Source organism: Gymnodinialimonas sp. JB5-7, assembly GCF_055693405.1.
Window position 1 is genome coordinate 1,799,980 of the sequence record NZ_JBVFUX010000012.1, and the last position, 56,169, is coordinate 1,856,148.

Below are 56,169 nucleotides of genomic sequence, written 5' to 3' on the forward strand. Positions count from 1 at the left end.
ATAGTCCTGCGGCTGTCCGCGCACGTAGAGCAGCCCGTTGAGCGATGAAGATCCCCCAGAACCTTGCCGCGCGGCCATTCAATCGAACGCCCGTTGAGGCCCGGATCAGGTTCAGTTTTGTAGCACCAATCGACACTCGGATTGTGAATGGTTTTGAAATATCCGACCGGAATATGGATCCATGGGTTCCAATCGCGCCCTCCCGCTTCAAGCAGGATCACACGATTCTTTGGGTCCGCCGAGAGTCGGTTTGCCAGCACGCAGCCCGCTGAACCGGCGCCGACGACCACATAATCCGCTGAAAGTTCCGCCATTTTCCGGGCCCTCTGCATAGAATCGGTGCGAAATGAAGTTTTCACTTGCCAGCACGACCATAAGTTGAGCAAGATTGAGACCACAAGTATCAATTTTGCGCATTATTGGGAGGTAATGGAAATGAAGGCTTCAAGAGTCCTCAGCCAGGTTTCGCGCAGAGACTTGATGAAACTGACAGGCACCTATGGTCTGTCGTCGGTCATGATGGGAGCTGCGACGCTTACCGGTGCGGTTACTCTGCCGTCGCTGGCACGCGCTGTCGAGTCCACGTACGACCGTCGCTATGGCACCACCGCTCGTTACGAGCTCAAAATGGGCGCCGCTGGCTTCAACCAGCGCAACCTGTTGATCGAGCGCGCCGGCGTTCTGGAATTCGCCCGTGACCTTGAGGAGCGCACCGACGGTGAGATCCGCATGGAATTCATCGGCGACAACCAGATCTGCGGCCAGCTGAACTGCCTTGAGCGGGCTCAGCTTGGTGTTGTCGACTTCTACTCGGCATCCACACAGAACTCTGCCGGCTCCGCGCCGTACCTGAACGTTCTGGACTATGCGTACATGTTCCGCTCGCGTGCGGATCAATACCACTTCCTCTACAGCCCGGAATCCATGCGCCTCCTCCGTGAGCCGCTGGAAAGCCGTCACGGTGTGAAATTCCTCTTCAGCCACGCAGAACTGCGCGGCCTGCAGATGGGCGCATCGTTCCAGGATCGTGAAACTGTCACGACGCTGGAAGAGCTGTTCGGCACGCGTAACCGTGTGACGGGTACACAGCTTGGCCGTATCGCCATGAACCTGATGAACCTCAACCCAACGCCGATCGCGTGGGAAGAGACCCTCGACGGTCTGCGTCAGGGCCTCGTTGACGGTGCAGAAACCTGGGCCTCCGCTGTGGCATATGCCAACATGAGCCCTGTGGTCAGCCAGTCGGTCGACCTGAAGTTCTTCTGCGGTACCGAGCACACCGGCATGAACGCCGAACTGTTCGACAGCCTCGAGCCACACCTTCAGGACGCCATCATGGAATCCGCGTACTTCACGCAGGTTCACGTGCAGGCAGCCAACGAAGCGGCTCTGGTCAACACCGTTGGCTTCACCGATCCGCCGATGCCCGGCACGATCTTCGCCGAGAACAACGTGCGCGTTGCCAAGCTTGGCGACGACCAGATCCAGATCGCCCGTGAGATGTGCTCGCCCGAGTACAACCCCGAGCCCTGGGCTGAATGGCGTGAGCGTCTCAACAACTGGGCCGGTGGCGCAGACACGTATCAGGAGATCTTCGACATCGCGCGTCAGATCCCCGAAGATACGCTGGCTGAGAACGTCGAACCCCGTCGTTGGTGGCGCGGCTGATCCGACCTTTCGGATCAGATGCAAAATGATTGACGGCGACCTTCGGGTCGCCGCTTTCCCTAAGCCAAGCACCATTCCAAAGCGATTTTCGACGAGCCACCGCATGGGGGCTTTTCAAAGACCGTTCCAAGCAGGACACTCAAGAACACCTGCACACCATAACTTTCAAACGCCGGGAGGGGCCGATGGGAGATATCTTCAACGGTATCGGGGAGATACTTGCAGCTTTCGCAGATGGCGATAGCTGGATGATCAGCGAGGCATTGGACGCCAGTGGCGCCTGGGCCTTGGGATTGGCCATACTGTTGGTCGGCGGGTTCATCGTTATGATGATCTACCGCTTTGTGCCGTTCCTCGAACGTCACCTTGAAGGCTATGTCATGGTCATCTCGTACCTGACCATCGGTGGCATCATCTTTTTCGGGGTGATCCAGCGGTTTGTTCCGGGGATGCTTGGCCTCGACTTTTCCAATACGCCCGAATGGCTTCGTCCCTGGCCTTGGACCACGACACTGCCGCCCTTCCTGTTCCTGGTGATGACTTGGGTGGGATGTAGCTACAACGTGAAGTTGCGCACGCACCTCGCGTTCAGCGAGTTTCGTACAAACCTGCCGCGCTTCGGCCAGATGTTCATGCTGACCGTGGATGCGGTGCTGTGGATCGGCTTCTCGTGGGTTGTCATCGTCACCGGCAGTCGCATTGTTGCGAACGCCGCCTCCAACTTCCAGCTGGTGCCGGGCATGAATGACGTCATGCAGTGGTGGTTCATCCTAGCCGTGCCCGCATCCTTTATCTTTCTCGTGGCGCGCGTCATGGAAAACTGGCTCGAGGACGCGCGGAATTTCCGGTCGGGTGACGACATTATCAAGCAAGCTGTGATCGGAGGTGACACATGAGCGACGGTACACTCATTACGTTCATTTCGCTGGGCGTCACCTTTCTGTTCATGATGGGCGTGCCCGTCTTCCTTGTGATCGGCTACTGGGTCATCGGCATGTCCTTCGTGCTCGGCCTGCCACTCGACAACATTGCCGCGGCGCTTAGCCGGGTTTTCACCGACGGCTTCGCACTTCTGGCTATGCCGCTCTTCATCCTGACCGGTGACCTCATCAACCGCTCGGGCATCGCAAGGCGATTAACTGATTACGCCTATGCCTGTCTGGGCTGGGTCAGGGGTGGCCTTGCCATGGCAGCCCTTGGGGCGTGCGGCCTGTTCGCTGCAATCTCCGGCTCCAACTCCGCCACAACGGCGACCATCGGCTCAATGCTTCACCCCGAAATGGTGAAGGGCGGCTATGATGAGCGCTTCTCGGCCGCAACGGCTGCTGCAGGCGGTACGGTGGGTATCATTATTCCGCCGTCGATCATCTTCATCGTCTACGGCTTCCTGATGAACCTTCCGATCTCGGACCTCTTCGTTGCGGGGATCATCCCCGGCACGCTGATGGTTCTGGCGATGATGACCGCCTGTTTCCTGGTCTGCTTCAAGAACAAGTGGGGCCACATCATCAACCTCGACATCATCCGCGTGATGAAAACGGGCGTTGGCGCATGGTTGGGCTTCTTCGCCATTGGCCTGGTGCTTTGGGGCATCTACACCGGCAAGTTCTCTCCGACTGAGGCGGCCGGCGTGACCGTGGGCTTCTGCGTGATCGTGGGCTTCCTCTGCCTTGCCATCACCAAGATCGTTTCGATCAGCAATCCGGCCTTCGCCACCCGCGAAGACCGTCCGGTGGATGAACGCAGCTTTGGCGGCATGCTCGTCGTGAATGGCTTCGGCCCGCTTGAGCTGCCGTCGATCACGATGCGCTCGGCACAGATCACGGGCATTCTTGCGCCGCTGATCGCCGTGTCCGTTGTGATGCAGCAGATCCTGTCAGTTCTGGGGGCGCAGGCCTTCCTGACCGAATTCGTGACTGGCATGGGCGGCTACTACGCGGTTCTGTTCACCGCAATGATCATCGTCTTCATCTCGGGCATGGTTCTGGAATCGTTGCCTGTGACGATCATCCTTGCGCCAATTCTTGCGCCCATCGCACACGATATCGGTGTCGAGCCGGTGCAGTTTGCAGTGATCTTCCTTGTGGGTGCGTCCATCGGGTTCATCACGCCGCCCTATGGTTTGAACCTTTACGTCGCATCCGGCGTTACCGGGGTGCCATACTTCAGACTGCTCCGTTATACGTGGCCCTATCTGATCGCGTTGATCAGCATCTGGATCATCGTGGCACTGGTGCCGTCGCTTTCGACGATGCTGCTGCCGGATCTCTAAGGACGGCGCAATGGACGGCGAGCGTGCACGCGAAACCATACCCACCAACCTCCGGCTCCTGATGGTGCTGGAGGAGGTGGCGCGCGCCGGCGTCCCTGTGACCCCAACCGAGGTGAACGCCAACCTCGAATTGCCGAAGCCCACGATACACCGGCTGTTTTCCACGCTGGAGGACGAGGGCTTTCTGCAACGCGACATGGACGGGCGCACCTATTCGCCCGGCCCCCGGATGCGGTCACTTGCAGCCTCTACAATGTCCAGCCTGCGCATTCGGACCGCACGGCAGGCGATCCTGAAACGGTTAAGCCGAGAGATTGGCGAGACATGCAACATCGCCCTGCCAGACCGTGATGCGATGATCTACCTTGAGCGTGTCGAAACGGAATGGCCACTGCGGATCCAATTGCCCCAGGGCTCCCGCGTGCCGTTCCATTGCACGGCATCGGGCAAGATGTATCTCAGCTCACTCGCGCCGAACCATTTGCAGCGCTATCTCAATGCGACCACGCTGACCGGCCAGACGGACAACACGATCACAGATCGCGACGCGCTTTTGGCAGAGCTTGGGGATGTCAAACGCAATGGCTATGCCCTGGACCGCGAAGAGTTCATGCAAGACATGATCGCCATGGCGGTGCCTATCCTGGACACCAACGGGCGGCTGATGGCGACCTTGTCTTTTCACGCGCCAACCCAGCGGTTCACCACCGATCGCGCTTTGACGTACATCGACGCCTTGCGCGACGCCTCGTCTGAGCTTTCGCTGTTGATTGAGGGCGAAATCTAAGCCCGTTTCGCGGCTGGATGACCCTGTTTCACCTACACCTTGCACGCCCGCATGCCGCGACCTGTGGGGACAAATTGCTAGGTGGTTACAAAAAGCCGTGCCAAGCTTCCCGAAAAACGAAGACCAAAAGGGAGATTGGAAATGAGTTTTCACCTGAAGACAGCGGCAACTTTTGCCGCACTCGCCATGACGGCAACCAGCGTGACCGCGCAAGATATCACGATGAACGTGGGCTTTGGCGCGCCGGAAGATCTCGCTCTACGGCCGCTTCGGCGCGATTTTTGAGGAGCTGGCCGAAGAATATACCGGCGGCTCTGTTGATGTGCGCCTGCGGTGCTGCAACCAGATTGCGACTGAAGATGAAGGCTTCCGCGCGATGCAGCTTGGCACCGTGGATGGCTTCTTCATCACCGCCAACAACGTCTCGCCCCACTGGCCGCTGATGGATGTGACAGTTCTGCCATACATCTTCCAGGACACGTCGCACATGGCCCGCGTGATCGACGGTGAAGTGGGTGACTTCATCCGCGCGCAGCTGCTGGAAGATACTGGCGTGCATCTGCTGTCCTTTGGCCCCGCGCTTTACCGCGACTTCTACAACTCCGTTCGCCCGGTCGAGACTATGGCCGATATGGAAGGTTTACGCATCCGCACCCCCAACAACGCGGTGATGCTGGCCACGTTTGAGGCGTTCGGCGCAAACCCCGTGCCGCTGGCATGGTCCGAGACGCCGACTGCCTTGCAGACCGGCACGGTGGACGGGGGCGACAACGGAACCTCCTTCATCCGCGACATGAGCTTTTATGAGTTCATGCCGAACCTCGTAATCCTTGAACACTTCGTGGCGATGGCGCCGCTCTTTGCCTCCTCCTCGTTCATGGAACGCCTGAGCGAAGAGCAGCGGGAGCAGATCATGCGCGCCGCCGTCGATGCCGGAAACCGCTTCAGCGAAGAAGTCCGGACCGAGACGGAAGAAGTCCGTGCTTGGCTTGTTGAAGAAGGTGGCATGACCCGCACCGATCCCGACCGCGCGGACTTCATTGCCGCCGCCCAAGTCGTGCAGCAAGAAGTGGCCGCAGAACGCGGGCAGGAGTTTGTGGATCTGGTCAACATGATCAACGCCGCCGCCGAATAAGGCGCGCGACCTCAAGCGGGGCCGCCTGACCCGGTGGCCCCGTTCTTTTCGACCTCACGCCAAAGGGGACAGGCGATGGGCGTTCTCAGATGGCTGGAAAAACACTTTGAAGAGGCGATCTGCTGCATCGCCCTTGTCGTCATCGCCGTCGCGGTCTTCGCGCAGGTGCTGGCACGTTACGTCTTTGAGATCGCGCTGCACTGGACCGAAGAGACAGCCGCCATCGCGATGGTGTGGGCCGTCTACATGGGCGCCTCACTTTGTGTGCGTGAACGCTTCCATATTCGCATTCTTGTCGCGGTTCAGGCCTTGCCGACCGGCATGGGCAAATTTGTAATCCTACTGGCCGACCTCGCCTGGGCCTTTTTCTGCGTGATCATGCTGAGGGTCTCGTGGGAATACCTGACAGTCCTGTGGCAGTTTCCCTCCCGCTCCCCATCGCTCCGGATCAACGAATTCTACCCCCAGACGATCCTCGTGATCGGCTATGCGCTCATGCTGGCACGCCTGCTGCAGACCTATGTTTTGTGGTTCCGTGACGGCGCCGAAGGCTTGCCGGGTATGCTGGTTGAAGACGGCGATGCCCCGGATGAGGAGCATCTGTTTTGAATGAGCTTCTGATCCTTGCGCTGGTCTTCACCGTATTGGTGGTGATGGGCGTGCCCTTGTTCGCGGCTGTCGGCCTCACTACGGCGCTGGCGCTTTTCCTGATCGAAATCCCCTACACGCTGCTGGCGCAGACAGGCTATTCCAGCCTCACGCCTTTCCCGCTGCTGACCATTCCCCTGTTCGTCCTTGCTGGGCGATTGATGGAAACGGGCGGCATGGCGAACCGCATGATCGGGATCGCCACAAAACTTGTCGGCGCCTATCGCGGATCGATGGGCCTGGTGACAGTGTTCGCCTGCATGCTTTTTGGCGCGCTCTCGGGCTCCGGCCCCGCGACGACCGCCGCCATCGGCTCGGCCACCGTGCCTGCGATGAAGAAGGACGGCTACGATGTGCCGTTTGCGGCCGCCATCACGGCCAGTGCGGGCGCATTAGGCAGCCTGATACCGCCGTCAAATCTAATGATCATCTACGGGCTGGTGTCTGAGACCTCGATCCCGCGTCTGTTTCTCGCGGGAATTCTGCCGGGCGTTCTGGTGACCGGCTTGCTGATGCTCACCACCTACCTGATCGCACGACGGCGTGGATATGGCGGTGGCGGGGACCCGTTCATCTGGGGCCCATTCCTGAGCGCAGCATGGGAAGGTAAATGGTCCATCGGCGCACCCGTCCTGATCCTTGGAGGCATCTATGGCGGGATATTCACTCCAACCGAGGCCGCAGGAGTGGCCGTGTTCTATGCCCTGTTCGTCGGCATCTTCATCTACCGCGAACTGACGCCCAAAAAAGTGCTAGAGGCGCTGCGGTTCACGGCGCTTCTCACCGGCATCCTCATCTTGCTGACGCCCACGCTGGCCTTCGGGCAGTTGACCGCCTTCTACGATGTGCCCGCTGCCGTGCAGGCAGGCATCACCTCAATCACCACGAACCCTTTCCTGGTGCTGATGCTGATTGGAGTTTTCTACATCTTCATCGGCACCTTCATGGAAAGCCTCGCGCAGATCGTTCTGTTCACCGCTGTGTTTCTGCCGCTGGTCACGTCCCTTGGCATTGATCCTGTGCTGTTCGGGATATTCACGGTCATCACCTGCGAGATCGGCTTTCTGACCCCGCCGCTAGGCGCAAACCTGACGATCGCCTCGCGCATCTCGGCCATTTCGCTGGAACGCATTTCGGTCGCCGTTTTGCCATTCATCGCGGCCTATATCGTGGGCATGATCATCATAATCCTGATCCCTGAACTCACACTGGCCCTGCCCAACTGGGTCTATGGCCCTGCATCCGTGAGGTAACACCGATGTTCGACACGATCCTGAAAGGCGGAGAGGTTTACGACGGCTCTGGCGCTGCGCCAAAGATCACGGATGTTGGCATCAAGGACGGCATGATCACCGAAGTCGGGCCGATCAACGCCGATGCGGGCGATGTGATCGACGTCTCCGGCCTCGCCGTTTCCCCAGGCTTTGTCGATATGCACACCCATTCCGATTTCACGCTGATCGCCGATGGCCGCGCGGAAAGTCAGGTGCATCAAGGGGTGACGACCGAGGTGATCGGCCAATGCGGGATCTCCTGCGCACCGGTCTGTTCGCACAAGGCGATCCGCCAAGTCTCACCGTGGTTCACCGAGAAGGCCAAGCACCGCAAATGGCTTGGGTTCGGCGAGTATTTGGACGTGCTGGATGACACCGATCTGGGCGTCAACGTGGTGGCCTTTGTGGGCCACGGCACAATCCACCGCGCCGTGTTGGGGGATGAGTTGCATGCGGGCGAGCCTGATGATGTGGCCGCCATGGCCAAGCTGGTTGATCAATGCATGGAAGAAGGGGCAGGGGGCTTTTCCTCTGGCCTGGAATATTTCCCCGGCATCCTCGCCGCCCCCGATCACCTCGTGCCCATGGTCGAGGTCGCTTCGAAATACGGCCGCCTCTACGCCACCCATGTCCGCAACCGCGATACGGAATATGACCTTGGTTTCACCGAAGCCATGGGCACCGCTCGCCAGGCCGGTGCCCGACTGCAGATCAGCCATATCCAACCCAAATTCGGCGCGCCGGGCCATGCGATGGAACATACGTTGGAGATGATCGAACTGGCCCGGCAGCACGACGGCGATATTGCCTTTGACGTGATCCCGCACGATTGGAACCACACTCTGATGGCTGCGATCCTGCCGAAATGGGCGCAGGCGGGCTCCATCGACGATGTGCTCAAACGACTTGCCGATCCAGAGATGCGCGACCGCATCAAGGCTAACCCCAAGCCGATGTGGCTGATCGTGAAGGCGCGGCAATGGAAAGACATCGTCCTGCTGAACGCGACCGAAAACAAGCATCTTGTCGGCGCTGATTTCGAGGAAATCGGGCGCATGCGCGGAGTGGATCCCTACGACGCCGTCCTCGATATTCTGCTGGAAGAGGGCGACAACCTGATGGCCACGATGTGGTCCTCCAAGAGCTTCCGCAATTCGGATGTGGAGCTATGCCTGAGCCAACCGGAATGCGCCGTGATCTCAGACACGGTTGCCATCGCCAACGATGGCATTCTCAGCGATCATATTGGCTCACTCAGTGGTTACGGATGGGCTGCGCGTTTCCTGCAATACTACGTTCGTGACCGGGGCATCCTTAGTCTCGCAGAGGGCCTGGCGAAAATAACGTCGGTGCCTGCCAAGCGCCTCGGTCTGAAGGGGCGCGGCCAACTGAGGCCCGGTTACCACGCCGACATCTGCGTTTTCGACCCTGCCGCGATTTCCAGCAACGCAACTGCCCGGCACCCGCGCCGCTATGCCTCGGGCATCGCCCATGTTCTGGTCAACGGTGCGCTTTCCATGCGCAACGGGCAGCGGACGCCGTCCAATAACGGTCAGGTCCTGCGCGAGTTTCAGAGGGCCGGTTAACGCGGCCTGATCGTGGTCAGCCTGATATGGCTTTGCGTCTCAGCCACCTCGGGCAATGCACGGATACGGTCAAGAACGGCGTCCAGCTTGGCCAGGGACGCAACGCGCACTTCGGCCACCAAATCGAACGTTCCACTCAACGTGTGAATGTCGAGGATTTCTGAAATGCGTTGCAGCGACCGGATTGCGACCCGCCCGTCGTCAGCGTTCAAACGGATCAGGGTAAATGCGCTCACCTGCGCGTCCCCCTCACCAGGTGACAGCTCAACAGTGAAGCGGCTAATCACGTTCTTCTTCAGCAATCGGTCGACCCGGTTCTGAACAGTTCCTCGGGAAACCCCAAGTGCGCGCGCCAAATCAGTGGCTGAAGCGCGCGCATCACGTGTCAGCAAATGCAGCAGCTTTTGGTCGAGGTCATCCATCAATCCACTATCGGGCGCATCTGACAATTTGTCAAAAAGCTAATAAAATGCGCAAAGAAATCCCGTTTTGATTGGCACCCTTTTGCGGTCAAATGCCCAAAAGCAGTGGCAAGCAGGGGCAATGACATGCAGAAAATCGTGGTGCTTGGGCTGGGCAAAGTGGGCACGCTGGCGGCTGAGCTGCTGCATGCGTCCGGGTTCACCGTTCTGGGCATAGACGTGATCCCGCGCGGTGATCTTCCCTTTCCGGTGCGAACCGCCGACCTCACCCACACAGATGCAGTTGAGACGCTTTTCGCAGAACAGGACGCGGTGCTGTCCTGCCTGCCGTTCCACCTCAACATACCACTCGCCGAAGCGGCCCACCGCACCGGCATCGCCTATTTCGACCTGACCGAAGACGTGCCAACGACCAACCGCATCATCGCGCTCAGCAAAAGCGCCAAGCGCCTGATGGCGCCGCAATGTGGGCTGGCGCCGGGCTTTATCGGCATCGTGGGCGCGTCGTTGATTGCAAGGCTCGATGACTGCCGGTCCTGCAAGATGCGGGTCGGAGCCTTGCCACAACACCCAACCGGCCTGATGGGCTATTCATTCAATTGGTCGCCGGAAGGCGTGGTGAACGAATACCTCAACGATTGCGAAGTGATCGAAGAAGGGGAGCGCAAGATGATCTCCCCCATGGAGTGGATCGAAGACATCTATATCGACGGCATGAAGTTGGAGGCTTTCACGACCTCAGGCGGCCTTGGCACGATGTGCGACACCTACAACGGCCAAGTCGCCAATATTGATTACAAGACCATGCGCTACCCGGGCCATGCGAAGCTGATGAATTTCTTCTTCCACGAGCTTCTGATGCGGGAGCGGAGGGACGAGGCCGGCGCGATCCTCGTCAACGCCAAACCGCCAGTCGACGATGACATTGTCTATGTTCACGCATCAGCCGAGGGCACACTGGACGGTGCGCTGCGACGCTTTGAATTCGTGCGCGGATATCGCCCGTTGGAGGTTGCAGACAGACGGCGCACCGCAATTTCGTGGACGACCGCAGGCTCGGTTGTGGCAGTGATCGAGATGGTGCGCGACGGCAAGCTGCCCGCCACCGGATTTTTGAAACAGGAAGACATCGCGCTCAACGACTTCCTCGCCACGCCAACGGGCGGCCTTTATGCGGCCTAGCGCCAATCGTCGAGATGGCTTGGAAAACGACGCGGCATCAGACCCGCCTGGAACCAAGTGATCATGGAGTGGATCGAATAGACGGGCCGCCCCACATGCGCCCGGATGTCGGCGGCGAATGGCACCATATTGGTGCATTCCAACAGGATTGCTCCGGTTTGCGGATGGGCTTGGATCAAGGCATCGGCGGCCTGCACCAGGTCAGCCCGGCAGGCTTCAAAGTCGATTTCGGCCTCGTCTCCCAAAATTGCCCGCGTGAACTCCATACCGCCATCCGTGCCCATGATGGGCGTGCCCTCAGGCACGCGCGCTGCCTTCAAATGCGCATCGGTAAGTGTTTCCGCCGAGATAGTCAGAACGGAGACGTGCTGATCCTTTGGCAACGTCGCCGCGATCATTTGCGCCTGCATGAGGGACGAGGTCGCAACCGGCACCCCAAGCGCGTCTGCCAATTCGTCCTGCAACAGCGCCAGGAATCCGCAATTCGTTGCGATCCCGTCGCACCCCATCGCAACCAATTCGCGCCCCGCTGCGACGAAATCCTCGATCCGTGCCGTTGCATCGCCGCGCACCACGTTGTCCGGCGTCGCGCCGCGCACCACCCTGTACTGGACCGGGAAAGGCCAGCTGAGCGCATTGCCAATATCCCCAGGGATGCGCGGGAACTGTGTCTCCAGCATCAGGATGCCGACACTTGCGCCGTAAACCGTCTTGCCGCCGCGGGTCTTTGAACTGTTTGGATGGGTCATCTCAACTTGCCCGAACGTAGATCTGGGAAAAGGCGTTTCGAACAGCCTCGGTCGCATCTTCTTTCCGCATTTCGATATGGGCGCGCAAGGCTGCAAGGGCACGGTCAGCATGGCCAGCCCGCATAGCCTCAAGAATGTCACGATGTTCCGTCATGCGAGAGGAAGACCCACCGTCTGGACCCATGTTCAGTCCAATCATCCGAACATATCGGATGCGTCCATTGATGTTGCTCAGCATCCGCTCAAGCTCCGCATTGCGCGCCAGCCTGATAAGCGACATGTGAAAATCCTCATCCATCTCAAGCCGCGTCAGGCGATCAGTCGTTCTTTCATAGAGCGGCTCAGACGCATCGAGTTCTTCGAGCATGCCCGCGATGTCCCCAGCCTCCGCGCGCTGCATCGCAAGGCGCAAACCTTCGCATTCAACAGCCGCGCGCGCCTCATAGAGGTCGAGGATTTGCTCGGGCGTCAGCGCCCGACAGAAGAACCCCTGACCCGCCGTAAAGGTCATGTAGCCTTCGGACACCAGGCGGTTCAGCGCCTCACGCAAGGGGGTGCGGCTGGCGGCCAGCCTCTTGGCCATCGCACCTTCAATGATGCGCTCTTCTGGCCGGATTTCAAAATCAGCGGCCATCTGGCGCAATTGCGCGGTGAGGCGATCAACGATGTTGTCGGACATGGTGCTGCTGGCCCCTTCGTGATGCGTAAGCCGACCCAAAGCCTGTGCAGTGACTTGCATTCAACTCTGTATACAGTTTTGAATGCAAGCAGCCAATACGGAGATCTCGAAGATGTCGAACGAATTGAACGGGGCCGACGCGCTGGTCGGAATGCTCAAGGCGCACGGGGTTCGGCATATCTTTGGTCTCTGCGGTGATACCTCGCTTCCTTCTACGATGCGATGCGGGCCCATGGCGGCCACATTCGGCATGTCCTGACGCGCGACGAACGGTCTGCCACTTACATGGCCGATGCCTATGCGCGCGTCACGGGGCGGCCCGGCGTTGCTGAAGGCCCTTCCGGCGGCGGTGCAACCTACATTCTTCCGGGCCTGATCGAGGCCAGCGAATCCAGTTACGCGGTGCTTGGGATAACCACCGACATATCAGTCGGGACCTATGGGAAATACCCGCTGACCGAAGTGGACCAGAACGCTCTCATGGCGCCTGTGACCAAGTGGAACCAGGTCATCGTTCAGGCGGCCCATATCCCCCGCATGGTGCGCACGGCCTTCCGGGCCATGACGACGGGTCGTTCGGGCGCGGCGCATCTGGGTCTTCCCTATGACATCCAATACGATCCTGTAGATCCCTCAGACATCTGGGCCGACCCCAAACATGCGAGCTTTCCAGCTTACCGCCAAGCCCCCGAACCCGGCGCGGCCGAGGCGGCGGTTGATGCGATCCTGTCTGCGAAATCTCCGCTCATCGTCTGCGGTGGCGGCGTGGTCATCGCAGGTGCGATGGAGGACCTCGCGCGTCTGGCCAACCGCCTCGACATACCGGTTGCCACGTCAATCTCCGGCCAAGGTGCGCTTGGCGACAATGACTCGCAATGCGTCGGTGTCGTGGGCTCCAACGGTGGCACGGATGAGACCTGGGAGATGATGGAGGCCGCTGATCTGGTGATCTTCATGGGGTGCCGAGCAGGTTCAACCACGACTGCCCGGTGGGAAGCTCCCAAACCCGGCGCCCGTATCGTGCATTTTGACAATGACCCGATGGTCATTGGCGCGAACTACCCCACAGAAGTGGGCGTTTTAGGCGACCTACGCCTGTCGCTGGCTGCTGTGAACGCAGCCCTCGATGCAAAGGGCCAGGGCGCGGCGACCTTCGGGGGGCTCAAGCCGTAGCGAACCTCAAAGCCCGCAAATTTGCCCGCTTCAACAAGCTCGCGGAAAGTGATGAGGCCCCGATCCGTCCCGAACGTATCGTAGCAACCCTCAACCGCATCCTCCCCGAAGATGCCACGATCGTGTCGGACCCGGGTACAAGCTGCCCTTACTTCTCCGCCTACTACCAGCAAGCGCTGCCAGGGCGCTTTTTCATCACCAACCGCGCCCATGGGGCGCTCGGCTATTCCCTTTCGGCATCGCTTGGCGCGTGGTTCGGGCGCCCGGCGTCCAAGACCGTTGCCCTGATGGGTGATGGCTCTTTCGGGTTCACCTGTGGCGAGTTGGAGACGATCACGCGCGCCGGTGCAGACATCACGTTCATCGTCTTCTCAAACGCGAATTTCGGGTGGATCAAGGCCAGCCAGATGGCGGACAAGGGCGCGCGTTACTACAACGTCGATTTCAACCGAGTGGATCATGCCGCGGTTGCGGCGGCCTACGGTGTGAAATCGTGGCGTGTGGAAATCCTTCGGACCTGCAAGCCACCTTGCAAAAGGCCATCACAACCGACGGGCCAACGCTGGTCGACATCGTCACCCAACCGCTGGAAGAGGCCGCGGCCCCAGTCCGTCGCTGGATGGGCTAGTCGCGTGTCTCCTGCTTGGCGATCTCTTCCAGCAACAGGTCCAGAAAGCTCCGCCCCAGGGTCGACAACGGCCGATCCTTCGACGTGATCACCATCATGTCCATGGAAATCCTTGGCTCGAACGGGCGTGTCACGAACCCGCCCACCTCATCATATTTCAGTAAGAGGGGGTCCAGCAGGGCGACGCCCATACCTTCCTTCACAAAGCTCAAGATGTTCTTGAACAGGTGCGAATGCACCCGCACGGACCAGGGCACACCCGCCGAATGAAAGGCTTCACGCGTGCGACGGTGGCTCATGTGATCCGGCCCCATCGCGATAAAGGGCTCACCCGCCAGCAATTCGGGCGTCAGGATCGGATGTCGCGCCAGCGGATTGTCGGCGCGCATGGCCACTTCCATTTCGAGGCTGAACGGATGCACGTCCAGGGCATCATAAAGCAGCGGCGTCTCACACACGCCCACTTCAAACAAACCCGCGACCACCCACTCCTGCACCTTGGGCGAGTATTGCGACTGGAAAGAAATCGACATGTCCGGGCGGTCCTTCGCAAACTGCGCGATCAGGCGCGGCATGAACCCAAAGGACAGTGCGTGTTGAGAGGCGACCTGCAGCTGGCCACCTTGCTTGTTCTGAAGGTCTGTGATCGCTTGGGCCACATGGTCAAGCCCACGCACGACCGTATCAACCTCCTGATACAACACGCCTGCCTCGGGCGTGGGGATCAAACGGCCGCGGACCCGCTCAAACAGCTTGAACCGCGTCTCGCGCTCCAACAGCGCGATCAGGTTGGATGTGCCGGGTTGTGAGATGCCAAGGACTTGCGCCGCCCCAGTGACGGTGCCGGTCTCGTATATGGCGTGAAACGCCTGAAGCTGTCTGAATCGTAGGGCCATCCTTCATGCATATCATTTTTCCTTATGAGTGTGCCACAATATGGTATTGGAAATGATGCGTGATCCCCTTCAACGTGTAGCAGCTTGGGGAGCGCGCATGGCCGATCACCAACAGATCATCACCGGGTTCAAGCTGTGGCACCTTGCCCTGCCTGCAGAACGCGCGCCGTGATCACGGCATTGGTTCGGTCGAACACGCGGTTGAAATTGTCGTGCTGCGCCTGACGTCTGAGGGTGGTGTCTCGGGCTGTGGCGAAGCCTCGCCATGGGTTGTTTTCACCGGCTCGGCTGAGGCCAGCTATGCAGCCTTGGATCGCTATTTACGCCCGATTGTGGTGGGGCGATCCCTATCCGACCACGCGGCAATCATGGACCAGGCACACTCGGCCGTCGCCCATTGCACCGAGGCCAAGGCGGCGCTGGACACAGCACTCTACGACCTGAGGGCACGTCTCGTCGGGCTCCCGGTTTGGGCCCTTTTGGGCGGACGGTGCCGCGCCCGTATCCCGCTTTCATGCTCCATTGCCGATCCGGATTTCGCCAAGGACCTGATCCTGATGGAACGCTTGCGAGCAGACGGCGTGCGCATCATCAAGCTGAAGACCGGGTTCAAAGGCCATGCCTTTGATATGATGCGTCTGGAACGGTTGCGCGCGGATTATCCAGAATTCGATATCCGCGTCGATTACAACCAAGGCCTGCACCACGACGTCGCGCTGGCCTGTGTGAAAGACGTGGCCCAATTCGCGCCCACGTTCATCGAGCAACCCGTTAAGGCGCATCTCCACGATCTGATGGCCAGAATCCGCGATAGCGTGGATGTGCCATTGCTGGCCGATGAAAGCATCTTCGGGCCGGAGGATATGGCGCGACTTGACGGAATTGCTGATGGCGTTTCGGTCAAGATCATGAAGACAGGCGGCCTGGCCCGCGCGCAAACCGTGGCGCGCATCGCCGCGGCCAAGGGCCGTTCAGCCTATGGTGGTGACATGTTCGAGTCCGGATTGGCCCATCTTGCCGGTACGCACATGATCGCCGCCACGCCAGAGATCACGCTGGGATGCGAATTCTATCAAGCCAGTTACTTCCTGAACGAAGACATCCTCGCCACGCCATTCCCCGTCGAAAACGGTCATGTCGTAGTTCCGGACGCGCCTGGACTGGGGGCTGAGGTCAACGAAGACATGCTGGCCAAATACTCGGTGAGGGTCAGCGAATGAGCGCCCTAATACGTCGCAGCCGCCCGCGCCGCCTGATCGTATTGCCCGGCCATCAACCGCAGAATGCGGCTCAAACGGCTGACCTGATCCCGTTCGATGCCCAGTTCATCCAAAGCCTCAAGCAGCAGAGAATTTCGGATATCGCGGTATTTCTCACACACCTCCGCACCGGCATCCGTCGTCTGAACGGTCTTCTCCTTGCCCTGCCGCCCCTCGGCCACAAGCCCCGCCTTGCGCAGCTTTTTGACCGAGTAGTTCACGGTGTGCGTATCCTCGATATTCAGCACCAGACAGATGTCGGCCAGCGTCTTGGCGCGCCCGCGATGGTGCGTGGAATGCAGCACCAGAACGTCCAACCCCGACAGGTCCGGATGCCCGGCAAGCGCAATCGCGCGCATCATCCATCGATGAAATCCGTGATTGGCAAGCGTCAGCCCAAACTCGAATTCCGAGACTTCGGGAAAGCCGCTATCGGCCAGATGCGCGGAGGAAACGACGTGCTTGAGATCGGTATCAGCCATGAACTCAATCCTGAGCAACGCAGAGAAAATGTCAACAAAATGTTGACGAAATACGATTCACGTCCAAAGATGCGAGTCGAAACTGAGGAGGGCGCAGGTATGCGGCCATGGATTGCAATGCCGGGAAGCCGCGGATGACGGCGCATCCTACCGTCGTGATCGGGGCTGGCATCGTGGGGGTCTCCACCGCGATCTGGCTGCGCCGCGCGGGGGTTGAGGTGACCCTGGTCGACCGCGGCGCGCCGGGGCAGGGCACGTCTTACGGCAATGCGGGCGTTATCGCGAACTGCTCCATGGTACCGGTGACCACACCCGGCCTGATCAGCAAGAGCCCGAAAATGGCGCTCGACCCGAACTTCCCGCTCTTTGTGCGCTGGTCCTATCTGCCGAAGATGCTTCCTTGGTTGATGAAGTATCTCAGCAATGCAAATGACGCCGACACGCGTCGGATCTCGAAGGGCCTTACGGAAATCGTAGGCGACGGCGCCGTCCAGCACCACGCGCTGTCCGACAACACGCGCGCATCTGAATGGGTCGTGGATAGCGACTACACCTTTGGCTACGCCGACCGCGCTGCGTTTGAGGCCGATGCCTATGTCTGGGGCCTAAGGGGCGAGGCCGGGTTTACGCCTGAGATCATCGAAGGCCCTGCCGTCCGGGAATATGAGCCCAATCTTGGGGACGGCGTCCAATGCCTCGCCGTTTTGCGCGACCATGGCCATATCCGGAACCCCGGCGGCTATGTCGCCGCTCTGGCCGAGGAGTTTCAGGCGCTCGGCGGGACATGGCAGCAGGCCGATGTCCGGGACTTCCGGTTCGAAGGGGATAGGGTCACAGCTGTGGAGACCACAACTGGCTCAATCCCATGCTCGGACGTCGTACTGGCGACAGGGGTCTGGTCCAAGCCATTGATGCAACGACTTGGCCTGACGATCCCGTTAGAGACCGAGCGCGGATATCACATCGTCTTTGAGGGCGCGACCGGCGGCCCTTCCATGCCAATCATGCTGGCCTCCGGCAAATTCGTCGCCACCCCGATGGAGGCGGGGCTTCGCTGTGCCGGCGTCGTGGAATTCGGTGGGCTGGAAGCGGGACCTTCGAAAGCCCCTTCGCCCTTCTACGCAAACAGGTGGCCCGCGCCTTCCCGCATCTCAAGGCCGCGAATGAAGTCGAATGGCAGGGCCACCGCCCCGCGCCGTCCGATAGCCTGCCCCTGATCGGGCAGGTCGGCCAAACTGGTGTCTATGTGGGCTTCGGCCACCACCATATCGGCCTGACCGGCGGCCCCAAGACTGGCCGCCTCCTCGCGCAGATGATGACCGGCCAGACCCCCAACATGGACATGAGCCCCTACGACCCCGCGCGTTTCGCGGGCTGAGAGATAACAACAAGAGCAACCAACACGAGACTTCAACAAGGAGAGAAGACAATGAAAACCACCCACATCGCGGTCTGCATGGCCGCAGCCATGGTCGCCGTCCCGGCCGCTGCCGAGACCTGGGATATGCCGATGGCCTATTCGGGCTCCAACTTCCACTCGGTCACTGGTGCGGAATTTGCCCAGTGCGTAACCACCGGCACCGGCGGCGAAATCGAGATCGTGACGCACCCCGGCGGCTCGCTTTTTGCGGGCGCAGACATCAAGCGCGCGATCCAGACCGGTCAGGTCCAAATCGGCGAACGCCTTCTGTCTGGTCACCAGAACGAAGACGCACTCTTCGGCTTCGACTCGATCCCCTTCCTCGTGGGCTCCTTCGATGAGCATGCGCTCTTGTGGGAGGCCGCCGAAGGCCCGATCCGCGAGCTTCTGGAAGGCCAGAACCTGCACCTTCTCTACTCCGTGCCGTGGCCACCGCAGGGCCTCTACTTCAATCAGGAAGTGAACTCGGTCGCCGATATGGAAGGCATCCGCTTCCGGTCGTACAACAACGCAACGAACCGTCTGGCCGAGTTGACAGGTATGTTGCCGGTGACGATCGAAGCCGCTGAAATCTCCCAAGCCTTCGCAACTGGCGTGGCCTCTTCGATGGTGTCGTCCGGCGCCACTGGCTACGACCGCCGCGTTTGGGAAAGCCTCAGCCACTTCTATGAGGTCGATGCCTGGTTGCCGCGCAACTACATCATGGTGAATGGCGACGTTTGGGAAGGCACGTCTGAGGCCAACCAGAACGTCATCAACGCCTGCGCCGAGCTGGCCGAATATGCAGGCACATGGCGTGCGCGGGAATATACCGGCTTCACGCTGGCGGGCCTCGCCGCCGGTGGCATGACGGTTCAGCCCGCAGGTGATGCGCTGATGGACGAGTTGCGCGCGATTGGTGAGACCATGACCCAGGAATGGCTGGAAGCCGCAGGTGAAGAAGGTCAGGCAATCATCGACGCCTACCGCGAAGCCGCCGCCGCAGCAGCGTCCGAATAAGCGAACGCTCTCAACAATGGGGCAGGCCGAGACCATCGGCCTACCCATGATCGCATTCTTTAGACAGGATCACCTGACATGGGCGCCCTACGCTCCTCCCTCGACTGGCTCTACCGCGCCTCTGGCGTTCTGGCCGCCCTGTGCCTGATCGGCATTCTCGGCATGATCGTGGCCCAGATGATCGCCCGCTGGATCGGCGACATCTTCCCCGGCGCGCCGCAATATGCAGGCTACCTGATGGCCGCAGCGAGCTTCCTTGCCTTCGCCAATGCCCTGAATGGTGGGGCCCATATTCGCGTATCGATCCTGTTGAACGCTGTGCCGCCCAAGATCAAATGGGTGCTTGAAGTCTGGTGTTTCGGGATCGCCACCGCCGTAACCGCCTATTTCGTCTACTACGCCTATTGGTTCGTCTACTGGTCCTGGCGGTTTAACGAAGTGAGCCAGGCGCAAGACGCCAGCCCCCTTTGGATCCCGCAATCGGTGATGGTGGTGGGCGGCGTGATCCTTCTGATCGCGTTTGTCGATAACCTCCTTTCCGTCCTCTTCAAGGGCGACCACCGCCTCGGCAGCAATGTCGTCGATCAGAGCTTTGGGGAGTGAACTGATGACCGAACTTTACGCCATCATCCTGTTCCTCTTCGTCCTCTTCCTTCTGCTTGGCACCGGCGTCTGGGTTGGCATCGCGCTGATGGGCGTGGCTTGGGTCGGGATGGAGCTGTTCACCACGCGCCCGGTAGGCGACACCATGATCACAACGATCTGGGCGACGTCGTCCAGCTGGACCATCACGGCCCTGCCGCTGTTCATCTGGATGGGTGAAATCCTCTATCGAACGCGATTGTCCGAGGACATGTTCAAAGGCCTCTCGCCCTGGCTCGCACGCCTGCCGGGTGGCCTTGTCCACACGAACATCGTGGGCTGTACAGTTTTCGCAGCTGTCTCTGGCTCGTCCGCGGCGACGCTCACAACTGTGGGCAAGATGTCGATCCCCGAACTGCGCACACGCAATTATCCCGAACACATCGTCATCGGCACGCTCGCTGGTGCCGCCACTCTCGGCCTGATGATCCCGCCCTCGCTGGCGCTGATCGTCTACGGTGTCGCCGTAAACCAATCCATCACCGAGCTGTTCTTCGCGGGCGTCTTTCCCGGCCTCGTGCTGGCGCTGATGTTCATGGGCTATGTGGCGATCTACTCCGTCCTCTCCCGCGGATGGGCCCCCACAATGGAAACGGCGATGAGCTTTGGCGAAAAGCTGAAGAATTCCCGCTTCCTGATCCCCGTGATGCTCCTGATCCTCGTTGTGATCGGTTCCATGTACACGGGCACGGCCACCGCGACCGAGGCCGCCGCCATCGGCGTCATCGGCTCTCTGGTGCTGGCGGCCAGCCAAGGCTCGCTCAACTGGGGCAGCTTCCGCGAAAGCCTGATGGGCGCCACCCGCACTTCGGCCATGATCATGCTGATCCTTGCGGGCGCGGCGTTCCTGAAGCTGTCGATGGGCTTCACCGGCCTGCCACGCGCCCTGGCCGACGGCATCGCAGTGATGGAGCTGACACGCTTCCAGCTTCTGATGATGCTGCTCGTTTTCTACATCATCCTCGGCATGTTCCTCGATGGCATCTCCTCGGTCGTGCTCACAATGGCCGTGGTGGAGCCCATGGTGGTTGAGGCCGGCATTGACCTGATCTGGTTCGGCATCTTCGTGATCGTCGTGGTCGAAATGGCGCAGATCACGCCGCCCATCGGGTTCAACCTGTTCGTCCTGCAAGGCATGACGGGCCACGAGATGGGCTATATCGCCAAGGCCGCCCTGCCGATGTTCCTGATCATGGTGCTGATGTGCTTCATCCTGATCTGGGTGCCAGATCTGGCCATGTGGCTGCCCGAGACCATGCGCTCCGGTCCGTCATGACGCCTCTCTACCGGGCGCTGGAATTCTGCGCCCGGCATGGCCGGTGGGGTCTGGTGGTGGGGCTGGTCTGCGGGCTGGCCCTTCCCGGTCTGGCGGCGGCAATGCGGCCATGGCTGCCGCACATGGTGGCGGGGCTTTTGTTCATCACGGCCTTCCGCATCGGCTACCGCGCCTCGGTCGGGCAACTCACGGCCCTGCCGCGTGTCCTGTCCGAGGTGCTGGTCCTCCAACTCTGCCTGCCACTTCTGGCCTTCGCCCTGTTTTGGGCGCTCGGCCTGTCCGGCGCCCTTGCGGCCATGGCCATCGTTTTGATGCTCGCCGCCCCGTCCATCAGCGGAAGCCCCAACTTCGCGATCCTCATGGGCCAGGATCCGGCCCCCGCCATGCAGATCCTCGTCGTCGGAACGGCGCTGTTCCCGCTGACAAGCCTTCCCGTTTTGCTTCTGCTCGGCCCGGCCTTTGGCGGGATTGGCGGCGTGATCACCACCGGCCTCAGCCTGATTGTCATCATAGCATTGGCGACGGGCGCAGGCTTTGCCCTGCGTGCACGCCTTCTGCCGCAACCCAGCCCCGCGCATATGCAGCGCCTCGATGGCTTGGGCGTTCTGGCCCTGGCGATCATTGTCGTGGGCCTCATGGCCGGGATACGTCCAATCCTTGATCAATCGCCACTGGACCTTGCAGGCTGGGTCGCCCTCGTCTTTGCTGCCAATTTCGGCTTGCAACTTCTGGCATCTCGCGTGACCCGAAACCTTGTCCCGACCGCGCGTGCAGGCCCCCTCAGCATCATCGCAGGCAATCGAAATGTGGCCCTTTTCTTACTGGCCTTGCCAGTCGACGTAACCGACGCCCTGCTGGTGTTCATCGGGTGCTATCAACTGCCGATGTACCTGACACCCTTGCTGATGCGGCGGTTCTTACCCTCTGACTAAGACAAGACCATTTGGTATTTCTCTTGCGCAATTTTTGCGGAAATGGTTCTATATTGGTATCTTATTGGAGCGACCCAATGGCCATCACTGATCTCCTCCGCGATGCCCCACCCTTCGCTCCGGGCAATGGCCCCCGCTATGTGCAGCTGCGTGACCAGCTCAGCGCCGCCATCGAAAAGGGCATTCTTGCCCCCGGCAGTGCGCTGCCCTCGGAACGCGAAATCGGAACCCTTACCGACTTGTCCCGTGTCACTGTCCGCAAGGCGATCCAGGACTTGGTCGAAAGCGGCGTCGTTGTGCAAAAGCAGGGCTCCGGCACGTTCGTGACCCAAAAGGCTGAACGCCTTCAGCAATCGCTGTCCCATCTCACATCGTTTTCGGAGGAGATGGCAAAACGCGGCCTCCAAACATCTGTGCGCATGTTGGAGCAGAGCATTTGCCTGCCATCGGCTGAAGAAATTACGGCGCTAAACCTACCAGACAACGCCTCGGTCGCGCGACTTGCGCGCTTGCGTCTGGCTGACAATCGGCCACTTGCGGTGGAGCGGGCCTCCCTTCCGCTCGACATCCTCGCGAACCCCATGCAGGTGACAACATCCCTCTACGATGTGCTGGACCAGAACGGCACACGCCCAGTCCGCGCCGTGCAACGCATCTCGGCGATCAATCTGGGCGCGGCGGATGCCCTCTTGCTGGATGTGCCGGATGGGGCGGCTGGCCTCCACATCGAGCGCTTGTCTTATCTGGCCTCGGGCCGCGTTGCGGAACTCACTAAATCCGTTTTTCGCGGTGACGCCTACGACTTCGTCATCGAAGTTCGTGTTTGAAAAGGTCTGATCCATCATGCCAACCGAAATGACCCAGATGCGCCGCGAGGTTTTGGAGATCCCCGATTCCTGTCGAACGGCTGCTGTCGCAGGGGGCATCGGCCATCGCGTCAATCGCAAAGGTGGCCGCCCGAACGGACCCGCCTTTCATCGCAACCGTGGCGCGTGGCTCCTCTGATCACGTCTGTGCTCTGCTGAAATACGCTTTTGAGCTTTCACTGGGTCTGCCGGTGGCTTCAATCGGCCCGTCCATTGCCTCGATCTACGGGGCCGAACTGCGCCTTGGCGGATCGGTGACACTTTCGGTCTCTCAATCCGGCAAAAGCCCGGACATCGTCGCGATGTCCCGCGCGGCAAGCGATGCTGGCAGCCTTACAATTGCCCTCACGAATGATGCGGCGTCCCCGCTGGCAGATGCCAGCTTGCACACAATCGATGTGCAGGCTGGTCCGGAACAGAGCGTCGCGGCCACCAAGACCTTTGTCACGTCCGCCATCTCCGGTCTGATCCTTTTGGCGGAATGGAAGGGGATGATGCCCTGCGCGCCGCATTGCGCCGTCTTCCAGATCACTTGGCGAACGCAACACAGATCGATTGGCCCTCGCTGCAAAGCGCCATTGATCCGGCCTCGTCGCTCTTCACGCTCGGGCGCGGTCCCGCTTGGGCGATCTCGAACGAGGCGGCGCTGAAGTTCAAGGAAACCTGCCAGATCCATGCCGAAAGCTACTCCTCCGCCGAAGTCCTGCACGGCCCCGTTTCCATCGTCGGAACCGGTTTTCCTGTCCTGTGCTTTGCCAACGCCGATGCGGCCGAAGCCTCTGTTGCTGAAGTCGCCGATCACCTGGCCGAAAAGGGCGCCCAGGTTTTCGTCACCTCGGACACCGCGCGGGTTGCCACATGCTTGCCCCACATCCGCACAGAGCACCCTTTGCTCGATCCCCTTGCGTTGATCGTCTCCTTCTATGCGATGATCGAGAGGGTTGCCGTCGCGCGTGGGGTCAACCCGGATGCGCCCCGCCACCTGAACAAAGTCACGAGAACGCTATGAAGAGACGTCCCATAGCGTTTGTTGGTGCCGAGATTTTCGATGGAATGTCCCGCCATTCAGGCCACGCGGTGATCGTGGAAGCAGGCCGCGTGGCCGGGATTGTCCCTGAATATCAGGTGCCGGCAGAGGCCATGGTGGAACCGGTGCAAGGCGGTCTTCTGGCACCAGGCTTCGTTGATCTGCAGGTCAATGGCGGCGGCGGGGTGATGTTCAACGATGATCAAAGCGTCGCGACGCTCCGCACCATGGCAGAGGCCCATGCACGCCTTGGGGCGACTTCCATCCTGCCCACGTTGATCACCGATACACCCGCCTGCACCGCCCGCGCGGTTCACGCCGTTGAAGCGGCCATCGCCGAACATGTGCCGGGTATTGTGGGGCTTCATCTGGAGGGTCCCCATCTGTCACAGGCCCGCAAAGGGGCCCATGACCCCAACCTGATCCGTCCGATGGACGAGGGGGACCTCACACTCCTGCTGGATGCCGCGCGCAGATTGCCCGTGCTCAAAGTTACCCTCGCGCCAGAAACGGTCACCCCTTATCAAATCGCGTGCCTTGCCGATGCTGGCATACTCGTCGCCCTCGGCCACAGCGACGCGTCTTTTGACGCCTGCCATTCCGCAACCACAGCCGGTGCACGGTGCGTGACGCATCTTTTCAATGCCATGAGCCCGCTTGGCAGCCGCGAACCGGGTCTTGTGGGCGCGGCGCTGACCATCGGCGACTTGTCAGTGGGCCTGATTGCCGACGGCATCCATGTCCACCCGCAATCCGTGCGTGCCGCGATGGCCGCAAAAGCAGGGCCGGGCGCGATCTTTCTGGTCAGTGACGCCATGGCCGTGGCGGGCAGCACAAGGACCGAGTTCCACCTCAACAATCGCTTGATCCGTCGCGAACAGGGTCGCCTTACGCTCGAAGATGGCACATTGGCCGGGGCCGATCTTGATCTGCCAACCGCCATGCGAAACATCATCCAATGGGGCGCTGCCGATGCAGATCATGCGCTGGCCATGGCCACATCCATCCCCGCGAGACTGCATCCCGGTTTCGTGCAAATCGGCACCCTTGCCGAAGGCGCGCCAGCGGATTTCGTATATCTGGCCGAGCCGGACTATACTCTGGCCAGCGTCTGGCGTGCGGGCACGCACATCGCCCTCGACTAAGCCGAAGTGTTTCAAACATCTCTACGGTTGGATTGGCTGGGGTGGTAGGATTCGAACCTACGGTACACGGTACCAAAAACCGCTGCCTTACCGCTTGGCTACACCCCAACCGTGCCGGAGCAGATACGACGCCATCGCGGGGGGATCAAGCCCCCGATGCGTTTTCTGCACGCGGATTTCCTCTATTCCTGCGGGGCCTCCCGGCGCAGCAGATCGTCGTCCGGCAAGGCCTCGCGTTCGGCCTCGATGATCTCTTCCAACGCGGTGACTTCCTCAATGCCGACATCCTGCGCCTCGACCGCAGCGTGGGCCGGGGCAGGGCGTTTGTCCGCAACCACACGGCCCGGCACCTCAGTGCCCGCCAACCGGTAGGTCGGCTCCGGCAGGCTGATCCCCGCCTCTTCCAGACGCGCCTTCACAACCCGGATCGCTTCGCCCTTGGCCATGCCGATCCCGGTCTCATGCTGCTTGATCCAGCCCGCCGCCGTGATGTCGATGGTGGAGGCACCAAGCCCCTCCACCCAAACCGCAGGCCCGGGCGCCTCCAGCACAAAAGGCAACTCGTTCAGCGCGGCGAGGATAATCCGCTGGGCCTCGGCAATATCGGCCTCAGGCTCCACCCCAAGCAGAAACGTAAACCGCCGCTCATCATTGCGTGTGTAGTTGATGATCTTCGATTTGAAGACAGTCGAATTGGGGATCCGAATGTGGTTCCCATCCAGGCTCAAAAGAATGGTCGCCCGACTGGTCAGGCGGATCACATGGCCTGTATCCCCCTCGATCTCCACCAGGTCCTTCGGGCGAAATGGCTGCCGGATCGACAGCATGATGGACGAAATGAAGTTCTCCACCGTGTCCCGCACTGCGAACCCGATGGCGAGGCCCACAATACCCGCAGCCCCCAGGATCGTGCCCAACAAGGCCGTCGCGTTCAACAAATCCAAGGCAAGCACAATGCCAAGCACCACAAAGGCCAGGCGCACCACCTGCCGGTAGATGTCCGCGATAAAGGCATTGGGCGCGATCCGGTCCCACGGCCAGGACCGCCGCGCCAACCAAAAGCCGAAAAGCCAGGTCAAAAGGCCCGCCGTCAAAGCCACAAGGATCAAAGGCGAAAACGCCACGAACTGTTCGAACCGGTCGCGCATCCGCTCAAGCGCGGGGTTCAACCGCTCCACCACATCCGTGCTTTCCGTGACGACATTCTCGATGGCGACAACACCCTCAACGCGTGCCACAAGCGCATTCAACGCCTCAATCCGGTTTCCGTCGACGACAGTGCCGCGCAGCGTCACGATCCCGTTGGAAACCGTTGCCCGCACATCGTCATAGCCATCCAACTGGCCAAGAATGGCCATGATCCGGTCGCGCACGGCGAAATCCTGGGCGCGGTCGCTTTCGACCGAAATCTCCCCGTCTGGCTGGGTGCCATCGGTTTGCGCCAGGACCGGGTTGATCAGTCCAACGGCAAGAAGGGCCGCAAGCCCAAGCAGGGTTCGACGCAGCCACATCACACGGTCACCGGTGCCGCTTTGGCGACCTTGTCGAGGGCCATCAACACGTCCAACACATTGCCCATATCCTCAAGCCGGATCATGTTCGGCCCATCGCTTGGGGCATTGTCGGGATCCTGATGCGTCTCAAGAAACACGCCCGCCACGCCCACGGCCACGGCGGCGCGCGCCAGAACCGGCGCGAATTCCCGCTGTCCGCCTGATGATCCGCCTAGTCCGCCCGGCTGTGCCACCGCATGCGTGGCATCCATGATTACAGGGTATCCCGTCTTGGCCATTTCCGGCAGCGACCGCATGTCGGCCACCAGCGCGTTGTAGCCAAACGAAACACCACGCTCCGTCAAAAGCATCCGTTCGTTGCCGGTGCTTGCGACCTTTTCGGCGACATTTGCCATGTCCCAGGGCGCAAGAAACTGGCCCTTCTTGACGTTGATGGCCGCGCCTGTCTCACCCGCCGCAAGCAAAAGGTCCGTCTGGCGGCATAGAAATGCAGGGATTTGCAGGACGTCCACGGCGCTGGCCACCGGGGCGCATTGCTCGGGCGCGTGCACGTCAGTCAGCACCGGGCAGCCGAATTCTTCCCGCATGGCCGACAGGATGCGCAGCCCTTCGTCCATCCCCAGCCCGCGTTTACCGCCAAGCGACGTTCGGTTCGCCTTGTCGTAAGAGCCTTTGAAGATGAATTGCGCGCCGGTCTTGGCGCAGACCTCTGCCATATGCCCTGCGATCATCCGCGCATGATCAAGGCTTTCCAACTGGCAAGGCCCCGCAATGACGGTAAGCGGGGCCGTGTTCGACACGTTCAACGCGCCGATCTCTACGTTCTTCATCTCCACCCTCCGGGGCCGCTTTGGCCCCGGTTGTGCGCGCCGGTCAGGAACTGACTTGTTCGCGCAGGATCGAGGCTGTCATCGATACCAACAGGTAGATGCCAGAAAAGACGATGAAGGCAAGCAGGGTATTCTCAAATGCTTTCGGATAGGCCGCCTCATCCGGGGCCACGGGCAACACGCCGAGCGAGATGTAAAGCGTTTGGCGGTTGGCCTCCATGCGTGCCGCTTCGCGCGCTTGCATGGCTTCCGTCAGCATCAAGCGGCGGGTTTCCAGATCGGCCTGTGCGACCACCAACTCGGATTGCACCCGCGCGAGGGAGACTTCGCCGCCCGTCAAGGCGCTGCGCAGCTCCTGAACCTGCGCTTCCAGCCGCTCAATCTGCGCCTCCGATGCGGCAACACGGCCTGCATTGGGGCGGGAGGCGGCGTTCATTTCGGCCAGGCGCAGCCGCTCTTCGGTCAGGCGTGCCTCAAGGGTCGAGATCTGGTTGAACACAAGGTTCAATTCCGCTTCGGGCGACACGACCTCAAGCTGCTGCTGTAGATCCAGAACACGCTCTTGCGCCATCGCTGCGCGTTCTTCGGCTTCGTTAAAGGCCTCTTGTGCACCCGCCATGCCATCGGCGCGCAGGCGCGATGACATTTGATCAACACGCTCTTCCGCATATCCGATCAGCGCTTCCGAGAATTGCTGGCTCACCACCGGGTCCGCGGCCAGCATCTCCATGCGGATAATGCCTTCGACAGGGTCGTAACTTGTGGTCAGGCTGCGCAGGTAGGTGTCGTACATCTGCTCGTCCGAGCCGCCATCGTCCAGGCGTAGAAGCGGGTCGATTTCATCGCTCGAAAAATGTGCGCGAAAACCCAATTCCTCGTCCAGCCGCAACATTGCTTCCCGGCTTTCAAGGTAGCTTTGCACGGTGATTGATTCCTGCACGGTCGCGAAAGAGCTTCCTCCAAGCAGCCCGCCAAGACCGCCCGCGCCGCCGACAGAGGCTTCGGCCTTTTGGATCACGAACTCCGTATTGGTTGCGAACAAGGGCGTCGCCACGGCGTAGAAATAGTAGCTGACAAGGATCGTCGGCAGAAAGACGAAGCACGCCAAGCGTGAGGCCAATTGGATCAGCTTGCGACGGCGACGTGCCGCGATGTCGCGCTGCACGCGCATGATTTCGGCGGCTCGTTCTTCGGCTGAGAAGGCGCCACCGCCGCCCGGGGGCGGGGCGGGGGCGTCAATCTGGGTGGCCGGAACCTGCGCCGTCGCGGCGCGAACCGGCAGGGTGTTGCCCGCGGCCCCTGCAGCGGCAGCCCCTGCAGCAGCGCCCGCGGCACCGCCGCCATGTCCGGCATCGTTGACGACAAGTTCCAGCATGCTGGATTGGTTGAACGGATCGACCCCGCGCTTGCGCAATTGGCGAACCGCATCAAAGTCCGAGGCCGGTTGCAGCCCGTGTTTCTGCGCCAGACGCCGCGCCATGCGCAGTTGGCGCCCGGTCAGCCCCTCGGCTCGGATTGCGGCCAGTTCCTCTTCCACGCTGGCCGTGCCACCCGCTTGTGCAGCACCTTGCGCACCGCCTGCCTGTGCACGCTCATACGCAGCGGACCCCGGCATGGGCGCGTCGCCGAACCCGTCTTCGGTTGTGTTTGGCAAGCTGTTGTCCACCGGCCCCTGCGCAGTCCTTGGCGGGCGGGCTGCATCAGCGGCCTGCGCCGCCCGCGTTTCACCGGCGGGCGCAACCGCATCGCTGCGGCGGATGCGAAATTTTCTAGCCTTGGGTTTGGTAGTCATAAAGCTGCTTCGCCTCTTCCAGCGTATCGAAGGAGTGCAATTTGCCGTCCATCAGGACCGCCGCACGCCGTGCGAATTTTTCAAGCGTCTGGGCCTGGTGCGACACGATGATCACCGTCGCATTCTTCAGCCGTTCCGCCAGGATATTGCCTGCGCGCCGATTGAACTCGGCGTCTGTCGAGGCAGGCATCCCCTCGTCAATCAGATAGATATCAAATTCCAGCGCCAAAAGGAGCGAGAAGTTGAACCGTGCCTTCATGCCGCTGGAATAGGTCCCCAGAGGCATGTCGAAATATTCCTCGATCCCGCACACCCAACGGCAAAACGCCTCCACATAATCGGGGTCCAGCCCGTAGAGCTGCGCGATATAGCGGCTGTTTTCCATGGCAGAGAGCTTGCTGATCAGCCCCCCCATGAACCCCAGCGGGAACGAGATCCGCGCATTCCGCGTGATCGTGCCTTCATCGGGCTTTTCCAGCCCGCACATCATCTTGATCAGGGTTGTTTTGCCAGTGCCGTTCGGGGCCAGAATGCCCATCGAATAGCCAATATCCACACGAAAAGACGCACGATCCAGGATCACCTTTCGGCGCTCACCGGTCCAGAAGGATTTCGAAACCCCTGAAAACTCCAACATGCGTCTGCCGCCCAAAAATTGCCTACTGGCGCGTGCGTTCTTATCAGCGTCACGTCACCATTTTGGAAACATACTGTCCCTTTAGGGCATCATTATGTCCTAATGGATGCAAATTTCACAGGGAATTTTCCTCAAAGTCGCGCAGATGCGGGCGCGCAGGAGCCCTTAGAGCTCCTGCTTTTCCACCCTGAACAGCACACCCGATACGATCGCAAGCACAGCCGCCCCGAACGAGAACAAGGCCCCCATCTTTGCCGCATCCTGCACCGGACCCGCATCAAACGCGACCGAGGCCACGAATAGCGACACGGTGAAGCCGATGGCGGCGACAAAGCCGATAACCACCAAATCGACCATCCGCATACCCTGCGGCAATCCCAACCTCAGGATCACCACGGCCACCCAGCCGAACAAGAAAATGCCCACGGGTTTGCCCACGATCAGACCGGCCAGCACCAGCCAGGTCGCATCGCCCATGGCGCTGAAGGCCACGCCCGCATTCATCAGGCCGAACAGGCCCAGAATGATCTCAACCGGGTATTTCAACGCATGCTCAATCTGGTTCAAAAGATCGTGCAAATGCTCCTCCGCAGCCGAGAATATGCCAAAGGCGCGGTCCGCATGGGGGATGGTCGGCACAATCGGCAGCAGCCCCAGCGCCGGGTGCAGACCCGACATCATGAACGCATACCAGCTTGCACAGGCCGCGATCAGGTAGGGCCAGAACGACAACCGCGTCCGCACCCACGTCGACCGGCGGCGCACCTGATCGCCACGATCAAGGCGGCGTGGCAGCCAGTTGAACAGAACAAATACACCAACAGCCGCCGCCAAAGACAGCAGTAACCAGACAGGCGCCAGATCGCCGGACGGATAGAAGATCGCCAGGATCAAAAGGCCCGCCGCGTCATCGGCGATGGCCAGCAGCAGCAAGAACCGAACCGCCGGGTGCCCCGCACCAAAGACCAAACGGCCCACCAGGTACGAGAACGCGATGTCCGTCGCGGTCGGAATGGCCCACCCGTTCGCCACCGCGTCATAGGTGTCCGAGCCAAGGAAATAAGCAAGCCCGAGGTATACCACGATGGGCCCGAACATGCCGCCCGCCGTCGCCACCAGCGGCGTCGCCGCCTTCTTGCCGCGCAAGCTGCCGTTTTTCAGGATCACGGCCTCCCAAACCTCTTTCGCGGCAATCGCAAAGAACAAGGCCATCAGAACATCATTCACCAGGTAATGCAGCGTCAGGTCGCGCACCACATGGCCATTGCCGTCATCGTGCAAATGCCCGATCGGCGCGTCGTGCCAGATCACAAACTCAACGAAATCGTGGTAAAGGTCCGCCCAGTAATGGCTGTTGCCCGCAACCGGCGCGATCAAGTCCAAATTCGCCCAGATCAACGCGATGATTGCACCGCTGATCAGCAGCAGCGAATAGCCGGTGACGAAATTCCAAACGCGGTACATGCCGTCCCTCCCGCTTTTCGTTTTTGGGTGATTAGCCAAACAAAGGAGGGGCGTCCATGGCTCAAGCGATCACGAACCCGTCTACACGCGGAAAGGTTGTACTCGAAAGTGTCAATCGGTGCCGTGGACCACGCGAAATGCGCTACGCCACCATGCTCCATGCGATCCCGGCCAATATCGCGCCGGTCAGGGCAAAGCCCAGATACGCCGCGAACACGCGCGGCTTGACCAACGCCCAGACGGCCACCGCCGCCGGGATGGAACTGACACCACCCGCAATCACGAAACTCATCGCAGCACCTGGGTTCATGCCTTGCTCCACAAGGCCGCCCATCAGGCCCACGGCCATGTAGCCGTTCAGATAGGCAGGCATGCCCACCAAGGCAGCCAGCACGATGGTGAAGACGCTCTCCCCCCAAGGAACTGCGCCACGTACTGCGTGGTCTCATACTCGATCATCAGCGCCTCGAAGAGGTAGGCGATCATCAACCATTTCGCGAGGAACAGCGCATTGTCGATAAAGCTCTCGCGGAATGCCGTACGCCGCTCTGCCTCGCGCCAGAACGCCCAGGCGGGCGTGCCCTGAAACGGCTCCTTCACGCCACAGCACCCGCCGATCTGCGGCTTTTCACGCAGCGGGTCCGCAAAGACCGCCGATTTCGCAAAGGCCAGCGTCGCAAAGCCGCCCAACACGCCCAAGCCCACGGCCGCCACCGTCTTGCCGATGGCAAAGGCAAGACCCAATTCGCCGGAGGTTACAAAAAACATCGCCGGGTCCATCAGGGGCGAGGCGAGCCAGAACGCCATCACAGCCGCCAAAGGTGCGCCCACGGCCAGAAGCGCCGCAATGAACGGGATCACTTCGCAGGAGCAAAATGGCGACAACCCGCCCAGAAGGGCGGCCATAAAGATCATGCGCACCGGGTTGCCGGTGAAGGCCTTGGCGATCAACGTCTCCGCGCCCGACGCCTTCACATAGGCCACCGCCGTGATGGCAAACAGGATGATCGGAACCGTGCCGCCGAATGCTTTCGCGGCTGTTGTGACAACCGGCTGAAACATCGGCGCATCAAAGATCAGCACGACAAGCGGGATCAGCACGACTACGGCCCACGCCTTGTCGAGGCGCTTCCAAAGGTCGGGCAGGGTGCGTGTGTTCAGCGTCTGATCAGCCATGTTTTTGTGCCCACCGCTCATCGAGACAACACTCGGCCAGTATGAAATCCGACAAGCCGCCGATCAGATGCGTGTCCGCGTGGAGGATGATCTGCCGACCTAGCCGCTCCTGATAGATCAGGCCCGCCGCCTTCAGGTGCTTCACGTGATGGGTCAGGACCGATCCGCTCAAACCGACGGCCTCACCCAATTTTCCCGTGGGCATGCCATTTGGCTCTGCCCGGACCAGCCGCATCACGATGGAAAGCCGCGCCTCTGATCCGAGGGCGGCGAAGGCCGTGGAGAAGACCGCAAGCTCCTCTTCAGGGCTCAGGATGTCCGGGTCGGGGGTGTCGTTAACCACTTTCATAATGTTTCTATGATTATAGAAATATTGAAATAATGCAAGCCCCTTGTTTTATTGGGTGCGCGGGGTATGTCTTGCCCCATGAACACCCTGATCACGCGTGCACAAGCTGTGAAAAGCTGCCGAATCTGCGCCGACAAATTCGCCGCCACGCACACCGCGCACGAACCGCGCCCCGTCGCCTGGTTCGCCCCCGGCGCCCGTATTCTGATCGCCGGCCAAGCGCCCGGTATGAAGGTCCATCACTCCGGCAAACCCTTCACCGACCCCTCCGGCGACCGCCTCCGCGATTGGATGGGTGTGGACGAGGCCACGTTCTACGACCGCTCCCGCGTCGCCATCCTCCCCATGGCGTTCTGCTTCCCCGGCTACGACGCCAAAGGCTCTGATCTCCCACCCCCAAAATCTGCGCCGAAACCTGGCGCGCAGATATCCTGTCCGATCTCACCGACATCCGCCTCACCCTCCTGATCGGCGGCTACGCCCAGAAATGGCATCTCGGCACGAAAACGGGCGTCACGGAAACCGTTGCATTCTGGCGCGACCATGGCGCCGACGTCTTTCCCTTGCCTCACCCCTCCTGGCGCAATACCGCGTGGCTGAAGAAAAACCCCTGGTTCGAGGCTGAGCTTCTGCCCGTCCTGCGCGCCCGCATTTCTGAGGTTCTGTCCGAATGACCCCCTCGACCAAGCCTTCGCAACAATGGAGGCCAACCCCGATGACACCGCCGCACGGCTGGCCTGGTTCGACCGCCTCGCTGCGTCCGAGCTGGTGCTGTTGCTGGAAGAAGACGCGCAGGGCGACCGCATCAAACCGCGTATCTTTACCGTGGAAGGGGCTGACCTCGTCCTGGCCTTTGACCGCGACGAACGGCTGGCGGAATTCGCTGGTGCCGAGGCACCCTACGCCGCCATGTCAGGCCGCGCGCTGGCCGGCATGCTGACGGATGCAGGCCTTGGGTTGGGCGTGAACCTTGGCGCACCTTCGGAGACGGTGTTGGAGAATGAGGCGATGGCCTGGCTGTCAGGGGTCCTGTCCGAACAGCCCGCCGAAGTCGAAGACCAGCCGGAAGAGGTGCGCCCACCGACGAACCTACCCGAAGCCCTTCTGACCGCCCTTGACCTGCGCCTTGCCTCTGCCACCGGGCGCGCGACCATGGCCTACCTTGTGGCCACCACCTTTTCGGGCGGGCGCCAAAGCCACCTGCTTGGCTTTATCGACCCCGCGCCGGGCGCGGAAACGGCGCTGGCACAGCTTGTGGCCGAGGCGCTCACATTCTCAGGACTGGAAGCTGCAAGCCTCGATGTTGGGTTCTTTCGGGCATCCGACCCGTTCTGCGCGCAACTGGCACGCGTGGGCCTGCGCTTTGATCTGCCGCAGCCAGAGGAACCAATGCAGCGCAAGGCGCCCGGCGGCGACCCGGCAAAGCCACCCAAGCTGCGTTAATAACCGGCGTCTCGGTCCACAAGGTGCAGGAACGGCTCCCCGGCCTCACCGCGCCGGATATTCTCGGCAATGACCTCGGACGCCGTATCGGCCCGCGTCTCGGACGCGATATGGGGCGTGACTGTCACCTTCGGATGCGCCCAGTATGGGTCGTCTCGCGGCAAAGGCTCCACCCGAAATACATCCAGCGTTGCATGGCCGATCTGTCCGCTGTCGAGCGCGGCCAGCAAAGCGGCATCGTCGACCAACGGCCCACGCCCGGGGTTGATGATAACGGCCCCTTTCGGCATCTGGGCCAGCGTATGCGCGTTGAACAGGTTCGTCGTCGCGGGCGTGTCGGGCAAAAGCAGAACCGCAATCTCGCTTCGGGCCAGCGCCTGTCCAAGTCCATCGGGGCCCGCAAATGTCTCGACCCCCGCTATGTCTTTCTTCGACCGCGCCCAACCGCTGACGTTGAAGCCAAGCCCGACCAAGGCCTCCGCCACAGCCGTTCCCAAAGCCCCCAAGCCGTACACGGTGACACTGCGGTTGCGGGCCAGTGGGGGACGATCCCATTGCGCCACACCCCGTCCTGCCCGTGGATATGCGCGTCGATGCCAAGGTGATGCCGCAGCACATGACCGACGCACCATTCCATCATGCCTTCGGTCAGGCCACTGTCGACCATCCGGGCCAATGGAACAGTCAGCGTTGTGTTGCCAACAACCTCCTCAACCCCCGCCCACAGGTTCAGCACCGCCTTGAGGCGCGTGAATGGTGTAAAATCCTGCACCTCGGAATTCGGGGCATAAACAACGTAGTCGACCGTCTCAGGCGCGGCCTCCAGCACCAGCCTATTGTCCGAAACGCCTGCTATCGCCAACGCGCGGCGCAAGGGCGCCTCATAGCTGGCCCACCGCTCAGGCCGGGCGGCAAAAAGGATCACTGGGTCTGACATTGGGCTTTCCTATCGGGCGCGGTGCACATGCGCCGATTGCACCAAACCGAAGGCCACCATCAAGACCAACATGGCCGACCCGCCATAGCTGACGAGCGGCAAAGGCACACCCACAACCGGGGCAAGGCCCATCACCATCGCCATGTTGAGCGCGAAGTAGAGGAAGAAGGTCACCGCCACCCCCATCACCACAAGCGAGGCATAGCGTTCGCGCGCCATCAGCGCCGTGGCAATGCAGAAGACAAGGATCAGCAGGTATAGCAGCAGAAGGGACGCAGCCCCGACGAACCCGAACTCTTCCGCCAGGGTCGGAAAGATAAAGTCTGTATGACTTTCCGGCAGGAAGTCGCCCCGGATCTGCGTGCCCTGCATGAAACCGCGCCCGGTCCACCCGCCGGAGCCAAGCGCAATCTGGCTTTGCGTGATGTGATAGCCTTCGCCCAACGGGTCGCGCGTCGGGTCCAGGAACGTGTCGATGCGCGAGTATTGGTAGTCCGCCAGCAAGGCCCAATCCGTGCCACGGCTGGCGAAGACGGCTGTCACCGCACCGATCCCCAGGGCAATGACGGACGCAAAATACAGCCAATGCACCCCGGCCAAAAAGATCACCGCGCCGCCCCCCAACAGGATCAGCAGCGAGGTGCCGAGGTCGGGCTGAATGAACGTCAGCCCAACGGGCAAACCGATGATCAGAAGCGGGATGATGACGTATAGCGGGTTGGAAACCTTCTCCAGATCCAGCCAGTCATAATAGGCCGCAAGCATCATCACGACCGTGATCTTGGCCACCTCCGATGGTTGCAGGCGCATGAACCCCAAGTCGATCCAACGCTGTGCACCGCCAAAGGTGGACCCGAAGAATTCCACATAAAGCAGCAACAGGATCGAGATGATGTAGGCCAGCACCGACATGTTGCGCCAGAACCAGATCGGCACGAGCGCGACGATAATCATGGCACAAAAGCCAAGGGCAAAACGCTGCATCTGCGCCTCCGCCCAAGGGCTGAACGAACCGCCAGCCACCGAATACAACATCAGAAAACCGACACAGGCCACGCTGACGAGGAGTAAAGCCAGCGCCCAGTTCAGGTGCAGGATTTTCTGCCAGCCCGTCGGTGTGGATTTGACGTTATATTCTAGAAAGCTCATGCGTCAGTGCCCCAAGCACCGGGCGTGCGTCCTGATGGCTGCGGGGGGTCTCGAAGATTGGCAGGGTGCGATGCATCTCCTCGATGCCGCGCCTCTGGCTCACAGGATAAAGCTCGGAAGGGGGACGTCGCCCACCTGAGCCCGCAGCAGAATGTCCCGCCCGATGGGCGCCGCCGCGACAGAGCCGCCGCCGCCATGTTCGACGATGACCGCCGCCGCATAGCGCGGATTGTCGTACGGCGCGAAGCCCACGTACAGCGCATGGTCGCGCCGCTCCCACGGCAGATCTTCGTTGCGGATCACGCCTGCCGCGCGTTCAGCGGCAGTGATATTGCGCACCTGGCTCGTGCCAGTCTTGCCCGCGATCGTGTATTCATCCCCCATCGTACGGCTGCGATAGGCTGTGCCGCGGCTGTGGTTGTTCACCCGCCACATGCCCTGATGGATCAAGGCCAGATGTTCGGGATCGACGCCCAGATCCTCCGCGTCGGGCCGCGCCCCGGGCACCCCATCGACGGAGCGGATGAGGTTCGGGATCAGCGTCTTGCCGCTGGCAATCCGTGCAGTCATCACCGCCAGATGCAACGGGGAAGACAGAACAAAGCCTTGCCCGATCGAAGCGTTGAGCGTGTCACCGACCACCCAATCCTGCTCAAACCGGCGGCGCTTCCACTCCATCGTGGGCGCCAGCCCCTCGGCGATACCGCTCATCGGCAGGTCATGGCGCACACCACATCCAAGACGCCGCGCCATGGCCGAGATATTCTCGATCCCCACGCGTTGGGCGAGCTCGTAGTAGTAGACGTCGCAGGATTGGCTCAGGCTTTCGATAAGGTTCATCCGACCATGCCCGCCGCGCCGCCAGCAGTGGAAGCGGCGATTGCCGATCTCCATATGACCCGGGCAGGCGACCGTCTCGTCAGGTGTGATGAACCCGCCTTCCAGCGCGGCGAGCGCGACGACCATTTTGTAGGTGGAGCCAGGCGGATAAAGGCCCTGCACCGCCTTGTTGGCCAGCGGGCGGTAAGGGTCTTCATTCAACCCGTTCCACTGCGTGGTCGAAATCCCGCGCACAAACAGGTTCGGATCGAAGGTCGGGGCAGAGGCCACGGCCAACACATCACCATTCGTGCAATCCATGATGACGGCACCGGCGCTTTCGCCGTGCATCCGCGCCTCGACGTAATTTTGCAGGCCTGCATCGACGGTTATCTGCACGTCGCTGCCCGGAGTGGCCGGGTCGCGGTCCAACTCGCGCATCACCCGGCCCGAGGCGTTCACCTCCACCCGGCTGGTCCCCGCGCTTCCGCGCAGCATCCCTTCCGCCTTGTCTTCGATATTGTAGCGGCCGACCTGGAAATCCGGGATCTGCAGCACCGGGTCCGTGTCACCGGTCTGTTCCAGATACCAGTCACTTACCGGACCCACATAGCCCACAACATGGGCAAAATCGGCGCCCAATGGATAGACCCGGGAAAGCCCCACTTCGGGGTTCACACCGGGTAGGGCAGGGGCGTTGACAGCGACGGCCGAAAGCTCCTCCCAGCTTAGGCGATCAGCAATTGTGACCGGCACAAAGGACGGACGGCGGCGGATTTCCTCCCGTGCGCGCTCTAGCGAGACCAGATCCAGGTTCACAAGACGCGCAACCTCATCCAGCACGGCATCCACATCGCCGGCATCTTCGCGCACGATCGTAATGCGATAATTCTGCTCATTACCGGCCAGCAGCACGCCGCTGCGATCAAAGATCAGGCCGCGGGCCGGCGGCAGCAGGCGCAGGTTGATGCGGTTTTCCTCGGCCAGCAGGCGGAAATCATCCGCCCGCTCCACCTGCAGGTACCGCATACGCCCCGCCAGAACGCCGCCTGTGCCGATGAACAAGCCACCAACGATCAGGCTCCGCCGGGTGATCGTGCGGGCACTATCCTCGATTTCGCGTTGCGTACGTTTCATGGCGAGAACTTCAGGGCAGCAGACAGGTTACAGGGCTTCAAGCTCAGTTGGACCAAGCTTACGCAAGCCGAAGACAAATTTCGAGACGGCGACAACAATCGGATAGGTCATGATGGTGACAATCCCCTGCACCAACGTAAGCCCCAGCGGATCCAGATCCACCAGCAGGATCCACAAAACCAGCCGATTGAGCAAAACCATGCCCATCACCGCCGCCGCCACCGCGCCCCATTCAACGAGAAACGGAAACTCCGTCATTGTCAGACGCCGCCGCCGCAGACTTTCACACGCAAGGATCACCAGCAGGGTCCACAGGCCGGGCGGCCGCTGAAACAGAAAATCCGCCAACAAGAAGACGATAAGCAACGCCCCAAGCGGCACAACCGCAGGCTGGCGCACCATCCACGCGAAGGCGAGCAACAGGAGCAGGTCCGGCCCCGGCAGGCCACCGGCATCCAGGTTCAGGGGCAAAAGCTTCAGGGTGATCAGCGCTAGGGCAAGCACAACGAACAGCGCGCGATAGGTCCAGATATGGCGGGGGGACAGGGCGCTCATGTCACTCGTCCGGGTTGACCTGTGCGCGCGCCGACGGGTCCGGCACCAGCGCGCCTTCCTCATCCACGATCATCCCGGCAGGCGGCCAGGGCGGGCCGATCAGATCAGCAGGGTCATCCAGGGTCGTGCCCGGATGACTGCGCATGACCCGCAGGAAATTCAGCCGCTGCAAATCCGCCGACAGCCGCGCGCGCAACAGACGGTCCGAAGTGAACACCACCTGCCCCACCAGCAGTCCGGGCGGAAATAGTCCGCCATCGCCCGAGGTCACAATCCTGTCGCCCGCCGCGATATCCTCGGGGTCTTCCACGAAATCGAGCACGGGATTGGCTGAGTTGTCGCCCATCAAAAGCGCTTGCTGGCCACTTGGAAGGATCGTCACCGGGATGCGGCTTGCAGCATCCGTCAACAACATGACCCGCGCCGTGCTGTCGCCCACGCCCGAAATCCGCCCAACGACACCCAAGCCATCCATCGTGGCCCATCCATCCAGAATACCATCCCGCGCGCCCACGTTCAGCAGAACCGAGCGTCGGAAGGGCGATCCACTATCGGCCAGCACGATCCCCGTCACGAAAGTCAGCTCGGGGTCCAGCTGCACGCGGTTCAAATCCAGCAGGCGCGCATTTTCCTGTTCCAGTTGCAACGCCGCCTCGCGCCAGGCCCGCATCTGCTGCAACTCGCGGCGCAATTCCTGATTTTGCTCGAACAAGCGCGCATAGCTTTGGAAATCCTCGGCCATGCGCGCGATGCCGGTAATCGGCGCCATGGCCCATTCCATGTTCGGCACATACCGATCCACAATGGCGGCCCGTATCCGCTCCATCCGCGGGTTGTCGATCCGCCAGATCAGCACCAGCGAGACAAGGAACAGCACCAGCACCGCCAACAGCAATCGCCGGACGGGTCGCGTTACGGATGCGTCATAACTGTCCCGGGCCAATAGGTGCCTCTCGGGGGTTGGCGTGGATTAACTGTCGTAGTCTATCGCATGGCGGAGGAGATTCTCATACTCCAACGCTTTGCCCGTGCCGAGCGCCACACAGTTCAGGCTTTCATCGGCCACGCTGATCGCAAGGCCCGTCTGCTCCCGCAGCGCGAGGTCCAACTCTCCAAGCAGCGCGCCACCGCCGGTCAGCATCACACCGCGATCCACGATATCTGCGGCCAGATCGGGCGGTGTCGCTTCCAGCGCGCCCATCACGGCTTCACAGATTTGCTGCACCGGTTCGGCCAAGGCCTCAGCCACCTGGGCCTGGCTGATCTCGGTCTCTTTCGGCACACCATTCAACAGGTCTCGCCCGCGAATCCGCATCGAGGCCCCGCGCCCATCGTCCGGCATCCGCGCTGTCCCGATGGAGGTTTTGATCCGCTCCGCCGTCGCCTCGCCAATCAACAGGTTATGCTGGCGCCGCAGGTAGGAGATGATCGCCTCGTCCATCCGGTCACCACCAACACGGACGGAGCGCGCGTAAACGATGTCGGCCAGCGACAGGACCGCCACCTCGGTCGTACCACCGCCAATATCCACAACCATCGATCCGGTCGGATCGGTAATCGGCATGCCCGCCCCAATCGCCGCCGCAATCGGCTCCGCGATCAGGCCCGCTTTCCGCGCACCGGCCCCCAGAACCGACTGCCGAATGGCGCGCTTCTCAACGGGGGTCGCGCCGTGAGGCACACAAACAATGATCTTCGGCTTCGAGAATGTCGTGCGCTTGTGAACCTTGCGGATGAAGTGCTTGATCATCTCTTCAGCAACGTCGAAATCCGCAATCACACCGTCCCGCATCGGCCGGATCGCCTGAATGCTACCCGGCGTCCGCCCCAGCATCAGCTTTGCGTCCTCGCCAAAGGCCAAAGCCTTCTTCACGCCGTCCTTGACCTGGTAAGCCACCACAGACGGCTCATTCAGGATAACGCCCCGGCCCCGCACATAGACCAGCGTATTCGCGGTCCCGAGGTCGATCGCCATATCCGAGGAGAAGAGGTTGCCAAGAAATCCGGCCATGGGCACGCGGTCCGTTCGTCAATTCAAAAAGGGGCCTCCCCTTCACGAGGACGCCCACCAGAGACTCGGCATATAGACGTTAGGGGGGCTATGCGGCAAGGGGTGCGCCAAGAGGCGGTCGGCATAGGTTTGCCGCATTGAGCAAGTCCATCGCGCTAACGCACCTCGATCCTGTCAAATATCACGCCACTGATTGGATTGCCGTCTCCATCAAGTGACACGGTACCGATGGCCAAACCCAATGACGGTGCGAAATAGCGATCCTGCAGGATCGGTGCACGCCCGTCCAGCGCAAGCGAAGATCTGACCTGCCATGTTTCGTAAACGCAATCGCCCAGTGTGAATTCCGTGGTGCCAAGATAGGTCGCCGTCGAAATGCCAGTGTTCTGAGGAACATCATCGACAAAAAGGGTGACGCTCGTTGACCAAGTTCCAAGCTCGACAAGGCGATCAAGGGCCGACGTGTCATCGTCGTAAACCAAGGCCAGTGTGCCATTTGCACCGATCCGGCCGGTGACCGTCAAAGCGTGCGAATATGTCGAAGACACCTCTTCCGGCTCGCCGTCACGCACCATCACGCGCGCTTCCGCCAGCCCGTCATTCGTTAGGGTCATCACGTTGCTATAAAATGGTTCGCTGCGGATCAGGGCGATGCCCTGATCCAAATCATTCGCCGAGGGGCAGGTGGCCTGGGCGTAGGCGACCGACCCGCACGCCGTCGTGAGGGCGCAGGAAACAAGCGTTCGAACAAAGTCCTTTGCCGGCATCACCCAACATCCTTGTAGCTGACCTCTTTCACATCGCCGCCGGTCTTCTCCCGCCGCACGATCAGCCGGTTCAGCGCATTCACATAAGCCTTCACGCTTGCCACCACCGTATCGGTATCCGCCGACTGGCCCGTGGCAATCCGCCCGTCTTCCTCGATCCGCACCGTCACGGTCGCCTGCGCGTCCATGCCTTCCGTCACGGCGCTCACCTGATAGAGCTGCAACGACGCCTCGTTCGGGAACAGCGCCTTGACCGCGTTGAACGCCGCATCCACGGGGCCATCACCCTGCGCTGTGGCCTGCATGTCGTCGTCACCAACGCGCAACGTCAAATCCGCCGATTGCGGCGCTTCCGTCCCGCAAATCACCCGCAGGAACTTGACCTCCAGATGGCCCTCTCCGTCGCTGCCCGCATCCGTCACCAGCGCGATCAGGTCATCATCGAAGACCTCTTTCTTCCGATCCGCCAGCGCCTTGAACCGCACAAACAGGTCGTTCAGCTGATTGTCGGCCATGTCATAGCCCAGATCCTTCAGTTTGGACCGCAACGCAGCCCGCCCCGAATGCTTGCCCATGACGATATTGGTCTCGGTCAGGCCCACATCCTCGGGCCGCATGATCTCGAACGTATCGGCGCTTTTCAGCATCCCGTCCTGGTGGATGCCGCTCTCATGGGCAAAGGCGTTCTTGCCGACAATTGCCTTGTTGGGCTGCACGTTGAAGCCCGAAACGGTCGCGACACGGCGGCTCAGATGCATGATCTTGGTCGAGTCGATGCCCGTCGTGTAGGGCATGATGTCGTGGCGAACCTTCATGGCCATCACAACCTCTTCCAGCGCGGTGTTGCCCGCACGCTCGCCCAACCCGTTGATCGTACATTCAATCTGCCGCGCGCCACCGGCCACAGCGGCCAGCGAATTCGCCGTCGCCATGCCCAGATCGTTGTGGCAGTGCGTGGCGAAGATGATTTCGTCCGCGCCCGGCACTTCCGCGATCAGCCGCCGGATCAGGTCCGCGCTCTCAACCGGCGCCGTATACCCACAGGTATCGGGAATGTTGATCGTTGTGGCCCCGGCCTTGATCGCAATCTCAACCACGCGCGCCAGATACTCCCATTCGGTCCGCGTCGCATCCATTGGCGACCACTGCACATTCTCGCAGAGGTTGCGCGCGTGCGTGACCGTCTCCTGGATACGATCCGCCATCTCGTCCATCGTCAGGTTCGGGATCGCCCGGTGCTGCGGCGACGTACCGATAAACGTATGAATACGCGGGCTTTTTGCGTGCTTCACCGCATCCCAGGCCCGGTCAATATCTTTGAAGTTCGCGCGCGCCAGCCCGCAGATCGTGGAGTTCACGGCGTTCTTGGCAATCTCTGAGACGGCGGCAAAATCCCCCTCGGAGGCAATCGGAAACCCGGCCTCGATGATATCCACGCCCATCTCATCGAGCAGCCCGGCAATCTCCAGCTTCTCGTCATGGCTCATCGTGGCGCCGGGCGACTGCTCGCCATCCCGCAGGGTGGTGTCAAAAATCAATACGCGATTATCGGTGGTCATCTCTTCATATCCTTAGGCTTGAGTGTGTCTCTCTCCGGCGCTGTCCCTCCCCTGAGCGGTCGCGCCGAATGGCACGCTCAGAGGCGGCTAAGGAGAAGAAGGCCAAGCAGGGTGGCACGCGATGGGTCCGCGGGCAAAAGGATATGAGGCTGCTTGGTCAACATGCGCCGCACGATACACCGGAAATCGTAAATGAAAAGAGGCAAAGCTGGTCAGTGCAGCTTACACCCAGGTCCGCGCCTCTTCCCGCTCCGGCCCCTCCAGATGCGGCACGGCGTTAAAGCTGGTCAGGAATGTCCCGCCCTCCACCACCCGGAACCGATGAACGGAGGAGTTGAAGATCGGCAAAAGCACCTGCGCCAACCGGTCCATATCCAAACCCAAGGCAATCCGCAGCGACATCGCAATCACTCCGCCGCTGGTCACACACAGCACCCGCCGCCCTGGCGTGGCAGCCTCCGCCAGCACCGTCGCGATCCGTGCCTCGAATTCGGCAAAGGGCTCAGACCCGTTGATCTCCTGCGCGTGCCACGCCTTCAGCGTCTGGGGAATGTGATCCGCGAAATCCTGCTGCGTCGCCGGGATCGGCATCCCGTGGGTGATCTCCATGTCCCGCGCCAGTGCGAAGTAATCCAATTCGTTCAACCGCGCATCGGCCTGCGCCTCGACACCGATCCCTTCCGCCGTCTCCCGGTGGCGCCGCATGGTCCCACGATAGACCTGATCGAACCCGGCTTCTTGCTTGGCAAACCATTCGCCTAACCACCCGGCCTGCATGTGCCCCAGCGCCGATAGCCGGTCATAGTCCTCTTCCGTGGTCGCCCCGGAATTCGCCTGTCCATGTCGGACAAGGATCAATTCACCCATCGTGATACTCCTCTCTGCCCCTCCTAACGCGCCCACCGCTTGACGCAAGGCCGGTCAGCCTTACCTGCACTCGCCATGATCAAAGCACTCGTCATCGGCGCTTCGGGCGGCATTGGACAGGCCATGGTGGCCGAAATGCAGGCGCGGGGCGGGAACGTCACCGGCCTCTCGCGGTCTGCCGACGGCTTGGACATCACCAATGCCGATACGGTCGACGCGATCCTCGGTGCGCTCGACGGTCCGTTCCACACCATCTTCGTGGCCACCGGCATACTCGCCGCGGCCGGGCAAAAGCCCGAAAAACAACTCTCCGCGATCGACCCGATGGCCATGGCCGAGGTCTTTGCCGTCAACACCATCGGCACCGCCAATATCCTGCGCCATCTGCCGCGCCTTTTGCCGAAACAGGGCCGCTCCGTCAGCGCAGTGCTTACTGCGCGCGTGGGCTCCATCGGCGACAACCGCATCGGTGGCTGGCACAGCTATCGCGCCTCCAAAGCGGCGGCAAACATGCTGGTTCACGGGGCCGCCGTCGAACTTAGCCGCACCCACAAAGATGCCATCACAGTCGCGCTCCACCCCGGCACGGTCGCCACGCCCTTCACGCAGGACTATGCCGGAACCCATAAGACCGTACCCGCAGACGAGACCGCAAAAATGCTTTGCGACGTCATGGAGCGCCTGCAACCCACTCAATCCGGCGGCTTCTACGACTATTCCGGGGCAGAGGTGCCTTGGTGAAGCCTCGCATCGTTCTGATCCTTGGCGACCAGCTCTCGCCCGACATCCGCGCCTTACGCGAGGCCGACAAAGACCGCGACATCATCCTGATGGCCGAAGTCTCGGATGAGGCCGCCTACGTCCCCCACCACCCCAAGAAAATCGCCTTCCTTTTCGCCGCCATGCGCAAATTCGCGGACAGCCTGCACAACGACGGTTGGCACGTCCGCTACACCAAACTCGACGACCCCGAGAATTCCGGCTCCATCCCCGGCGAAATCCTGCGCGCCTGCGAGGAGGTGTCAGCCGAGGAAGCCCTTGCAACCGAACCCGGCGAATTTCGCCTGATCGAAGCCCTCGAAGAGATGCCGATCCCCGTCCACGTCTTCCCCGACGACCGCTTCCTCTGCTCCCACGCCGAATTCGACGCCTGGGCCGAGGGCCGCAAGGAACTCCGAATGGAGTGGTTCTATCGTGAGATGCGCCGCAAGACTGGCCTTCTGATGGACGGTGACAAACCCGAAGGCGGCAAGTGGAACTACGACCACGACAACCGCAAACCGCCCCCGGCGGCATCGACGGCGGGCCGATGCAATTCACGCCGGACGAAACGGTTAAAGAGGTCCTCGCACTGGTCCAATCCCGCTTCGACAACAATTTCGGCACGCTCGACGGCTTCTGGTTCGCCACCGACACCACTCAAGCCCGCCGCGCCCTGACCCATTTCATCAAGACCGCCCTGCCGCAATTCGGCGACTTCCAGGATGCCATGATGGTGGGCGAACGGTTCCTCTACCACTCCGTCATCTCCATGTACCTCAACGCGGGCCTTCTTGGCTGGCGCGAAATCTGCGAGGCCGCGGAAGACGCCTACAAATCCGGCCAAGCCCCGCTCAATGCCGTCGAAGGCTTCATCCGCCAGATCATCGGCTGGCGCGAATACATGCGTGGCATCTATTTCCGCGAAGGCCCCGACTACACGCGCCGCAACACACTGAACCACCAACGCAAATTACCCGGCTTCTACTGGGACGCCGACACGCGCATGACGTGCCTGTCCGAGGCCATCTCCCAAACCCGTGACGAGGCCTACGCCCACCACATCCAGCGCCTCATGGTCACCGGCAACTTCGCCCTGCTTGCAGGCATTGACCCCCATGAGGTCCACGAATGGTACCTCGCCGTCTATGCCGACGCCTATGAATGGGTCGAAGCGCCCAACGTGATCGGGATGAGCCAGTTCGCCGATGGCGGCATCGTCGGGTCCAAGCCCTATGTGTCCGGCGGCAATTACATCAACAAGATGTCCGATTACTGCAAAGGCTGCGCCTATGATGTGAAGGTCAAAACGGGGGAGGGGGCCTGCCCTTTCAACTACCTCTACTGGGCCTTCCTCGACCGCCACAAAGATCGCTTCGGCAAGAACCCCCGCATGGCGCAAATGTACCGGACATGGATGCGCATGTCGGACGAGAAACGCGCCGATACCCTGCAATCGGCCGAGGACTTTCTGGCAAGGCTTTCCGCAGGTGATCGGGTCTAGCACAACGCCTACTACCGTCCCATGTTACCGCGCCACCTTCATCGTCGTGCTGTCCTGATTGGGGCGTTGAGTCTCTCTGCTCACCCGTCGATGGCGCAACACCTCGTGCCATTGGGCGCCGCGTTGCAACTGAACCTCCCGCCCGGGTTCGAGGCGACCGAAATCCCAACCGGCCTGGACATCCAACAGACCGGAAACCTTCGATCCCCCATGAGCGTCCGCATCAACGTCGATGTGCCCCTCCAGCTGCACTACCGCCTCATCTACGGACGCCACCAAGATTTCCGTTATTCAATCGGCACAAGACCGACTGGGGGATCTGGCGGACCCATGCACGAATTGCGCGCCATCCGTAGCCTTTCGGACGGCCGCACCCTGGCTATGCTTGCATATCGGCAAAGCGAACGGCTCCCCGATTTCGGAATTGCGCTGGACATGTTAGCCTCTGTCCGTCCTCGCAATTGATCAAAGAAGGCGCGTGCCATGGCAAAAGCCGAAAACAAAACGCAAGCCACCGAGGCCGATGTCATCGCCTTCCTTGAAGCCGTCGAGCACCCCATACGCCGCGCCGATGCGCTGGCCCTTGATACCCTTTTCCGCGATGTCACGGGGTTCACGCCCCGCATGTGGGGTCCGACAATCGTGGGTTACGGTCGCTACGACTATGTCTATGACAGCGGGCGCGAAGGATCCTTTCTGGCGACAGGGTTCAGCCCGCGCAAGGCGAACCTGTCGATCTACATCATGCCGGGATATCAGGACTACGACGCCATCCTCGCGCGGCTGGGCAAGCACAAGATGGGCAAATCCTGCCTCTACATCAACAAGTTGGCAGATGTGGATACGGGCGTTCTGCGGGAACTGGTGCGCACCGGCTTGCACGATCTTGATGCAAAATGGGCCGTCCACTCGGTCTGAGAAAACCGAAGCCGCAACCACCGGCCAAACAGATCAGACGGCCCTAGCTGGCCTCCGCCCACAACGAAGCACTGTCGTCGGTCGACGGCGTTTGCGGCGCACCCGACAAGACACGGCCCGGCACCTCCATGCGGAACCGCGCGCCTGGCAAGCCTTCGTCGTCCAGCGCCGGGCGCACCTCAAGCGTGCCGCCACGGCTTTTCAGCAATTGGTGGACAGACCGTAGCCCGAAACCATGGGTTCCGTCGCGGCGTTCCCCTTCGGCGCTGAGGTCGCGCAACTGTGTGCCCTTGGGCAGCCCGGGGCCATCATCGGCCACGTCCAGGATGATAAGGCCACGCACCCTGTCTTCGCCCAACTGCACGCAAATCCGCTCACCCGCGAACCGGGCCGCATTCGCCATCAGGTTGCGAAGACCCATCTGAACGACGACTGCATCGCACTCGATGCTGGCCTCAGGCACATCAATCTCCAACGTCATTTCCGGGTCGACCATCGCCGCGATGTCATTGGCAAGCCGCCCCAATTCCACTTCGGTCGGGCGTGAGACATCGCCGCTGAACTCGCGGCTCCGCGCCAGCGTGCTGCCAATCTGATCCAAAGCCTCGTCCACTGTTTTGGAGATCAGGCGCAACAATTCGGCCTTGCCGTCCCCCCTATCATCGAACCCGTCCAGCACCAGATCCACCAGGCTGGAGACGGTCGCCAGCGGGCTGCGCGCATCATGGGCGGCCATGGTCGAGAATAATTGCAATTCGTCAAACCGTGCCGCCATTTCCGACACCGCCTCAGCGGCTGCGAATTCGCGTGCCTTCGCCTCAGTCGTGGAAACGGCAATGCCCAAGACAACACGGCCCCCGAACCCGGCTGGCTTGGACAAGGTGGTTTGCCACCATGTCTCACGCCCTTCGATCATCAGGCATTCCTCGTACGAGACCGGCTTGTCCCCATCCAGACAGGCCCGGTAATTGCCACTCAGCTGAACGGCCATGCGCGCCGGAAAAATCTCCTCAGCGGAGCGCCCCGCGAAGATAGAGGCCGGCACACCAGCCACACGTCCCAGGGTCTCGTTCGCGTGCACAAATTCTAACCGGGCGGCGTTGTGTTCCAAAAGGATGAACATCGGCAGATCAATGCCATCAATCCACTGCACAAGACGACCCAGTGCCGCCTCATCCGGAATTGCGCTTGTAGGGGCCATGCTGTCGTCCTCAAACGGAATCGGCGGACCCACACGGCCCACCTCGCCCACCTGCTAGACAATCGAAATTAACAAGACGTTTCTTTCCGTCCTATTCCCACCAGCGATCGACCCCAGCGATATCGTCATCGGACCAGCCGAAATGATGCGCAAATTCGTGGATCAGCACGTGGGTCACAAGCTCCGCCAGCGTCACGTTCCCCCGGTCCACCCATTCATCCAGGATGGCGCGCCGAAACAGCCAGATCGCGTCCGGCCCCTCTGGCTGGTCCATCACCGATTTCTGGGTCAGCGGAATGCCGTCGTATAGCCCCGTCAACTCGAACGGGTCCTCCATCTCCAATTCCGACAGCATGGCTGGGTCCGCCACATCCTCGACCCGGATCACGACCGCTGCCGCGGGGCCTTTCCAAGGCTCAGCCAGCGCATCGCGGGCGGCATAGGCCATCTCTTCCATCTGGGCGAGGCTCGGGGCGGTCTGGTCGGCATAGTCCATGCCCCGATATGGACAAAACGCGCGCCCCGTGAAAGAGGAAGGCCCGCATTCCCGTATCTGAGGCCGCGTCCCATGTCCGTCACCACCCGTTTCGCCCCGTCGCCCACCGGATACCTCCATGTCGGCAACCTGCGCACGGCGCTCTTCAACTTCCTGATCGCGAAGAAGGCAGGCGGCACGTTCATTCTTCGGCTCGACGATACGGATCCGGAGCGGTCCACCCAGGAATACGCGGATGCGATCCAGCGTGATCTGGAATGGTTGGGCATCGAATGGGACCAGCTGGAAAAGCAATCCGACCGCTTCGACCGATACTCGGCAGCGGCGGATGAGCTGCGCGAAAAGGGCCGGTTCTACGAGGCGTGGGAAACGCCAACCGAGCTCGACCTCAAGCGCAAGAAGCAACTCAACATGGGCCAGCCCCCGGTCTATGACCGCGCCGCCCTTGCCCTCTCCGACGAGGAAAAAACCGCTCTCCGCGCCGACCGCGGCGATGGCGTCTGGCGCTTCAAGCTCGACCATGAGCGCATTGAGTGGACCGACGGTATCCTTGGCGATCTCAGCATCGACGCCGCCTCCGTCTCCGACCCCGTCCTGATCCGCGCGGACGGGCAGGTGCTCTACACAATTGCCTCCGTTGTGGACGATACCGACATGGGCGTGACGCACGTCGTTCGTGGCTCCGACCACGTCACCAACACCGCCACTCAGATCCAGATCATGGCCGCCCTTGGCCACACCGCACCGAACTTCGCCCACCATTCGCTCCTGACCGGCCCGCAGGGCGAGGCGCTGTCCAAACGCCTCGGCACGCTGGCGCTCCGCGATCTGCGTGAACAGGGGATGGAACCCATGGCGCTCCTGTCGCATATGGCGCGCATCGGATCGTCCCAGCCGGTGGAATTGGTCGACAGCATCGACGCACTTGCAGACGGCTTCGACCTGAACCACTTCGGCTCGGCCCCCACCAAGTTCGACGTCGAAGACCTCTGGCCGCTGACCGCACGCATCCTGCACGAAACGCCCTATGCGGCGGTCGCAGACGACATCGCCGTCCTCGGCGTGCCCGCTGACCTCGCCCCCACCTTCTGGGAGGTCGCCCGCGCCAATATCACGCGCAAGTCCGAAATGGCCGAATGGTGGACCCTCTTCCGCGACGGCGCCGCGCCGCTGGTCGATGACGAAGATCGCGACTTCGTGGCCCAAGCCTTCGATATGCTGCCCGACGCCCCTTACGATGCCGAGACATGGTCTTCATGGACAAGCTCCGTGAAGAATGCGACGGGCCGCAAGGGCAAGGGCCTTTTCATGCCGCTGCGCAAAGCGGTGACGGGTCGGGAGCGGGGGCCGGAAATGGCCGATGTCATGCGCCTTCTCCAAAAAAGCCGTCGCTCTAACCCGCAGCCCAGGTGTTTCGCCGCGTCCTCGGCCTTCGGCCTGCGCGCGCACGCGACCCGGCGCGCGGCGCCCGGCTGCGCCGGACCCCGCGCGCAGTGGCGTTCTGACCAAAATGTGATGCGCGGGAAATCCTCTACGCGACTTTGCGACCGTCTTGCGATAGGGTTCGGACACTGCCCCTTCAACACCCGGACTCATTGAAATGAAACGCATTCCCACGCTTTTGACCCTCGCCCTTCTCGCCAGCCCGTCCCTGGCCTTTGCTCAACAAGCCGTTGAGGCCGGCCCGATCTGGAACCAGCAACACGCCAATCAGGTCTGCCCGGCGATTGCGGCCTCGCAAGGCGGCGAGTGGACCGGCCATTGGTGGACGACTGTGCCTAACGAGATGTCGGTCTGCCAGATCAGCATCGCGCAACCTGCCCGTGCGGTGAATGCCGGCCCGATCTGGAACCAGCAGCACGCCAACCAGGTCTGCCCGGCCATTGCGGCCTCCCAAGGCGGCGAGTGGACTGGCCATTGGTGGACAACCGTGCCCAACGAGATGTCGGTCTGCCAGATCCGCTGACCCGCACCTGGTGCGGAGGCTCGGTGATATGGATCGGGCGTCCGCATCGGGCAGCATCCGTCCGACTTGCATTTTCATGGAACAAAGAAGGCGCGAACCTTCCCATCTTTGTTCCCAGAACATGCCCGCCGGAGGCATCAGCGTCGCGTAGGGCTCAACGCCCTGCGTGGCGCTTTCCCGGGCGACGCCCAAAGGCGGCGCAACCCCGGCCCTGCACATTCCGTGGCGATTTTGCTGGCAGAATGATACCAGCACGTGCCACCAATCGCCCATGAGTCAACCGCAAGCCGTCTTCCTCGAAGGCTCCCTCTTCCGCCACATCACGGTGATGTCGCTGACGTCATCGCTCGGATTGATGGCCGTGTTTCTTGTCGATTTCGTCGACATGATCTTCATCTCCATGTTGGGGAAGGAGGAGTTGGCCGCCGCCGTCGGCTATGCCGGCGCGATCCTGTTCTTCACCTCCTCCTTCGGCATCGGCATGGCGATTGCGGGCGGGGCATTGGTCGCGCGCGCCTTGGGGGCGGGGGATGAGGCGCTGGCCAAACGCCGCGCGGGCACGACGCTGACATATGGCGTCATATTCGGGGCAATCTTTGCCGCCATCGTCTGGATCTACGTCCCCACCTTTGTGGCCCTTCTCGGCGCCTCCGAAATGACCCAACCGCTGGCCACCTCCTACCTGCGCATCATCGTGCCCTCCTTGCCGCTTTTGTTGGTTGGCATGGTCGGCGGCGCGATCCTGCGCGCCCATGGCGATGCGCGCCGGGCCATGATGGTCACGATCTGGGGCGGTGTAGTGAACGCGGTCCTCGACCCGATCCTGATCTTCGGCCTCGATCTGGAGCTGACCGGGGCCGCCATCGCATCGGTCTGCGCGCGGATTGCCATCTGCGTCATGGCGATCGTCCCGATCGTCCGCCACCATGGCGGCTTCGACCGCCCCGCGCTTCCGGATTTGCGCCTCGACCTGACCCCGATCCTCGCCCTTGCAGGCCCCGCCGTCGCAACCCAACTCGCCACACCCGTGGGCCAGGCCTACGTCACCCGCGCCATGGCTGAATACGGCGAAGAGGCCGTCGCCGGCATGGCCATCGTGGGCCGCCTCACACCCGTGGCCTTTGGCATTCTGTTCGCGCTGTCGGGCGCGGTCGGCCCCATCGTTGGCCAAAACTTTGGCGCCGGCAAACACGACCGAGTCAAACGCACCTATACCGAGGCGCTCGCGTTCTGCGCCATCGTCGTGGTCCTGATCTCCGCCATCCTCTTTGGTCTGCGTGGCCCCATCGCGGCCCTGTTCGAGGCGACAGGCACCGCCCGCGAGCTGGTCTTCCTGTTCTGCGGCCCGCTGGCGCTTCTGTTCTTCTTCAACGGGATGATCTTCGTCTCAAACGCCAGCTTCAACAATCTGGGCCATCCCTACCAATCCACACTTGTGAACTGGGGACGTCATACGCTTGGCACGATCCCGTTTGTGATGCTGTTTTCCATCTGGTTCGGCGCGGCGGGCGTGCTAATTGGGCAGGCCGTGGGGGGCGTCGCCTTTGGCCTGCTGTCCTTCGTCCTCGTGCGCCGGATAATGGCGCAGGAAGCCGCGCCAAGACCCAAAGATCCCTTCGCGCGCGAAGGCCGCCTGCACGCCCTGTTCCACATGCGCAGATAAATTTCCCGGAACCTTTTCCACCCTCGGTTGTTCTCTTCCCAAGACACAGTAACCGGAGGAAAGACCAATGGAATATGGCATTATCGGCTTGATCGTTCTGATCGCCAACATCTACGCGCTGTTCAAAACATGGACATCGGCCGCATCGACGGGCGCAAAGCTGGTTTGGATGCTCGCTATCCTGATCCTACCGGTCCTGGGCTTTATCGCCTGGTTGATCGCAGGCCCCAAAGGCGGCAGCAGCATCAACGTGTAACGCCAGTCCCGGCGAAATCAAAAGGCCACCCCAGGCGGGTGGCCTTTTTTACGTCAGGGTGCTGAGTTCGGCCCAAACACTCATCGGTAAGATCAGACCCCATTGTGTGTCCATCACCGGACCATGGGCGCGAAACCCTGCCTTCTCATAAGCCCGGATTGCGCGGGCATTGTCCGGGTGCGGGTCGGTGGCCACCACAGGCACGCCATCCGCAAACATTTGCGCCAGACTGGCCCGGATGAACCCGCTGCCATGGCCTTTGCCAAGCCATTCGTGTGGACCTATGAACTGGTCAATCCCGCGCGCACCATCTGGAAAGTGCCCGAAATGGTGCTCAAAGTCCCAACCCTTGACCGAGTAGGTCTGCTGGAATGCAAATGGCGCGCCATCGCACAGCACCACGCTCAGCGACAGGCGGCGGTCTTCCAGATCCTCCACATCGAAGACCGGATCCTCATCCCACCATTCCGCCACATGCGACAGGTCGCGCCACGCGGTCAGCATGGGAAGATCAACTAGTGTGGCACGGCGAAAGCTGTATCTCGTGTCGCTCACGCGTAGACCGTACTCCACCGTTCCACCAAAGCCTGTTGCAGGCGCTTGGCGGCGCGGTTGTAGGTTCGGGTGCCTTGCGGGCGCTCGCGCTGATCCTCGGGGATCGCTTCGCGCCGGTCGAGATCGGCGCAGAAGATCGTGAAGGCCAGGTCTCGGCCCGACGGCGCGCGCGCATACCCCGCCAGCGTCGACACGAAGTTGAGCGTTCCGGTCTTGGCGACCACTTCGACCGGGTGATCCTCGATCACATTGCCGTCTCGGTCGCGCATCGGGATGTCTTTCATCAAATTGCGCAACCGGCTGCTCGGTCCTGCTGCGACCAGTGCGCGGGTCATGTCCTGAGGCCGGATGCGACTGCCGACGCCAAGGCCGGAGTGATCGACGAAATGCACATTCCGTGCGCCCATCCGGTCACTCATCCAATCCGCCATCGCCGTACCCGATTCGGTTAGGCCCGCCGGTTGCGCGCCCCCCGCTTGGGAGGCCATCAGCCCCATCACTTCCGCCGTCAGATTGGTCGACCAGCGCATCATGCCACGCAGGATATCTTCCAGTGGATCGGACGAGTGCTCAACCAGAACCAGCGCCGTATCCGGCGCACTCCGCGCGTATTCGGGGGAGGGCAGACGAACACCCTGTTCCGCCATCAGTGTCTGGAAGACTTCGGCCATGTAAGCGGCGGGTCGGCGCACCGGAAGCCAGCGCGCCCCGGCATCGCCCAAGGCACCGCGCGCGACGGTCCAGGCATCATGGTTTTCAGCGTCAGAGTAGGTGTAGACCGGCGTGGTCCGTTCCGCGATCTGCATCCGCGCCACCTGCACCGACGGGCGCAATGTGGTCGACCGCGCATCCATCGAAATCGTGTAATCCTCGCCCACCCGTTCCCATTCAAAATGGACCCGATTGAAGTTGAGGTTCAGCGCCGAGATGGCCGGGTTATACCCCACATGCGGTAGCTGCGCGGGGTCGATCTGCCAAATCTCGGGCAGGGCGCCCGTGGCCACGCGGAAGCGACCGGTGACCTCACGCACCCCCATTTCGGTCAGTTGGGCACACATGCCAGCCAGGGCGTCGGTGTCAAAAATCGGGTCGCCCGAGCCGACAAGCCACAGGTCTCCGTCCAGCCGTCCGTCCGCCAGAACCCCGTCCGAGACGATGCGTGTGCGGAACCGATGCGCGGGGCCGACGCGGTCCAGCGCATAAGCGCAGGTCACAGCCTTTGCGACCGATGCAGGCGGCAGCGGGTAGAGGGGGTTCACCACCTCCAGCATCTCGCCTGTTGCGGCATCGGCCACAGCAAATCCGATGCGCCCGCCAAGGTTCGCGTCGCGGATCAGGTCGGTCGCTTCGGGGATGGTACGGATCAGGAAACCGGTCGGGCGCAGCTGCGGTCTGAGAGACCGTTCAGGTGCGGCACCCCACGCGGCGGTCGCGGTGCTTGCAAGAAGCCCGCTGGCAAAGATCCGTCTGTTAATCATGGTGTCGTGTCGTTTGGCAGTTATGCACAGGATACCTTGCCGACCCTCTCACGCTCAAGCCCCTGAAAGGACAGGTTTTCGTGAATATTCCGTTAGGGTTCCCTGACTTGACCTTTCCCGATACGCACCTGTCCATGGATACAAACACCCTCCGCGCGCTTCCCCTGATGCTGCTTGCCATGGCGCTGATCCCGGCAGGCGACGCAACGGGCAAGCTGCTCACGCAAGCGGGCGTGGCCCCTGTTTTTGTGGCGTGGAGCCGCTTTGCCCTGGGCGCGCTGATGATCGCACCCTTCGCCCTCGCGGCCCTGTCGCCCCGCCTGTTCGCCGATTGGCGCGTCTGGCTGCGCGCACTCTTCATCGTGGGCGGCATCACCTCGATCCTGACGGCGCTCCGGTCCGAGCCCATCGCAAACGTCTTCGGTGCCTTCTTCGTGGGGCCCATCCTCTCGTGGCTCCTGTCTGTCTGGCTCCTGCGGGAGCCGTTCTCAGCCCTCCGCCTCGGCCTTGTCTGCCTCGGGTTCTTGGGGGTCATCCTCGTGGTCAAACCGGGCTTTGGCATGACGACAGGCACGGGTTTTGCGGTGCTGGCGGGGCTTTTCTATGGCGCCTACCTGGTGATGAGCCGCTGGATCGCGTCCGTCGCGCCCATCGGCGCGCAAAAGGCAGAACCGCCGCGGCCCCGCGCGCTCCTGCTGTCGCAACTGGCCATCGGCGCGCTCGTCCTCTCCCCCTCGGCCTGACCGCGCTCCCCCGCTCACACCGCAAGTCGCAGGGCTTACCCTGGCCTCCGCCTTCTGCTCCATGGCCGGAAATTTCCTGCTGATCCTCGCCTACCGCCGGGCCGAGGCCAGCCGCATGGCGCCCTTTGTCTACACGCAACTGATCTGGGCTACGCTCTTCGGCGCGCTTATCTTCGGCGACTTGCCTGACGCCATTGACCTTGCTGGCCTCGCGATCTTGCTGGTCTCGGGCCTTGCGGGGCTGCTCGGCAAACGCGCCTAGCCCCACTCCCCCGCGCGCGGATCGCACTGCTCGATACATCACGCATCGGCACGTTCAGAAAACACCAGGCCGGGGCCTCAGACCGCCCCAACAGCCGCGCCGCCGAGGCTGGCAATTTCGCTTGCGCATACCGTTGCGCCGCCACGCTGGTCCGCGCCGAGATCCGCTGACCAGGCCGGGCCAGAACGCCAACCGGCACATGCTCCATGATCCAG

At 61.5% G+C, this 56,169-nt stretch carries 50 protein-coding genes, 1 tRNA gene and 9 pseudogenes (2 of these 60 cut by a window edge); 31 read left to right on the plus strand and 29 right to left on the minus strand.

Annotated features, from left to right (window positions below; genetic code table 11):
- Positions 1-314: pseudogene (locus ACZ1HK_RS17570) on the minus strand (GMC family oxidoreductase); it reaches 1,311 nt to the left of the window's first position.
- 121 nt (positions 315-435) lie between these two features.
- Here ACZ1HK_RS17570 and ACZ1HK_RS17575 point away from each other — a divergent pair.
- The 8 genes from ACZ1HK_RS17575 (at position 436) to ACZ1HK_RS17610 (ending at position 9,370) form a co-directional block, all read left to right on the plus strand.
- A complete protein-coding gene (locus ACZ1HK_RS17575) occupies positions 436-1,668 on the plus strand; it encodes a TRAP transporter substrate-binding protein (protein WP_472630869.1) in 1,233 nt (410 codons plus the stop codon).
- A gap of 185 nt (positions 1,669-1,853) precedes the next feature.
- The gene (locus tag ACZ1HK_RS17580; protein WP_472629778.1) at positions 1,854-2,564 is read left to right on the plus strand and encodes a TRAP transporter small permease; all 711 of its coding nucleotides are present in this window, start codon (positions 1,854-1,856) and stop codon (positions 2,562-2,564) included.
- Complete coding sequence (locus ACZ1HK_RS17585) at positions 2,561-3,940, plus strand: TRAP transporter large permease (protein WP_472629779.1); 1,380 nt, start codon at positions 2,561-2,563, stop codon at positions 3,938-3,940. The genes ACZ1HK_RS17580 and ACZ1HK_RS17585 overlap by 4 nt, the downstream gene beginning before the upstream one ends.
- 10 nt (positions 3,941-3,950) lie before the next feature.
- Positions 3,951-4,727: an IclR family transcriptional regulator gene (locus tag ACZ1HK_RS17590; protein WP_472629780.1), complete on the plus strand. Its 777-nt coding sequence runs from the start codon at positions 3,951-3,953 to the stop codon at positions 4,725-4,727.
- A 235-nt stretch (positions 4,728-4,962) separates the two neighbouring features.
- Positions 4,963-5,862, plus strand: coding sequence for a TRAP transporter substrate-binding protein (locus ACZ1HK_RS17595; protein ID WP_472629781.1), 900 nt, complete (start codon positions 4,963-4,965; stop codon positions 5,860-5,862).
- A 75-nt stretch (positions 5,863-5,937) separates the two neighbouring features.
- Complete coding sequence (locus tag ACZ1HK_RS17600) at positions 5,938-6,471, plus strand: TRAP transporter small permease (protein WP_472629782.1); 534 nt, start codon at positions 5,938-5,940, stop codon at positions 6,469-6,471.
- On the plus strand, positions 6,468-7,763 hold the full coding sequence (locus ACZ1HK_RS17605) for a TRAP transporter large permease (RefSeq protein ID WP_472629783.1): 1,296 nt from the start codon (positions 6,468-6,470) through the stop codon (positions 7,761-7,763). The genes ACZ1HK_RS17600 and ACZ1HK_RS17605 overlap by 4 nt, the downstream gene beginning before the upstream one ends.
- 5 nt (positions 7,764-7,768) lie before the next feature.
- Positions 7,769-9,370: an N-acyl-D-amino-acid deacylase family protein gene (locus ACZ1HK_RS17610; RefSeq protein ID WP_472629784.1), complete on the plus strand. Its 1,602-nt coding sequence runs from the start codon at positions 7,769-7,771 to the stop codon at positions 9,368-9,370.
- Here ACZ1HK_RS17610 and ACZ1HK_RS17615 read toward each other — a convergent pair.
- Positions 9,367-9,792 (minus strand): Lrp/AsnC family transcriptional regulator, encoded by a 426-nt coding sequence (locus tag ACZ1HK_RS17615; protein ID WP_472629785.1) that lies wholly within the window; start codon positions 9,790-9,792, stop codon positions 9,367-9,369. The two genes, ACZ1HK_RS17610 and ACZ1HK_RS17615, sit on opposite strands and share 4 nt — an antisense overlap.
- Before the next feature lie 126 nt (positions 9,793-9,918).
- Here ACZ1HK_RS17615 and ACZ1HK_RS17620 point away from each other — a divergent pair, with 126 nt between their 5' ends.
- Positions 9,919-10,974, plus strand: coding sequence for a saccharopine dehydrogenase family protein (locus ACZ1HK_RS17620; RefSeq protein ID WP_472629786.1), 1,056 nt, complete (start codon positions 9,919-9,921; stop codon positions 10,972-10,974).
- On the opposite strand, the gene ACZ1HK_RS17625 is transcribed toward ACZ1HK_RS17620, so the two are convergent.
- Positions 10,971-11,723 (minus strand): aspartate/glutamate racemase family protein, encoded by a 753-nt coding sequence (locus ACZ1HK_RS17625; RefSeq protein ID WP_472629787.1) that lies wholly within the window; start codon positions 11,721-11,723, stop codon positions 10,971-10,973. The genes ACZ1HK_RS17620 and ACZ1HK_RS17625 overlap by 4 nt on opposite strands.
- A gap of 1 nt (position 11,724) precedes the next feature.
- Positions 11,725-12,402 (minus strand): GntR family transcriptional regulator, encoded by a 678-nt coding sequence (locus tag ACZ1HK_RS17630; protein ID WP_472629788.1) that lies wholly within the window; start codon positions 12,400-12,402, stop codon positions 11,725-11,727.
- A gap of 112 nt (positions 12,403-12,514) precedes the next feature.
- Between ACZ1HK_RS17630 and ACZ1HK_RS17635 the strand changes: the two are divergent.
- Positions 12,515-14,203 (plus strand): annotated as a pseudogene (locus ACZ1HK_RS17635) (thiamine pyrophosphate-binding protein).
- On the opposite strand, the gene ACZ1HK_RS17640 reads toward ACZ1HK_RS17635, so the two are convergent.
- Positions 14,200-15,099 carry a LysR family transcriptional regulator gene (locus ACZ1HK_RS17640; protein WP_472629789.1) on the minus strand — a complete coding sequence of 300 codons (900 nt, stop codon included), beginning with the start codon at positions 15,097-15,099 and terminating at the stop codon, positions 14,200-14,202. The pseudogene ACZ1HK_RS17635 and the gene ACZ1HK_RS17640 overlap by 4 nt on opposite strands.
- Before the next feature lie 143 nt (positions 15,100-15,242).
- On the opposite strand from ACZ1HK_RS17640, the gene ACZ1HK_RS17645 reads away from it, so the two are divergent.
- Positions 15,243-16,319, plus strand: coding sequence for an enolase C-terminal domain-like protein (locus ACZ1HK_RS17645; protein WP_472629790.1), 1,077 nt, complete (start codon positions 15,243-15,245; stop codon positions 16,317-16,319).
- A 5-nt stretch (positions 16,320-16,324) separates the two neighbouring features.
- Here ACZ1HK_RS17645 and ACZ1HK_RS17650 read toward each other — a convergent pair whose 3' ends face one another.
- On the minus strand, positions 16,325-16,840 hold the full coding sequence (locus tag ACZ1HK_RS17650) for a winged helix DNA-binding protein (protein ID WP_472629791.1): 516 nt from the start codon (positions 16,838-16,840) through the stop codon (positions 16,325-16,327).
- A 134-nt stretch (positions 16,841-16,974) separates the two neighbouring features.
- On the opposite strand from ACZ1HK_RS17650, the pseudogene ACZ1HK_RS17655 reads away from it, so the two are divergent.
- The 8 genes and pseudogenes from ACZ1HK_RS17655 (at position 16,975) to nagA (ending at position 25,147) form a co-directional block, all read left to right on the plus strand.
- Positions 16,975-18,218: pseudogene (locus ACZ1HK_RS17655) on the plus strand (NAD(P)/FAD-dependent oxidoreductase).
- 51 nt (positions 18,219-18,269) lie between these two features.
- On the plus strand, positions 18,270-19,259 hold the full coding sequence (locus ACZ1HK_RS17660) for a TRAP transporter substrate-binding protein (RefSeq protein WP_472629792.1): 990 nt from the start codon (positions 18,270-18,272) through the stop codon (positions 19,257-19,259).
- Between the two features lie 78 nt (positions 19,260-19,337).
- The gene (locus tag ACZ1HK_RS17665; RefSeq protein ID WP_472629793.1) at positions 19,338-19,862 is read left to right on the plus strand and encodes a TRAP transporter small permease; all 525 of its coding nucleotides are present in this window, start codon (positions 19,338-19,340) and stop codon (positions 19,860-19,862) included.
- 4 nt (positions 19,863-19,866) lie between these two features.
- Positions 19,867-21,177 carry a TRAP transporter large permease gene (locus ACZ1HK_RS17670; protein ID WP_472629794.1) on the plus strand — a complete coding sequence of 437 codons (1,311 nt, stop codon included), beginning with the start codon at positions 19,867-19,869 and terminating at the stop codon, positions 21,175-21,177.
- Positions 21,174-22,109 carry a hypothetical protein gene (locus ACZ1HK_RS17675; protein ID WP_472629795.1) on the plus strand — a complete coding sequence of 312 codons (936 nt, stop codon included), beginning with the start codon at positions 21,174-21,176 and terminating at the stop codon, positions 22,107-22,109. Before ACZ1HK_RS17670 ends, ACZ1HK_RS17675 begins: the two co-directional genes overlap by 4 nt.
- A 77-nt stretch (positions 22,110-22,186) precedes the next feature.
- Positions 22,187-22,936, plus strand: coding sequence for a GntR family transcriptional regulator (locus tag ACZ1HK_RS17680; RefSeq protein ID WP_472629796.1), 750 nt, complete (start codon positions 22,187-22,189; stop codon positions 22,934-22,936).
- A gap of 16 nt (positions 22,937-22,952) precedes the next feature.
- Positions 22,953-23,984: pseudogene (locus ACZ1HK_RS17685) on the plus strand (SIS domain-containing protein).
- Positions 23,981-25,147, plus strand: a complete 1,167-nt coding sequence (gene nagA, locus ACZ1HK_RS17690) for an N-acetylglucosamine-6-phosphate deacetylase (RefSeq protein WP_472629797.1) — start codon at positions 23,981-23,983, stop codon at positions 25,145-25,147. The pseudogene ACZ1HK_RS17685 and the gene nagA overlap by 4 nt, the downstream one beginning before the upstream one ends.
- A gap of 33 nt (positions 25,148-25,180) precedes the next feature.
- On the opposite strand, the gene ACZ1HK_RS17695 is transcribed toward nagA, so the two are convergent.
- The 8 genes and pseudogenes from ACZ1HK_RS17695 to ACZ1HK_RS17730 all read right to left on the minus strand — a co-directional run bounded on the left by ACZ1HK_RS17695 (position 25,181) and on the right by ACZ1HK_RS17730 (position 32,909).
- A tRNA-Gln gene (locus tag ACZ1HK_RS17695) sits at positions 25,181-25,255 on the minus strand.
- 74 nt (positions 25,256-25,329) lie between these two features.
- The gene (locus tag ACZ1HK_RS17700; protein WP_472629798.1) at positions 25,330-26,658 is read right to left on the minus strand and encodes a mechanosensitive ion channel domain-containing protein; all 1,329 of its coding nucleotides are present in this window, start codon (positions 26,656-26,658) and stop codon (positions 25,330-25,332) included.
- Positions 26,658-27,491: a 3-deoxy-8-phosphooctulonate synthase gene (gene kdsA / locus ACZ1HK_RS17705; protein WP_472629799.1), complete on the minus strand. Its 834-nt coding sequence runs from the start codon at positions 27,489-27,491 to the stop codon at positions 26,658-26,660. Before kdsA ends, ACZ1HK_RS17700 begins: the two co-directional genes overlap by 1 nt.
- A gap of 43 nt (positions 27,492-27,534) precedes the next feature.
- Positions 27,535-29,283, minus strand: coding sequence for a KpsE/RkpR family capsule polysaccharide export protein (locus ACZ1HK_RS17710; protein ID WP_472629800.1), 1,749 nt, complete (start codon positions 29,281-29,283; stop codon positions 27,535-27,537).
- On the minus strand, positions 29,261-29,920 hold the full coding sequence (locus tag ACZ1HK_RS17715) for an ABC transporter ATP-binding protein (RefSeq protein WP_472629801.1): 660 nt from the start codon (positions 29,918-29,920) through the stop codon (positions 29,261-29,263). The genes ACZ1HK_RS17710 and ACZ1HK_RS17715 overlap by 23 nt, the downstream gene beginning before the upstream one ends.
- 165 nt (positions 29,921-30,085) lie before the next feature.
- Positions 30,086-31,384, minus strand: a complete 1,299-nt coding sequence (locus ACZ1HK_RS17720) for a Na+/H+ antiporter NhaA (RefSeq protein WP_472629802.1) — start codon at positions 31,382-31,384, stop codon at positions 30,086-30,088.
- Between the two features lie 142 nt (positions 31,385-31,526).
- Positions 31,527-32,560: pseudogene (locus tag ACZ1HK_RS17725) on the minus strand (permease).
- The gene (locus ACZ1HK_RS17730) at positions 32,553-32,909 is read right to left on the minus strand and encodes an ArsR/SmtB family transcription factor (RefSeq protein ID WP_472629803.1); all 357 of its coding nucleotides are present in this window, start codon (positions 32,907-32,909) and stop codon (positions 32,553-32,555) included. Before ACZ1HK_RS17730 ends, ACZ1HK_RS17725 begins: the two are co-directional and overlap by 8 nt.
- Before the next feature lie 78 nt (positions 32,910-32,987).
- Between ACZ1HK_RS17730 and ACZ1HK_RS17735 the strand changes: the two are divergent.
- Together ACZ1HK_RS17735 and ACZ1HK_RS17740 are read left to right on the plus strand one after the other, a co-directional pair.
- A pseudogene (locus ACZ1HK_RS17735) lies at positions 32,988-33,583 on the plus strand (uracil-DNA glycosylase family protein).
- Complete coding sequence (locus ACZ1HK_RS17740) at positions 33,564-34,352, plus strand: SseB family protein (RefSeq protein ID WP_472630871.1); 789 nt, start codon at positions 33,564-33,566, stop codon at positions 34,350-34,352. The pseudogene ACZ1HK_RS17735 and the gene ACZ1HK_RS17740 overlap by 20 nt, the downstream one beginning before the upstream one ends.
- On the opposite strand, the pseudogene ACZ1HK_RS17745 reads toward ACZ1HK_RS17740, so the two are convergent.
- From ACZ1HK_RS17745 to ACZ1HK_RS17785, 9 genes and pseudogenes are all read right to left on the minus strand, one after another.
- Positions 34,349-35,289 (minus strand): annotated as a pseudogene (locus tag ACZ1HK_RS17745) (2-hydroxyacid dehydrogenase). The gene ACZ1HK_RS17740 and the pseudogene ACZ1HK_RS17745 overlap by 4 nt on opposite strands.
- Positions 35,290-35,298: 9 nt before the next feature.
- Positions 35,299-36,438, minus strand: a complete 1,140-nt coding sequence (gene rodA / locus ACZ1HK_RS17750) for a rod shape-determining protein RodA (protein WP_472629804.1) — start codon at positions 36,436-36,438, stop codon at positions 35,299-35,301.
- Positions 36,435-38,394, minus strand: a pseudogene (mrdA, locus tag ACZ1HK_RS17755) (penicillin-binding protein 2). The gene rodA and the pseudogene mrdA overlap by 4 nt, the downstream one beginning before the upstream one ends.
- A 27-nt stretch (positions 38,395-38,421) precedes the next feature.
- Entirely contained in the window at positions 38,422-38,949 is a 528-nt protein-coding gene (locus tag ACZ1HK_RS17760; RefSeq protein ID WP_472629805.1) for a rod shape-determining protein MreD, read from the minus strand.
- A gap of 1 nt (position 38,950) precedes the next feature.
- Entirely contained in the window at positions 38,951-39,892 is a 942-nt protein-coding gene (mreC, locus tag ACZ1HK_RS17765) for a rod shape-determining protein MreC (protein WP_472629806.1), read from the minus strand.
- Positions 39,893-39,919: 27 nt separating this feature from the next.
- Positions 39,920-40,960, minus strand: coding sequence for a rod shape-determining protein (locus tag ACZ1HK_RS17770; protein ID WP_224816026.1), 1,041 nt, complete (start codon positions 40,958-40,960; stop codon positions 39,920-39,922).
- A gap of 155 nt (positions 40,961-41,115) precedes the next feature.
- Positions 41,116-41,727 (minus strand): hypothetical protein, encoded by a 612-nt coding sequence (locus ACZ1HK_RS17775; protein WP_472629807.1) that lies wholly within the window; start codon positions 41,725-41,727, stop codon positions 41,116-41,118.
- Positions 41,727-43,286, minus strand: a complete 1,560-nt coding sequence (locus ACZ1HK_RS17780; RefSeq protein ID WP_472629808.1) for a 2-isopropylmalate synthase — start codon at positions 43,284-43,286, stop codon at positions 41,727-41,729. Before ACZ1HK_RS17780 ends, ACZ1HK_RS17775 begins: the two co-directional genes overlap by 1 nt.
- 222 nt (positions 43,287-43,508) lie before the next feature.
- Positions 43,509-44,153, minus strand: a complete 645-nt coding sequence (locus ACZ1HK_RS17785; RefSeq protein ID WP_472629809.1) for a histidine phosphatase family protein — start codon at positions 44,151-44,153, stop codon at positions 43,509-43,511.
- A 75-nt stretch (positions 44,154-44,228) separates the two neighbouring features.
- On the opposite strand from ACZ1HK_RS17785, the gene ACZ1HK_RS17790 reads away from it, so the two are divergent.
- On the plus strand, positions 44,229-44,894 hold the full coding sequence (locus ACZ1HK_RS17790) for an SDR family NAD(P)-dependent oxidoreductase (RefSeq protein WP_472629810.1): 666 nt from the start codon (positions 44,229-44,231) through the stop codon (positions 44,892-44,894).
- Positions 44,891-46,416 (plus strand): annotated as a pseudogene (locus ACZ1HK_RS17795) (cryptochrome/photolyase family protein). Before ACZ1HK_RS17790 ends, ACZ1HK_RS17795 begins: the two are co-directional and overlap by 4 nt.
- Before the next feature lie 24 nt (positions 46,417-46,440).
- On the opposite strand, the gene ACZ1HK_RS17800 reads toward ACZ1HK_RS17795, so the two are convergent.
- Positions 46,441-46,692, minus strand: coding sequence for a hypothetical protein (locus tag ACZ1HK_RS17800; RefSeq protein ID WP_472630932.1), 252 nt, complete (start codon positions 46,690-46,692; stop codon positions 46,441-46,443).
- Here ACZ1HK_RS17800 and ACZ1HK_RS17805 point away from each other — a divergent pair.
- Together ACZ1HK_RS17805 and ACZ1HK_RS17810 are read left to right on the plus strand one after the other, a co-directional pair.
- Entirely contained in the window at positions 46,597-46,881 is a 285-nt protein-coding gene (locus ACZ1HK_RS17805; protein WP_472630872.1) for a hypothetical protein, read from the plus strand. The two genes, ACZ1HK_RS17800 and ACZ1HK_RS17805, sit on opposite strands and share 96 nt — an antisense overlap.
- Before the next feature lie 18 nt (positions 46,882-46,899).
- The gene (locus tag ACZ1HK_RS17810; protein WP_472629811.1) at positions 46,900-47,334 is read left to right on the plus strand and encodes a DUF1801 domain-containing protein; all 435 of its coding nucleotides are present in this window, start codon (positions 46,900-46,902) and stop codon (positions 47,332-47,334) included.
- Between the two features lie 43 nt (positions 47,335-47,377).
- Here ACZ1HK_RS17810 and ACZ1HK_RS17815 read toward each other — a convergent pair whose 3' ends face one another.
- Together ACZ1HK_RS17815 and ACZ1HK_RS17820 are read right to left on the minus strand one after the other, a co-directional pair.
- Positions 47,378-48,535, minus strand: a complete 1,158-nt coding sequence (locus ACZ1HK_RS17815; protein WP_472629812.1) for a PAS domain-containing sensor histidine kinase — start codon at positions 48,533-48,535, stop codon at positions 47,378-47,380.
- Positions 48,536-48,626: 91 nt separating this feature from the next.
- Positions 48,627-49,031, minus strand: coding sequence for a metallopeptidase family protein (locus tag ACZ1HK_RS17820; protein WP_472629813.1), 405 nt, complete (start codon positions 49,029-49,031; stop codon positions 48,627-48,629).
- Positions 49,032-49,103: 72 nt separating this feature from the next.
- Between ACZ1HK_RS17820 and gltX the strand changes: the two genes are divergently transcribed.
- The 4 genes from gltX (at position 49,104) to ACZ1HK_RS17840 (ending at position 52,916) form a co-directional block, all read left to right on the plus strand.
- Complete coding sequence (gene gltX / locus ACZ1HK_RS17825) at positions 49,104-50,630, plus strand: glutamate--tRNA ligase (protein WP_472629814.1); 1,527 nt, start codon at positions 49,104-49,106, stop codon at positions 50,628-50,630.
- A 1-nt stretch (position 50,631) separates the two neighbouring features.
- Complete coding sequence (locus tag ACZ1HK_RS17830) at positions 50,632-50,997, plus strand: mannan-binding lectin (protein ID WP_472629815.1); 366 nt, start codon at positions 50,632-50,634, stop codon at positions 50,995-50,997.
- A gap of 271 nt (positions 50,998-51,268) precedes the next feature.
- A complete protein-coding gene (locus ACZ1HK_RS17835; protein ID WP_472629816.1) occupies positions 51,269-52,660 on the plus strand; it encodes an MATE family efflux transporter in 1,392 nt (463 codons plus the stop codon).
- A gap of 67 nt (positions 52,661-52,727) precedes the next feature.
- Positions 52,728-52,916, plus strand: a complete 189-nt coding sequence (locus ACZ1HK_RS17840) for a PLDc N-terminal domain-containing protein (protein WP_472629817.1) — start codon at positions 52,728-52,730, stop codon at positions 52,914-52,916.
- A gap of 48 nt (positions 52,917-52,964) precedes the next feature.
- Here ACZ1HK_RS17840 and ACZ1HK_RS17845 read toward each other — a convergent pair whose 3' ends face one another.
- Together ACZ1HK_RS17845 and dacB are read right to left on the minus strand one after the other, a co-directional pair.
- Positions 52,965-53,471 (minus strand): GNAT family N-acetyltransferase, encoded by a 507-nt coding sequence (locus ACZ1HK_RS17845; RefSeq protein WP_472629818.1) that lies wholly within the window; start codon positions 53,469-53,471, stop codon positions 52,965-52,967.
- On the minus strand, positions 53,468-54,949 hold the full coding sequence (dacB, locus tag ACZ1HK_RS17850) for a D-alanyl-D-alanine carboxypeptidase/D-alanyl-D-alanine endopeptidase (protein ID WP_472629819.1): 1,482 nt from the start codon (positions 54,947-54,949) through the stop codon (positions 53,468-53,470). The genes ACZ1HK_RS17845 and dacB overlap by 4 nt, the downstream gene beginning before the upstream one ends.
- 134 nt (positions 54,950-55,083) lie before the next feature.
- Here dacB and ACZ1HK_RS17855 point away from each other — a divergent pair, with 134 nt between their 5' ends.
- Positions 55,084-55,692 (plus strand): EamA family transporter, encoded by a 609-nt coding sequence (locus tag ACZ1HK_RS17855; protein ID WP_472629820.1) that lies wholly within the window; start codon positions 55,084-55,086, stop codon positions 55,690-55,692.
- A 61-nt stretch (positions 55,693-55,753) separates the two neighbouring features.
- Positions 55,754-55,954, plus strand: a complete 201-nt coding sequence (locus tag ACZ1HK_RS17860) for a hypothetical protein (RefSeq protein ID WP_472629821.1) — start codon at positions 55,754-55,756, stop codon at positions 55,952-55,954.
- Here the strand turns inward: ACZ1HK_RS17860 and ACZ1HK_RS17865 are convergent.
- On the minus strand, positions 55,860-56,169 hold the end of the coding sequence (locus ACZ1HK_RS17865) for a nicotinate-nucleotide adenylyltransferase (protein WP_472629822.1). The gene runs 380 nt beyond the window's last position; only the last 310 of its 690 coding nucleotides appear in the window; its start codon lies off the right edge, out of view — the gene reads right to left on this strand; its stop codon occupies positions 55,860-55,862. The genes ACZ1HK_RS17860 and ACZ1HK_RS17865 overlap by 95 nt on opposite strands.

What these genes read in the sequence shown, in the direction of transcription:
- ACZ1HK_RS17575 (WP_472630869.1), top strand. Translation starts at nt 436, where the DNA reads ATGAAGGCTTCAAGAGTCCTCAGCCAGGTTTCGCGCAGAGACTTGATG.
- ACZ1HK_RS17580 (WP_472629778.1), top strand. Translation starts at nt 1,854, where the DNA reads ATGGGAGATATCTTCAACGGTATCGGGGAGATACTTGCAGCTTTCGCA.
- ACZ1HK_RS17585 (WP_472629779.1), top strand. Translation starts at nt 2,561, where the DNA reads ATGAGCGACGGTACACTCATTACGTTCATTTCGCTGGGCGTCACCTTT.
- ACZ1HK_RS17590 (WP_472629780.1), top strand. Translation starts at nt 3,951, where the DNA reads ATGGACGGCGAGCGTGCACGCGAAACCATACCCACCAACCTCCGGCTC.
- ACZ1HK_RS17600 (WP_472629782.1), top strand. Translation starts at nt 5,938, where the DNA reads ATGGGCGTTCTCAGATGGCTGGAAAAACACTTTGAAGAGGCGATCTGC.
- ACZ1HK_RS17610 (WP_472629784.1), top strand. Translation starts at nt 7,769, where the DNA reads ATGTTCGACACGATCCTGAAAGGCGGAGAGGTTTACGACGGCTCTGGC.
- ACZ1HK_RS17615 (WP_472629785.1), bottom strand. Translation starts at nt 9,792, where the DNA reads ATGGATGACCTCGACCAAAAGCTGCTGCATTTGCTGACACGTGATGCG.
- ACZ1HK_RS17620 (WP_472629786.1), top strand. Translation starts at nt 9,919, where the DNA reads ATGCAGAAAATCGTGGTGCTTGGGCTGGGCAAAGTGGGCACGCTGGCG.
- ACZ1HK_RS17625 (WP_472629787.1), bottom strand. Translation starts at nt 11,723, where the DNA reads ATGACCCATCCAAACAGTTCAAAGACCCGCGGCGGCAAGACGGTTTAC.
- ACZ1HK_RS17630 (WP_472629788.1), bottom strand. Translation starts at nt 12,402, where the DNA reads ATGTCCGACAACATCGTTGATCGCCTCACCGCGCAATTGCGCCAGATG.
- ACZ1HK_RS17640 (WP_472629789.1), bottom strand. Translation starts at nt 15,099, where the DNA reads ATGGCCCTACGATTCAGACAGCTTCAGGCGTTTCACGCCATATACGAG.
- ACZ1HK_RS17650 (WP_472629791.1), bottom strand. Translation starts at nt 16,840, where the DNA reads ATGGCTGATACCGATCTCAAGCACGTCGTTTCCTCCGCGCATCTGGCC.
- ACZ1HK_RS17660 (WP_472629792.1), top strand. Translation starts at nt 18,270, where the DNA reads ATGAAAACCACCCACATCGCGGTCTGCATGGCCGCAGCCATGGTCGCC.
- ACZ1HK_RS17665 (WP_472629793.1), top strand. Translation starts at nt 19,338, where the DNA reads ATGGGCGCCCTACGCTCCTCCCTCGACTGGCTCTACCGCGCCTCTGGC.
- ACZ1HK_RS17670 (WP_472629794.1), top strand. Translation starts at nt 19,867, where the DNA reads ATGACCGAACTTTACGCCATCATCCTGTTCCTCTTCGTCCTCTTCCTT.
- ACZ1HK_RS17675 (WP_472629795.1), top strand. Translation starts at nt 21,174, where the DNA reads ATGACGCCTCTCTACCGGGCGCTGGAATTCTGCGCCCGGCATGGCCGG.
- ACZ1HK_RS17680 (WP_472629796.1), top strand. Translation starts at nt 22,187, where the DNA reads ATGGCCATCACTGATCTCCTCCGCGATGCCCCACCCTTCGCTCCGGGC.
- nagA (WP_472629797.1), top strand. Translation starts at nt 23,981, where the DNA reads ATGAAGAGACGTCCCATAGCGTTTGTTGGTGCCGAGATTTTCGATGGA.
- ACZ1HK_RS17700 (WP_472629798.1), bottom strand. Translation starts at nt 26,658, where the DNA reads ATGTGGCTGCGTCGAACCCTGCTTGGGCTTGCGGCCCTTCTTGCCGTT.
- kdsA (WP_472629799.1), bottom strand. Translation starts at nt 27,491, where the DNA reads ATGAAGAACGTAGAGATCGGCGCGTTGAACGTGTCGAACACGGCCCCG.
- ACZ1HK_RS17710 (WP_472629800.1), bottom strand. Translation starts at nt 29,283, where the DNA reads ATGACTACCAAACCCAAGGCTAGAAAATTTCGCATCCGCCGCAGCGAT.
- ACZ1HK_RS17715 (WP_472629801.1), bottom strand. Translation starts at nt 29,920, where the DNA reads ATGTTGGAGTTTTCAGGGGTTTCGAAATCCTTCTGGACCGGTGAGCGC.
- ACZ1HK_RS17720 (WP_472629802.1), bottom strand. Translation starts at nt 31,384, where the DNA reads ATGTACCGCGTTTGGAATTTCGTCACCGGCTATTCGCTGCTGCTGATC.
- ACZ1HK_RS17730 (WP_472629803.1), bottom strand. Translation starts at nt 32,909, where the DNA reads ATGAAAGTGGTTAACGACACCCCCGACCCGGACATCCTGAGCCCTGAA.
- rodA (WP_472629804.1), bottom strand. Translation starts at nt 36,438, where the DNA reads ATGAGCTTTCTAGAATATAACGTCAAATCCACACCGACGGGCTGGCAG.
- ACZ1HK_RS17760 (WP_472629805.1), bottom strand. Translation starts at nt 38,949, where the DNA reads ATGAGCGCCCTGTCCCCCCGCCATATCTGGACCTATCGCGCGCTGTTC.
- ACZ1HK_RS17770 (WP_224816026.1), bottom strand. Translation starts at nt 40,960, where the DNA reads ATGGCCGGATTTCTTGGCAACCTCTTCTCCTCGGATATGGCGATCGAC.
- ACZ1HK_RS17775 (WP_472629807.1), bottom strand. Translation starts at nt 41,727, where the DNA reads ATGCCGGCAAAGGACTTTGTTCGAACGCTTGTTTCCTGCGCCCTCACG.
- ACZ1HK_RS17780 (WP_472629808.1), bottom strand. Translation starts at nt 43,286, where the DNA reads ATGACCACCGATAATCGCGTATTGATTTTTGACACCACCCTGCGGGAT.
- ACZ1HK_RS17785 (WP_472629809.1), bottom strand. Translation starts at nt 44,153, where the DNA reads ATGGGTGAATTGATCCTTGTCCGACATGGACAGGCGAATTCCGGGGCG.
- ACZ1HK_RS17790 (WP_472629810.1), top strand. Translation starts at nt 44,229, where the DNA reads ATGATCAAAGCACTCGTCATCGGCGCTTCGGGCGGCATTGGACAGGCC.
- ACZ1HK_RS17810 (WP_472629811.1), top strand. Translation starts at nt 46,900, where the DNA reads ATGGCAAAAGCCGAAAACAAAACGCAAGCCACCGAGGCCGATGTCATC.
- ACZ1HK_RS17815 (WP_472629812.1), bottom strand. Translation starts at nt 48,535, where the DNA reads ATGGCCCCTACAAGCGCAATTCCGGATGAGGCGGCACTGGGTCGTCTT.
- ACZ1HK_RS17820 (WP_472629813.1), bottom strand. Translation starts at nt 49,031, where the DNA reads ATGGACTATGCCGACCAGACCGCCCCGAGCCTCGCCCAGATGGAAGAG.
- gltX (WP_472629814.1), top strand. Translation starts at nt 49,104, where the DNA reads ATGTCCGTCACCACCCGTTTCGCCCCGTCGCCCACCGGATACCTCCAT.
- ACZ1HK_RS17830 (WP_472629815.1), top strand. Translation starts at nt 50,632, where the DNA reads ATGAAACGCATTCCCACGCTTTTGACCCTCGCCCTTCTCGCCAGCCCG.
- ACZ1HK_RS17835 (WP_472629816.1), top strand. Translation starts at nt 51,269, where the DNA reads ATGAGTCAACCGCAAGCCGTCTTCCTCGAAGGCTCCCTCTTCCGCCAC.
- ACZ1HK_RS17840 (WP_472629817.1), top strand. Translation starts at nt 52,728, where the DNA reads ATGGAATATGGCATTATCGGCTTGATCGTTCTGATCGCCAACATCTAC.
- dacB (WP_472629819.1), bottom strand. Translation starts at nt 54,949, where the DNA reads ATGATTAACAGACGGATCTTTGCCAGCGGGCTTCTTGCAAGCACCGCG.
- ACZ1HK_RS17855 (WP_472629820.1), top strand. Translation starts at nt 55,084, where the DNA reads ATGGATACAAACACCCTCCGCGCGCTTCCCCTGATGCTGCTTGCCATG.
- ACZ1HK_RS17860 (WP_472629821.1), top strand. Translation starts at nt 55,754, where the DNA reads ATGGCCGGAAATTTCCTGCTGATCCTCGCCTACCGCCGGGCCGAGGCC.